This window comes from Nonomuraea sp. ATR24 (genome assembly GCF_041950485.1).
GTDB classification, from domain to species: domain Bacteria; phylum Actinomycetota; class Actinomycetes; order Streptosporangiales; family Streptosporangiaceae; genus Nonomuraea; species Nonomuraea ceibae.
Map to the genome: position 1 here is coordinate 237,625 of NZ_JBGNUU010000011.1, position 55,699 is coordinate 293,323.

Sequence of the window (55,699 nt, forward strand, 5' to 3'; positions counted from 1 at the left end):
CTTCGCCCTGCTGACGGCCGCGCTGCGGCTGCCCAGGCCGGTCTCCCGCGCGCCCATCGACTACGCCGGGGCCCTCACGCTGGCCGTGGCCGTCGTCGGGGTCGTGCTGCTGGGGCAGAGCGGCAACCCGTGGTTCCTGGCCGTGTCGGCGGCCGGGGCGGCGGCCTGGCTGGTGAGTGCGCGCCGGGCCGCCGATCCGATCCTGCCGCTGCGGCTGTTCCGGGACCGGGCGTTCGCCGTGCCGGTCGCGATCAGCCTGCTCGTCGGCTTCGCCCTGTTCGGCACGCTCACGTACCTGCCCGCCTACCTGCAGATCGCGCTGGGCACCAGCGCGACGCAGGCGGGGCTGCTGGTGACGGCGCTGATGGGCGGCGTGCTGGTCACCACCGTCGGGTCCGGCCGGCTGATCACCAGGACCGGCCGCTACAAGGGCTACCCCGTCGCCGGGACGGCGGTGGCCGCAGCCGGGCTGGCCGCGCTGCCGCTCACCGGCCACCGGGCCGCGGCGCTGGCGGGCGTGATGCTCGTCATCGGGCTCGGCGTCGGCCTGGTCATGCAGGTCATGGTCCTGGCCGCGCAGAACTCCGTGGACTACGCCGACCTCGGGACGGCCACGTCGGCGGTGACGTTCCTGCGCCAGATCGGCGCGTCGGCCGGGGTCGCGCTCGTCGGCGCGCTGATCACCGCCCAGGTGCCCGGGGCGTCCGACCCGTCGCACCTGCCCGCCGCGGCCAGGGCGGCCTTCGCCGACGCCGTCCCGCCCGTGTTCGCCGCCATGGCGCCGCTGCTCGGGCTGGCCTTCCTGCTCGCGCTGGCGCTGCCCGCGCGACCCCTACGCACCACCGCGCACGCCGAGGAGAGATCATGAGACTCGTCGCACCCCTGCGGTCCTTCGGCCGCGCCGACCTGGCGTCGGCAGGCGGCAAGGGGGCCAACCTGGGCGAGCTGACGGCGGGCGGGTTCCCCGTCCCCGACGGCTTCGTCGTCACCACCGACGCCTACGCGCTGGTCGCCTCGGGCCTGACCGCCCGGGACGACGTCGAGCGGGCCGAGGTCCCGGCCGAGCTGCGCCGGGAGATCGCGGCGGCGTACGAGGAACTGGGCGGCGGGCCGGTGGCCGTGCGGTCCAGCGCCACCGCCGAGGACCTGCCGGGCGCCGCGTTCGCCGGCCAGCAGGACACCTACCTCAACGTGGTCGGCGAGCAGGCGCTCCTCGACGCCGTACGCCGCTGCTGGGGCTCGCTGTGGACGGACCGGGCGCTCGCCTACCGCGACAGGCTCGGCATCGACCACGGCGAGGTGCGCATCGCGGTCGTCGTGCAGCGGATGGTCGAGGCGGAGGCCGCGGGCGTGATGTTCTCCGCCGACCCGGTCACCGGCGAGCGCGGCCACCTCGTGGTCGACGCGAGCGCCGGGCTGGGCGAGGCCGTCGTGTCCGGGCTCGTCACCCCCGACCACTACGTGCTCACCCCGGACGGCCGGGTGGTGGACTTCCGGCCGGGCCGCCGCGAGGTGGTCGTCCGGGGCACGGCGGGCGGCGGCGTCGTCCACGAGCGCGGCGACGGCACGCCCGGTGAGCGGCTGCCCGACGCCGCCCTGCGCGAGCTGGCCGCGCTCGGCACCCGGGTCGCCGCCCACTTCGGCCGCCCGCAGGACATGGAGTGGACCTACGCGGGCGGCCGGATCAGCCTGGTCCAGGCCCGCCCGATGACCGCGCTGCCGCCGCCGCCCGTGGGCCGGCTCAATCCGCTGCAGCGCAAGCTCCTGACGGTCCTGCTGGAGTACGTGCCCGTGCGCCCCTACCCGATCGACATGACGACCTGGGCCCCGTACGGCCCGGCCGGGCTGATGGCGCGGGTGACCGCGTACTTCGGGCTGCGCGGCGCCTTCGAGGGGTTCCTGGAGGAGCGCGACGGCGTCGTCTACCGGCTCAGGCCGCCCCGGCCGCGTCCCACCGCGCGCCTGCTCGGCACCCCGTTCCGGTTCCTGGCCAAGGCCAGGCGGTACGATCCCGCGCGCTGGACCGAGGACCCGCGCCTGCCCGCGTTCCTGCGCGCGACCCGGGAGCTGAACGAGCTCGACCTGGCCGCGCTGCCCTGGTCCGAGCTCGTCCGGGTGCCGCGCCGGGCGCTCGACGCCGTCCAGCCCATCGCCGGCGTGCGCATCGACTACCTGCCGGGGGCCGGCCGGGCGCTGGTGCGGCTGCTGCTGGCGCTCAAGCTGCGCCGCAGGGGCAGGCTGTTCGGCGACCTGATCACCGGGGCGCGCACCCGCACCTCCGACGCCAACGACGCGCTGGCCGCGCTGGCGGCGGAGGGGCCGGACGGGCCGCGGTTCGAGGAGATGTTCCGGGCGTTCCTCGCCGAGTACGGCCACCGCGAGACCGCGACCCCGCTCCTCGTCACGCCGCCGACCTGGGCCGACGCCCCGCAGACCGTGCTGGACCTGGTCAAGGTGCTGGCCGCCGGGCCGCCCGCGCCGCAGCCGCCCGGCGGCGACGCGCTCGGGCGGCTGCTGGCCTCGCTGCGGTCGCCGCGAGCGAAGGCGAAGCTGGCCCGGCTGGTGCGCGACGCCCGCGCGGGGGTCGCCTTCCGTGAGGACAGTCACTTCTACTTCACGATGCCGCTGCCGGTCCTGCGCAGGTCGCTGCTGGAGCTGGGCCGCAGGCTGTTCGAAGACCCGCAGGACGTCTTCCACCTGCGGCTGGAGGAGCTGGAGGCGATCGGCGACCCGGCCACGGCGGACCTGCGGGCGCTGCGGTCGGCGGTGACCGCCCGCGCCGCCAGGCGGGAGGAGCTGGCCGGGGTGCGGCTCATCGACCCCAGGGCGATCTACCCGGTGCGCGCGACCGGCGACGCGCTGGCCGTCGGCGCGCCCGCCGGCGCGGGCGTCGCCACCGGCCCGGTCAAGGTCATCCGCGACCCGTCGGAGTTCGGCAAGCTCGACGGCGGCGACGTGCTGGTCTGCCCCTACACGAACCCGTCGTGGACGCCGCTGTTCCAGCGGGCCGCCGCCGTCGTGGTCGACGCGGGCGGCAGCGCCTCGCACGCCGCGATCGTGGCCAGGGAGTACGGCATCCCCGCGGTCATGGGCACCGGCGACGGCACCACGGTCCTGGCCGACGGCCGTCTGGTGACGGTCGACGGCGACGCCGGGCTCGTCACGGCGGCAGCCCCCCAGGACGCCTGACAGGATGGCTCACATGGTCACCGACCACCGCAAGCTGCCCCGGCGCCGCGGCGAGGAGCTGAGCGCCGCCATCTACCGGGCGACGCTCGACGAGCTCGCCGAGTCCGGCTACGCCCGGCTGACCATGGAACGGGTCGCCGAGCGGGCCAGGGCCAGCAAGGCGTCGCTCTACCGCCGCTGGCCGACCAGGGTCGCCCTGGTCATGGAGGCCGTCTACCACTCGCTGCCCGACGCGGCCGACGTGCCCGACACCGGCAGCCTGCGCGAGGACCTGCTGGCGACGCTGCGCCGGATGGCGGCGGCGCTGTCGGGGCCGGCCGGTGAGGCCATGCGCGGGCTGCTGAGCGAGGCGCTGCGCGACGAGTCGAGCGCCGCGGCGTTCCGGGCGGCCTCGCAGGGCACCGGCCGCAAGATCCTCGCCGAGATCGTCCGGCGGGCGGCCGAGCGCGGCGAGGTCGATCCGGCCGACGTCACGCCGCGCCGCCTGGACGCCGGTCAGGCCCTGCTGCGGCACCACTTCCTCTTCCAGGGGCCGCCCATCCCCGACCAGCTCCTGATCGACATCGTGGACGAGGTCGTCGTCCCGCTGCTCACCGCAGGCCGATCGCCCCGCCCATGACCCGCATCGCGTGGTCGAAGGCCGTGTGCCGGTCCTCGATCGTGTTCGTGAACTGGCCGAACAGCTCGAAGCTGACCCATCCGTAGAGGCCCGTCCACGCCGCCAGGCAGCGGAACACCACGTCGTCGGGCACGCCCGGCATGAGCTCGCGCACCCGTTCGGCGTCCTCGCGCAGCGGCGCCGGGGGAGCGGGCGCCAGGGCGGGCGGATCGACGGCGCCAGCCGCCTGGGCCTGCGAGACGATCCGGCCGAGCACCGCCACGTCGCGCACGCGGGCGGCGACCGTGTCCTGCGGAGCCTGGTAGCCGGGCACCGGCGAGCCGTAGAGCAGCGCGTACTCGTGGGGGTGCGCCAGCGCCCAGGTGCGCACCGCGTGGCAGGCGGCCAGCCAGCGGCCCGCGTAGTCGTCGTCCGGGCAGGCGGCGTCGGCCTGCTCGACCGCCTCGCCGAGGGCGTTGTAGCCGTCGATGATCAAGGTGGTCAGCAGGTCGTCGCGGCTGGGGAAGTAGCGGTAGACGGCCGACGACACCATGCCCATCTCGCGCGCCACCGCGCGCAGCGACAACCCGCCCGCGCCCTCGGTGGCGAGCTGTCGGCGGGCGATGTCGGCGATCTCCCTGGTGAGCTCGGCTCTGACACGTTCTCTGGCAGTACGGCTCGCTGTCATGTCCGCCACGTTAGCAGAGCACCGAGAAAAAACGAGAGCACTGCTCTTGACGACTGTCGCTCTCTTGAGAGAGCATTGCTCTCGTAAGCGAACGCCAGTCACCGGAGGTAATGATGATCGCCAAGGGCGCCAACATGGTCCTGATGTTCCTGCTGGAGCTCGGCGTGATCGCCTCCGCCGGCTACTGGGGCTTCACGCTCCACGCGCACTGGGTCGTCAAGGTGGTCGCCGGGCTCGGCGCGCCGGCGCTGTTCATCACCGCCTGGGCGCTGTTCGGCGCGGGGGGCGGCGCCAACGCCACCTTCCCGCTCACCGGCGCCGGCCGGGTCGTCCTGGAGATCCTCTGGTTCGGCGGCGGCGCCCTGGCCCTGTACGCGGCGGGCCAGGCCCGCGCGGCCGCCGTCTTCGCCGCCCTCTTCGTCGTCAACGCGGTTCTCCGCATCGTCTGGAAGCAGGTCTGATCATGGGAAAGCACGTCGTGGTGGGCTCCGGCCAGGTCGGCACGCACCTGGCCGGCAAGCTCCTCGCCCAGGGACACGAGGTCACCGTGGTGACCCGCTCGGGCCGCGGCCCGGCCGGAGCCGTCAAGGTCGCGGCCGACGTCGCCGACAGCGCCCGCCTCATCGAGGCCACCCGGGGCGCGGACGTCCTCTACAACTGCGTGAACCCGCAGTATCACCGCTGGCTCACCGACTGGCCGCCGATGGCCGCCTCGTTCCTGGCCGCCGCCGAGGCGACCGGCGCCGCGTACGTCATGCTGGGCAACCTCTACCCGTACGGTCCCGTCACCGGCCCGATGACCGAGGACCTGCCGCTCGCCTCCACCAGCCCCAAGGCGCGGGTGCGGGCCACGATGTGGGCCGACGCGCTGGCCGCGCACCGGGCGGGCCGGATCCGGGCGACCGAGGTGCGCGCCTCCGACTACTTCGGCCCCGGCGCGACCGACCAGTCCTACCTGGGCGAGCGCTTCCTGCCTGCGCTGCGGGCGGGCAGGACCGTCCAGCTGGTCTTCCCGGCCGACATCCCGCACAGCTGGACGTACCTGCCCGACGTGGCCGACGCGCTGATCGTCGCGGGCGGCGACGAGCGCGCCTGGGGCCGGCCGTGGCACGTGCCGACCGCCGAGCCGCAGAGCTTCCGCCAGATCGGCCGGCGCATGGCCGCGCTGCTCGGCCTGCCCGAGCCCAGGATGACCACGCTGCCGTGGCCGCTGGTGCGCCTGACCGGGCTGTTCTCGCCCATGATCGGCGAGCTCCGGCACACCCGCTACCAGTTCACCGCCCCGTACGAGCTCGACTCCTCGGCCTTCCAGCGGACGTTCGGCGTCGCGCCCACGCCCCTGGACGAGGCGCTGAAGGCTACGCTCGAGGCGTGAAGATTGCCATGATCGGCCTGGGCGACATCGCGGCGAAGGCCTACCTCCCGGTGCTGGCCGCGCAGCCCGGCCTCGACCTCCGCCTGTGCACCCGCGACAGCGCGAAGCTGGACCGGCTCGGCGACGCCTACCGGATCGCCGACCGGTCCACCTCCGTCGACGAGGTGATCAAGGCGGGGGTCGACGCGGCGTTCGTGCACGCCGCCACCGCCGCCCACCCGGAGCTGGTCGAGCCGCTGCTCACCGCTGGGGTGCACGTCTACGTGGACAAGCCGATCGCCGACAACCTGGCCGACTGCGAGCGGCTGGCCGCGCTGGCGCGAGCCGAGGGGCGGTCGCTGATGACCGGCTTCAACCGGCGTCACGCCCCCGGCTACACGGGGCTGGCCGAGCTGCCCCGGCACCTGGTGCTGATGCAGAAGAACCGGGAGAACCACCCCGACGTCGTCCGGCGGGCGATCTTCGACGACTTCATCCACGTCGTCGACACGCTCAGGTTCCTGGCCCCCGGCCCGGTCACCGGCACCACCGCCCGCACCCGCGTGCGCGACGGCCTGCTGGAGCACGTCGTGCTGGAGCTCACCGGCGACGGCTTCACCGCCATCGGCGTGATGAACCGGGTGAGCGGCGCCGGCGAGGAGAGCTGCGAGGTCATGGGGGCGGGCGTCAAGCGCCGGGTGGACAACCTCGGCGACGTGACCGACTACGCCGGCGGCGAGATCCGCACCCGGCGACCCGACTGGGTGCCGGTCGCCCGGCAGCGCGGCATCGAGCAGGTCACGCTGGAGTTCCTGGCTGCCGTCCGCGACGGCCGCGTCCTCTCCGCCGACGACGCGCTCGTCACCCACGCCCTGTGCGAGGAGATCGTCACCGCTTCCTGAGCAGCATCGCCTCGTCGGCCTCGGCCAGCATCCGGGTGAACGACCTGTCGCCGAGCCGGGTGAGCACGGTGAACCCCTTGCGGTCGCGCAGCGGGCTGGAGGACGACACCACGCCCGCGATCGCGCCGCCGTGCAGCGCCGGGCCGCCGCTGCCGCCCGCCGCCGCGTGGCAGTTGCGCGTCACGAGCACGCCCGGCCCCCGAGCCGGACCCTCGGACGTGCCCTCCACCGCGTCGCCCAGGCAGTGGTACATCCGGGTCCCCGGATACCGCTTGCCCGCCGGATAGCCGAGCAGCTCCAGCCCCCGCAGCGAGCTGCCCCTGCTGGTCGGCAACGGGCGCAGGCCCGGCCCGGTGACCTCCTCCAGCGCCTGCTGCTCCACCGTCGCCACCCCGACGATCCCCACGTCGTACGGGAGCAGCTTGGCGGAGTAGGGCCGGTCCCGGTAGCGGGCCGGCACCCAGGTGCGCACCGCCGGCCACACGCCCAACGGCGGGCTGCCCCGGTCGTAGCCCGGCAGGAACGCGAGCTGCTTGAGCGGCCTGCCCTGGTTGTACAGGCAGTGCGCCGCCGTCAGCACCAGGCTCCGGCTCCGGCTGCCGATCACCGATCCGCCGCACATCAGGTGGGTGCCCGTGACGGGATCCCGCCCCACCAGCACCCCCGTCAGCCGCCGCGCTCCGGTGTACGGGCGCGGCACGGGGGCGAAGCCGAGACGGTCACCCCCCGGGGTGAGCACCTTGCGCACCGGGATGCTGCGCTGGGAGACGTCAGCGGCGACGGTGGGGTCGAGCAGGGCCAGAGTAAGCACCAACCTGAGCACCCACCTACTTCTAGCAGCAAACGATCAGCCCGCTGACCTGCGACATCAAGGTTTACTAAGCCATGTACTGGGCGCCCAGCGCACGCAGCCTGGCGTGCGCCGACTCGTACACCGAAGGGGTGCCGAGGTAGGCCTTGGGCAGTTTGGCGACCATCGTGTAGTTGGCGTCGCACACGTTGCCGACCGGCGCCTGCCCGGCCTGGCTGACGAGCTGGTAGGCGTCCAGCTCGTCGAGCCCGGTCAGCGACGACGTCCAGGTGACCAGGTCGTGCTGGCTGATGCGGTAGGCGTCCTCCAGCGGCCGGGCCGAACCGGTCGTCATCAGGTGCAGGTCGTCCTCCAGCCTCGGCCACGGCGTCGCCACGCCCTTGATCAGCTCGACCGCGACCACGGTGTTCATGGCCGCCTCGACGGCGGTGCCGCACACCTCGCCGTGCCCCTGGAGCCCGTGGCCGTCACCGATGGAGAACAGCCCGCCCTCCACGTTGACGCCCAGGTAGACGGTGACGCCCGCGCGCAGCTCCGGCGTGTCCATGTTGCCGCCGTGCGCGTCGGGGACGATCGTCATGCGGGACTCGTTCGCGCCGGGCGCCACGCCCACCGTGCCGTGCATCGGGTCGAGCGGCAGCTCCACCCGGAAGTCGCTGTTACGAGCCTGGTAGACGGCCACGCCCTTGGCCACGTCCAGGTCGTACCACCAGACCCGCTCCTCCAGCGGAGGCTGGAGCATGGCCGTGGTGTGGGTGCCGGTCAGCGCGCCGAAGTGCGGGAACGTGCTCGAAACGGCCCAGTCCCTGGCCGGGGTGATGGACACGAAGTGCAGCGCCAGCGTGTCGCCGGGCTCGGCCCCCTCGACGTGGAAGGGGCCGGTGACCGGGTTGAGATAGGGGAACTCGCACACCTGTGACGGCAGGTCGTCCACCGACCGGACGCGGCCGGCGAAGCAGTCCTCGGTGAACAGCTCCAGGATCGTGCCGGGCCGCACCTTCCCGACGGGGGCCCGGCCGCCGAAGGTGTAGCTGTACTCCTCGGGGGAGGGGCGGTAAGAGATGACGTTCAAGAGACCTCCGAGGGCAGGACGGGACGGCGGCCCGTCGAGTAGAGAACCAGCGCCACGATCAGCCCGATCCCGAGCCAGACGAACCCGAGCACCTGGGCGGCCACCGAGGCGTTGATGACGACCAGCACCAGCACGGCGAACCCGATCACGGGGACCAGCAGGTGCGCGGCCCAGTTGCGGCTGCGCTGCCGCACGACATAGTGCACCACGACCGCGACGTGCAGAAGCAGGAACGCCGTCATGGCGCCGAAGTTGATGAGCGAGCTGAGCAGCGAGATCGCGTCGGCGTAGAAGCTCAGCCCGACGCCCAGCACCAGCGTGATCAGCGCGACGGAGAAGGTGGCGTTGACGGGCACCTTGTGCTTGGGGTCGACGCGGGCCAGGAACGAGGGGAGCTGCCGGTCGCGGGCCATCGCGAACAGCAGCCGCGAGGTGGCCGCCTGGGCGACGAGTGAGTTGGCGAAGCCCCACGCGATCGCGGTGGCCACCGCGCACAGCACGCCGAGCCAGGCGCCGCCGGCGTACGTGGCGGTGTCGTAGAAGGCGTTGTCGACGTTGGCGCCGGGCACGAGGGCGGCGCGGTCGGGCACGAGCAGGGCCGCCACCCAGGTCTGCACCACGAACAGCACGGCCGCCAGCGCCAGCGCGGCGACCATGGAGCGGCCCAGGCGCCGGGCGTCCTCGCGGTTCTCCTCGGCGAGCGTGGAGATGCCGTCGAAGCCGAGGAACGACAGCACGGCGACCGAGGCGGCGCCGAAGACCAGCGTCCAGGAGAACGCCGAGGAGTCGAAGACCGGCGTGAGCGCCCCGGCCGTGCCCTTGCCCTGCGCCAGCGCGATGCCGCCGATCACCAGGAAGATCGCCAGGACGACGAGCTCGGCGGCCAGCATGATGCGGGTGATCCGGGCGGTCATCTGGATGCCGAGCCGGTTGATCACGGTGTTGAGCACGATGAAGACGATCAGCCAGGCCCACACCGGCACGGCGGGCACGAAGGAGTGCATCGCGGCGCCGGCGACCATGTAGAGCAGGGTCGGCACGAGCAGGTAGTCCAGCAGGATCACCCAGCCGGCCATGAACCCGACGGGGGCGGCGATGCCGCGGCCCGCGTAGGTGTAGACCGAGCCGGCCATCGGGAACGCCTTGGCCATCTGGGCGTAGGACAGCGCGGTGAACGCCATCGCAACCAGGCCGATGATGTAGGCGAGCGCGACCATGCCGCCGGACGAGGCGAAGACGGTGCCGAAGATGCCGAACGGCGCAATCGGCACCATGAAGATCAGACCGTAGATCATCAGGTCGGCGAACCCGAGGGAGCGCTGGAGCTCCTGCCGGTAGCCGAACTGTTCGATGGTGCTCATGAACGGCTCCTTCAATGTGCTGGGGGTGATGAGCACATTAGAGGGTGAAGCTTTCTATTGAAAAGGTTTCTCTAGAAAGAAATCAAGGCCGTCCGCCCTGCCCAGATGCACCTGACGGCGCACCTGCCGGTTCAGCAGCGTCAGCGGCCCCCGCGCGCTGGTGATCGTGGTGCCGTCGGCCACGGCGTCGACCTCCGGCACCGCCAGCGAACCCGCCCGGGACGCCAGCGCCGCCAGCATCGCCACCGCCTCGTAACAGCCCTGCCCGTGGGCGTTGAGCATCGGCGCCTGCGGCCCGAACCTGGCCGCGTAACGCTCGGCGAAGTCCAGGCTCGCGTCGGTGCCCAGGCCGTTGAAGTAGCCCATCGACGCGTACAGCTCGCCGGTGCCGTCACCGCCGATGCCGAGCAGCCCGTGCTCCTCCAGTGCCCCGCACAGCCGGGCCGAGCCCAGCCCGCTGGCCGCGTAGGCCCGGTTGAAGTCCACCAGGTCGCTGCCGATCAGCGTCAGCAGGATCGCGTCCGGCCGGGTGTCGGCCACCCGGTCGAGCCAGCGCGTCGCCTCCCCGTGACGGACGAACCGCTCGCCCACCACCCGCGCGCCCGCAGCCCGCAGCCGGGCCCGCGCGCTCGCGTGCACCAGCCGGGGCCACACGTAGTCGTTGCCCAGCAGGAACCAGCGCCGCGCCCCCCGCGCCCCCGCCAGCCACTCGATCCCGGGCGCGAGCTGCCTGCCGGGGGTCTCGCCCAGGAAGAAGACGCCCGGCGCGTGCCCGATCCCCTCGTACGGCGGCGCGTACACGAACGGGGCCCGGCCGCCGATCGCCCGCACCACCGCCACCCGCACGTCACTGGCGTGGGATCCGGCCACCGCCTCCACGGCGCCCGACCGGACCAGCTCGCCCACCTCGGCGGCGACCACCGGAGCGGCCCGGCCGCCGTCGACCAGCACCAGCTCGACCGGCCTGCCCAGCATCCCGCCCGCGGCGTTGACCTCGCCGGCCGCCATCAGGGCGCAGTTGATCGCGCAGGGCCCCACCAGCCCCAGCACCCCCGACACGGGCACCACGAGCGCGACACGCAACGCGCCGGAGGGGAGGAGCCGGGCCTCGAGAGGATCGACGATCGCCGCCACCCGACGAGTATCCTCCCGGAAAGCACCCGGGTGAAAGGACCTTGTTCAATGACCGCCACCGGGCTCGGGTCCTCTCTCGCGTACCTCCTCAGCAGCGCCGAGCGGAGCGTCAACCGAGGGCTGGCCGCCGCCCTCGCCGGCGAGGACGTCACCGTCGAGCAGTGGCGCATCCTGCGCGCGCTCGCCGACGGGCGCGGCCACTCGATGGGCGAGCTGGCGGCGGCCGTGCTCATGCCGCACCCGACGCTGACCAAGGCCGTCGACCGGCTGATCGAGCGGGCCCTGGTCTACCGCGGCCCCTCGGCGGGCGACCGGCGCAGAGTGGCCGTGTTCGTCGCCGGCCGGGGCGCCGACCTGCTGGCGCGGGTGGACGGGGCGGTGGCCGAGCACCACCGCCTCATCGCCGACGCCCTCGGCCACGACCGCATGGAGCGGCTGATGAGCGACCTGGAGTCGCTCGTGGCCGAGCTCGACCGCTAACGGGTCACGGGTAGAGGCCGCGCATCTGGTGCGCCTCGGCGACCCGGCCCACGCCGATGACGTGCGCCGCCTGCCGGAGCGTCAGCCCGCGCTCGGCGGCCATCGACTTGACCTCGCCGTAGGCGCTCTCCATCAGGTCCTTGAGCTTGCGGGCGACCTCGCCCTCGCTCCAGGAGAAGGCCTGCATGTTCTGCACCCACTCCAGGTAGGACACGATGACGCCGCCCGCGTTGGCCAGGATGTCCGGCACCACGACGGTGCCGTTGGCGGCCAGGATCTCGTCGGCCTCCGGCGTGGTGGGGCCGTTGGCGCCCTCCACGATCAGCCGGGCGCGCACCCGCGCCGCGTTGGCCTCGGTGATGACGCCCTCGAGCGCCGCCGGGACCAGGATGTCCACGTCGAGCTCGAACAGCTCGTCGTGGCCCAGCGCGTCGGCGTCGCGGTAGCCCAGCACCTGGCCGGTCTCGGCCACGTGCGCGCGCAGCGCGGCGACGTCGAGGCCGCCGGGCGCGTGGACGGCGCCGGTCACGTCGGAGACGGCCACGACCTTGCAGCCGGCGTCGGACAGATACTGCGCGGCGAGCGCGCCGACCTTGCCGAAGCCCTGCACGGCCACCGTCACGCCCTCGGGCGCGTGGCCCAGCGCCGACAGCGCCGCGATCTGGACGCCGCGCGAGGTCGCTCCCGCCCGGCCCAGCGAGCCGCCGAGCTGCATCGGCTTGCCGGTCACCACACCGGGCACCGCGTAGCCGGCGTTGACGCTGTAGGTGTCCATGATCCAGGCCATGGTCTGCTCGTCGGTGCCGACGTCGGGGGCCGGGATGTCCTTCTCCGGGCCGATCATCGGCAGGATCTCGTTGACGTAGCGGCGGGTCAGCCGCTCCAGCTCGCGGGTGGTCAGCGTGCCCGGATCGACGGCGACGCCGCCCTTGGCGCCTCCGTACGGGATGCCGACCAGCGCGCACTTCCACGTCATCCACATGGCCAGTGCGGTGACCTCGTGGATGTCGGTGCCCGGATGAAAGCGGATGCCGCCTTTGGCCGGGCCGCGCGAGACGTTGTGCTGCACCCGGAAGCCCTGGACGACGTCCATGCGGCCGTCCTCGCGCCGGACCGGGACCGAGACGGTCAGCGACCGGCGGGGCGTGGCGAGCATCGTACGGAGCCCGTCGTCGAGCCCGAGGTGCTCGGCCGCCTGGCCGAGCTGGTGAAGAGCGGAATCCAGGGCCTGGCGGCCAGGGGTGGTCTGTGCCGGCGTCTTTGACGGCACCATGACGCTCATGAAGAGGTCCTCCTGTTATGGACGCCCGATGTCTGGGTAAAGCGCCGTTGCCTAACCCTTTTGGGCGTACTTGTCGTGATCAGCCTAGAGGGGGTGTCTGGAGTTGCCTAGTGCTCGATATGCGACACTCTGGCAGGCTTGTGGCCCAGAGTGTGCCGAACTGTCGAACCGGGGGGTGTGATGCCCGCACTGGTGGTCGGGCCGATGTTGCGCTACGTCGATTCTGCCAGCGCCTCGATCTTCGTGGAGGCCGAAGCGCCGTGTACGGTCACCGTGGAGGCAGGCGGTCGGCCGTACAAGTCGCCCACCTTCACCGTCCACGGTCACCATTACGCGATTGTCGACATCACTGATATTTCCCAGGATGTCATCACGTATTCCGTGCGACTTGACGGTGACCAGGTGTGGCCGCCGGAAGGACGGCCGGAGAGCCGGATCCGGCGGCTGCCCGAGAGCGGGCCGCGCTCGCTGGCGTTCGGGTCGTGCCGGACGAGCGTGCCGCACGACACCGCGCACGTCCTCACCCACGGTCACGACGTGCTGCGCGCCTACGGCTGCCACCTGGCGCGGGCGGACGAGGAGGAGTGGCCCGACCTGCTCCTGCTCCTCGGCGACCAGGTCTACGCCGACAGCCCGTCGCCCGAGATGCTCGAGTTCATTCGTGCCCGCCGCGACACCGAGCCGCGCGACGAGATCGCCGACTTCGAGGAGTACGCCGAGCTCTACCGCCAGGCGTGGACCGACCCGGAGATCCGCTGGCTGCTGTCCACCGTGCCGACCGCGATGATCTTCGACGACCACGACCTGCGCGACGACTGGAACACCTCCAAGACCTGGCGCGAGGAGATGGCCGCGACGAGCTGGTGGAAGCGCCGGGTGGTGGCCGGGCTGGGGGCGTACTGGGTGTACCAGCACCTGGGCAACCTGTCGCCCGCCGAACGGGCTGCTGACCCGCTTTATCGTGATTTGTCGGGTGCTGATGGCGACGGGGCGGCCGCGCTCGACGCCTTCGCCGCCCTGGCCGACGCCGAGCCGTCCAGCAACCGGTGGAGCTACGCCCGCGACCTCGGCCCGTCCCGGCTCATCATGATCGACACCCGGTGCGCCAGGCAGCTCACGCCCGGCGACCGGCGCATGCTCGACCCGGCCGAACAGGCGTGGCTGGAGGAGCAGGTGTCCGCGCCCGCCGAGCGGCTGATCATCGGCTCGTCCATCCCGTTCCTGCTGCCCGAGGGCGTCCACGGCGTGCAGAACTGGAACGAGGCCCTGTGTGACGGCGCCTGGGGACGCACGGTCGCCCGCCTGTCGGAGCGCTTCCGTCAGGCGGTCGACCTGGAGCACTGGGCGGCGTTCCGGCGCTCGTTCGACGACCTGGCCAGGCTGTTCGCCGGGCTGGGCAAGCCGGTGCTCATCCTCTCGGGCGATGTGCACTACTCCTATGTCGCCAAGGCCCGCAAGGCGCCGGTCTACCAGGTGGTCTGCTCGCCGATCCGCAACCCGCTCAGCCGGCTGCTGCGCTGGGCCAACGTCTTCACCCAGTTCGGCATCGCCACGCTGGTCGGCGGGCTGCTGGCGCGCTCGGCCCGCATCCCGCGCCCGCCGTTCAGGTGGCGGGTGGTGGCCGGGCCGTGGTTCCAGAACGCGCTGGCCACGCTCAAGCTGCCCGAGGCCCGCGCCACCTGGCTCCAGTCGACCGGCGAGGAGGTCAAGGAACTCGGCACTGTACAATTGGAATGAAAACCATTATCGTCTCGGCGTCATGAATCAGTATGACGTCGCCGTGCCCTTCTACGACCTGTGGCACGAGGACGGCCACGTGCCCGCCGCCCGCGCCGCCCTCCCGCCCGTGCTGGCGCGGGTGCGCGGGCCCGTGCTGGAGATCGGCGCGGGCACCGGCCTGATCACCGAGGTCATCGCCGCCGCCACCGGCGGCGAGATCTTCGCCGTCGAGCCCGCCGCCGGCATGCGCGCCGTGCTCGTCTCCCGCCTCACCCAGCGGCCCGGCCTGCTGGAGCGCGTCACCGTGCTGCCGTACGGGGCCCTCGACGCGGACGTCGACGAGCCGGTCGGCGCCGTCGTCATGATCGCGGTGCTCCAGGCGTTCGACGCCGCCACGCGCCCGCGGCTCTGGGAGACGCTGGCCCGCCAGCTCCGGCCGGGCGGGCTGCTCGTGTTCGACCGCCGCGAGCCCGCGCCCGCCGTCCCCGGCGAGCCGGAGCTCCTGGGCTCCTACCGCGTCGGCAGGCACCGCTACGAGGTGCACGGCCACCTCCTGGCCGCCGAGGGCGAGCTGACCCGCTGGCGCTTCCGCTACGTGGTCACCCAGCGCGGCGTCGTCATCGGCGAGGACGAGGTCATCAGCGAGAGCCACCGCCCCACCCGCGCCCGCCTCGACGCCGAGCTCACCGCCGCCGGGTTCACCCGCGCCGACGCCCCCGGCGGCCTGGACGTCTGGCGGTTCGCGAAATAGTCGGTGTTTCGCGAAATAGTCGGAACCGTGGTCCCCCGTGCGGCCAAGAACCAGATGACCGCATGAGAGAGGACCGACGACGTGGTGGGTGTGCAGGAAGTGTCAGAGGCGCTGGACGACTCCGCGCTGATCGGGCGTTCACGCGACGACCCGGAAAGCTTCGCGGCTCTGTTCGACCGGCACGCCGACGAGATCCACCGCTACGCGGCCCGGCGCCTCGGCCCCGAACTGGCCGAGGACGTCACCGGCGAGGTGTTCCTGGTGGCCTTCCGCCGCCGGGCCCGCTACGACCCGGCCTGGCCCGACGCCAGGCCCTGGCTGTACGGGATCGCCACCCGGGTCGTCGCCCAGCACCGCAGGGCCGAACGGCGGCGCAACCACGCCCTGGCCAAGGTGAGCCCGGAACGGCCGGGCACCTTCGACGAGCGCAGCGCCGACCGCGTCACCGCCGAGCAGCTCCAGCCCCGGCTCGCCAAGGCGCTGACCGCGCTCAGCGCCGCCGAGCGCGACCTGCTGCTGCTCGTCGCCTGGGCCGACCTCACCTACGAGGAGGCGGCCCTCGCCCTCGGCGTCCCCGTCGGCACCGTGCGGTCCAGGCTGCACAGGCTCCGCGCCAAGGTGCGCAGGGCACTCGGCGGCAACGATCCCTTCGCAGCAGAGGAGCCCCGGCATGGATGAGGAGTTCAAGGAGTTCGCGGACGGCCGCCCGGCGGTGCCGCCCTACCCGCCCGAGGCCCGTTTCCGGGCCCGCGAGGCGCTGATGCGCGAGGCGCGCCGGGGGAGGGGGCTGCGGCTGCCCAGGTTCGGCTGGCAGGCCGTGGCCGCCTTCGGGGTGACGGTCACCCTGGTCGGGGGCGTCGCCGTGGCCCTGTCCGGGCAGAACGGGCAGTCGCCGGTCGCCGGCAGCTCCGTCACGCGGGCCGCCGCGCAGTTCTTCCCCGAGCTGCGGCCCCGGCCCGGCCAGTTCATCCTGATCGAGTCCGACACCATGTACGCCTCGTTCCAGGCCGGGGAGGACGGCGAGGAGAGCCGCCACCTCTACCGGACGCACCGGAAGATCTACCGGTCGGTGGACGGGAGCGCGGACGGGCTGCTGTACATCGAGGGACGGCCGCCCGAGCCGTGGCCCGGCCGGGAGCTGCCCGCCGTGGCCCACGACTGGAAGGGCTCCGGCTGGAACCGGCTCGCGTCCTGCCCCGGCCGGATGGGGGACCAGCGTGACGACTACGCCTACCTGAGCGGGCTCGACGCGGCCGCCCTGCGCGCACTGATCCGCCGCGACGCGCCGCCCGGCAAGGCCGACGCCGCCCAGCAGGCGTTCGACGCGGCGGCCGAGCTCGTCCGCGAGAGCTACCTGCCCAGGGCGCAGCGCGAGGCGCTGTTCCAGGAGATCAAGGCGATCCCCGGCGTGACGGAGGCCGACGGGGTGGCCGACTCCGCCGGGCGACGCGGTGTGGCCCTCGGGCTGCCCGCCTCGGACGGGACCCTGCGGCAGCTCATCTTCGACCGCGGCACGTACAGCCTCCTCGGCGAGCGTGCCACGGTCGTGGACGCCCGCGCGGCGGAAGCGCCCGAGGGCAGCCTGCTCGCGCACACCGCCCAGCTCAACGTCACCGTCGTCGACCGGCTGCCCGAGGTGGACTCCCCGGACGGGGACGACAGCTGCGAGGGCCCCGCCGAATCCGCGTCCCCGGCCCCGACGGAGGACGTCCCGGCGGAGGACGTCCCGACGGAGACCGCCGCCCCGGCGGAGGACGCGCCGACGGAGGACGTCCCGACGGAGACCGCCGCCCCGGCGGAGGACTTCCCGGCGGCCGAGCCGACCCCCATCCCGTCGGAGTCCCGCCCGGAGGTCCCGGCGGAGGACTTCCCCGTGGACGAGTCGGCGTCCCCCACCCCGGCCGGCCCCATGCCCACCCCTACCGGCTGACCCCCACGACCCTCCTGGGGAGAGCCGCCTCGCCCCCGTCACGGCCCGTCTCCTTGGGAGAGGGCCGTAACGGTGGATGGCGCATTCACGGGCGGAGGGCCCCTCACCTCCGCTGGTGGGAAGGCGAGTGGGTCAGCGGAAGGAGGCGAGGGCGTCGGCGAGGAGGTCGACGGCCCGGTGGAGGTCCTCCTCGGAGATGACGATCGGCGGCGCGAGCCGGATGGTGGACCCGTGCGTGTCCTTGGCCAGCACGCCCCGCTCCAGCAGGGCCTTGGACACCTCGCGCCCGGTGGCCAGGGACGGGTCGACGTCGACGCCGGCCCAGAGGCCGCGCCCGCGTACGGTCACGACGCCGTCGCCGACGAGCTCGCGCAGCCGGGCGTGCATGATGTCGCCCAGCCGGGCGGCCCGCTCCTGGAACTCGCCGGTGTTGAGCAGGTCGATGACGGCGTTGCCGACGGCGCAGGCGAGCGGGTTGCCGCCGAAGGTGGACCCGTGCTGCCCCGGCTTGATGACGCCGAGCACGTCCTCGTTCGCGGCGATGGCCGAGACGGGGACGACGCCGCCGCCGAGCGCCTTGCCCAGGACGTAGATGTCGGGCACGACGCCTTCGTGGTCGCAGGCGAAGGTCTTGCCGGTGCGCCCGAGCCCGGACTGGATCTCGTCGGCGATCATCAGCACGTTGTTCTCGGTGCAGATCTCGCGCACCTGGGCCAGGTAGCCGTCCGGCGGGACGAGCACCCCGGCCTCGCCCTGGATGGGCTCGACGAGCACGGCGACGGTGTTGGGCCCGATGGCGGACCTGATCGCCTCGGCGGAGCCGTACTTCACCACGGTGAACCCGGGCGTGTAGGGACCGAAGTCGCCGCGCGCGTCGGGGTCGGTGGAGAAGCTGACGATCGTGGTGGTGCGGCCGTGGAAGTTGTCCTCCATCACGATGATGTCGGCCTGCTCGGGCTCGACGCCCTTGACCTGGTAGCCCCACTTGCGGGCGACCTTGATGGCGGTCTCGACGGCTTCGGCGCCGGTGTTCATCGGCAGGATCATGTCCTTGCCGGTGAGGTCGCCCAGCCCGGCGCAGAACCGGGCGAACTGGTCGTGGTAGAAGGCTCGGCTGGTCAGCGTCAGGTTCTTGAGCTGCTCCTGGGCCGCCTCGATGATCTTCTCGTTGCCGTGGCCGAAGTTGAGCGAGGAGTAGCCGGACAGGAAGTCCAGGTACCGCCTGCCTTCGACGTCGGTCACCCATGCCCCGTGCGCCTCGTGGATCACCACGGGCAGCGGGTGATAGTTGTGCGCGCTCCGGCGCTCACTGGCCTCGATGAGGTCCGCGCTGCTGGTCATTCAGTTCTCCCCCCTGATTTCCAGTGTGCAGCACTTGGGGCCGCCACCGGCTTTGCGCAGCTCCGACAGGTCGACCGGGATCACCTCGTAGCCGCGCCGCTTCAGCTCCAGCTGGAGGTCTCCGGCCTCGGCGTTGATGACGACGTTGGTGCCGTCGCTGACCGCGTTGAGGCCGAGGACCTCGGCGTCGGCGGCGGAGGCGAGCACCGCGTCCGGGAACATCCGGCGCAGCACCTGGCGGCTGCCTTCGGAGAAGGCGCCCGGGTAGTAGGCGACGTTGCGCCCGTCGAGCGGGAACAGCGCGGTGTCGAGGTGGTAGAAGCGCGGGTCGACCAGCCGCAGCGTCACCACGGGCCGGCCGAGGAACTCCTGGGCCTCCTGGTGGGCCGCCGGGTCGGTGCGGAAGCCCGTACCGGCCAGGATGACCTCGTCCAGCGTGAGGAAGTCGCCCTCGCCCTCGTTGACCTGCGTGGGCTCCAGCACGGGGTAGCCGCGCTCGGCGAACCAGCGCAGGTAGGCGGGACCCTCGGGGCCGCGCTCGGGGAAGGCGAAGCGCGCCCCGTAGACCCGGCCGCCGGCGACGAGCGCCCCGTTGGCGGCGAAGACCATGTCGGGCAGCCCCTCGATCGGGTCGATGAGGCTGACCTGGTGCCCGAGGCTCTCGTACACCGCTTTGAGGCCTTCCCACTGCCGGATCGCGATGTCGCGGTCGGCGCCCGCCTCGGGGTTCATCCACGGGTTGATCGCGTAGGCGACCGTGAAGTGCTCCGGGCGGCACATGAGGAAGTGTTTGGGCATGCAGGGCTCCGTGTGTTCATGCTGGAATACGCCCTCACCTGGGAGGACGGAGCCACAGCCTAAGAATCGGGAGGCCTGTGGGGAAAGAGGGCGACATTGCGCGTGGGCGGTGTTCTGTTGCGTCTTGTGCCAGGTGAGCGGTGATTCGTTGCGCTGTCACGGCATGGCGGTTCCGGGAGGGCTGTCGACGAGCCTGGAGAGCACGATGGCGCTCTTGGTCCGCACCACGAACGCCTGCGCGGCGATGCGCTCGATCACCCGCTCGACGTGCCTGACGTCGGTCGCCCGGATGTGCAGCAGCGCGTCGGCCTCGCCGGTGATCGTGGCCGCGCCGACCACCTCAGGGAACCGGGAGACGGCCAGCGCGATGTCGGACGGCTTCGTCTTGCCCTGGCAGAACAGCTCCACGTACGCCTCGGTCGTCCAGCCGAGCGCCTGCGGCGCCACCCGGGCGCTGAAACCGGTGATCGCGCCGCTCTCGCGCAGCCGGTCCACCCGCCGTTTGACGGCCGGCGCGCTCAGGCCCACCTGCTGGCCGATCTCGGCGTAGGTCTGGCGGGCGTCGTCCACGAGCGCCGCGATGATGTCACGATCCAGCCGATCCAGTTCCACGCGCTCTGTATATCGCCTGGCCGTGTGGCGCGCGACGATCACCTCCCGGCAGACTGGGCGCCTCTAACACGCTGGAAGGTCACCGGTCATGAGCAGCACGCGCTTTCCCGAGGGTTTCGTCTGGGGTGTCTCCACGTCCGCCTACCAGATCGAGGGCGCCAACGCCGTCGACGGGCGCGGCCCTTCGATCTGGGACTCCTTCTCCGACTCGCGGGACGCCTGCGACCACTATCACCGCTATCCCGAGGACGTGCGGCTGATGAAGGAGCTGGGGCTGGGCGCCTACCGCTTCTCGGTGAGCTGGCCCCGGGTGATGCCCGAGGGGGCGGGCCGGGTGAACGCCGCCGGGCTGGGCTTCTACGACAGGCTGGTGGACGAGCTGCTGGCGGCCGGGATCACCCCGTACGTGACGCTCTACCACTGGGACCTGCCCCAGGCGCTGGAGGACCGGGGCGGCTGGCCGGAGCGCGACACGGCGCTGCGCTTCGCCGACTACGCGCGGGTGGTGCACGAGCGGCTGGGCGACCGGGTCGGCACCTGGTTCACGCTGAACGAGCCGTGGGTGGCGGCGTTCCTCGGCTACGGCGCGGGCATCCACGCGCCCGGCAGGAGGTCGGCCGCCGACGCCTTCAGGGCCGCCCACCACCTGCTGCTCGGCCACGGGCTGGCGGCGGACGCGCTGCGCTCGGCGGGCGCCCGGGAGATCGGCGCGGTGCTCAACTTCGGGCCGGTGATGACCCCCGGCCAGGTGATCGGCTCGGCCCGGGAGCTGAGCGAGGAGGACGCCGCCGCGGTCGCCAGGATCGACGAGCTCATGCACGGGCAGTTCCTGGAGCCGCTGACGCGCGGCCGCTACCCGGACCGGGTGGTGGAGCTCGCCGGGACGGACCACGTGCGTGACGGCGACCTGGAGCTCATCTCCGGCCCGCTCGACCTGCTCGGCGTCAACTACTACGCGCCGACCGTCGTGCAGGCCCAGCCCAGCGAGCCCGCCGACCCCGCCTACCCGGGCAGCGACGGCATCCTGTTCTGCACCGTGCCCACCGCCGTGACCGCGATGGGCTGGCCCATCGTGCCCGGCGCGCTCACGCTGCTGCTCGACCGGCTGACCCGCGAGCACCCGGGCCTGGAGCTGATGATCACCGAGAACGGGGCCGACTTCGCCGACACCGTCACCGGCGACGGCATCCGCGACATGGACCGCATCCACTTCATCGAGGAGCACCTGCGCGCCCTGCGCACCTCCGTCGAGCGCGGCGCCCGGGTGCGCGGCTACCTCGTCTGGTCGCTGCTCGACAACCACGAGTGGGCCGACGGCTACCAGCGGAAGTTCGGGCTCGTGCACGTCGACTTCGCCACCCAGAAGCGGCGGATGAAGGACAGCGCGCTGTGGTACCGCGACGTGGTGCGCCGCAACGGCCTCGGCGGCGACCGGCCGCGCCGCCCCACGCTGGAGACCGTCGCCGCCCGCGCCGGCGTCTCCCGGGCGACGGTCTCGCGCGTCGTCAACGGCGAGGCGTCGGTCAGCCCGGAGGTCCGCGCCGGCGTGCTGCGCGCCGTCCGCGAGCTCGGCTACGTGCCCAACGCCGCCGCCCGCAGCCTCGTCACGCGCCGCACCGACGCGATCGCGCTGGTCCTGGCCGTGCCCCGGCAGGGCGGCGACGCCCTCACCGCCGCCGTCGTCCAGTACGTCACCAGCGTCCTCGAAGGCGCGGGAAAGCAGGTCACGCTCATGCTCGCCGACACCGCCGAGAGTCACCGGCGCATCCTGGAGCGGGTGGAGACCGGGCTGCTCGACGGCGTGGTGCTGCTGCCGCCCGACGGCCCCGACCCGCTGGCCGAGCGGCTGGCCCGCACCGGCACGCCCGTCGTGCTGCTCGGCAAGCCCGCCGTCGCCTCGCTCGTCCCGTACGTGGACGTGGACAACGCGGGTGGCGCCGCGGCGGCCACCGAGCACCTGCTGCGCCAGGGCCGCCGCCGCATCGGCGTCATCTGCGGCCCCACCGACCTGGTGGCCGTCCAGGACCGCCTGACCGGCCACCGCGAGGCCCTGGAACGCGCCGGGCTGCGCCCGCACCTCGCGCTCGCCGGTCACACCCGCGAGTCGGGCGCCGAGGCGCTCACCCGGCTGCTCGCCGAGGACGACCGCCTCGACGCCGTCTTCGCGACCGGTGACCAGCTCGCGATCGGCGCGCTGCGCGCCGCCGCCGAGGCCGGCCGCCGGGTGCCCGCCGACCTGGCGGTCGTCGGCTTCGACGACATCGACGCCGCCTCCGCCACCACCCCGCCCCTCAGCACCGTACGGACTCCCGTGACGGACCAGGCGATGGCCCTGGCCCGGCTGCTGCTGTCACGGCTGGAGGGCAGGCACGCCGGCTCGGTGGCGCTCCCGGCCCGCCTGGTGGTGCGCGGCTCCAGCGCCTGACCGGCCGGGCCGCCCCGATGGGGGAGGCCCGGGGGCGGTCAGCTGGTGGAGAAGGTGAACCAGTTGACGTTGACGAAGTCGGCCGGCTGGCCGCTGGCGAACGTCAGGTAGACGGTGTGGGTGCCGGTGACGGGTGAGATGTTGGCCGGGACCGTGCGCCAGCTCTGCCAGCCGCCGGTGTTGCCGATCGCGAAGTCGCCGATCGGCGGGGCCGTCGGGCTGCCGAGCCGCACCTGGACCAGGCCGCTCACGCCGGCCCCGGCCCCGGACGCGACGCGCGCCTTGAACTGGCGGGCCGCCGTGGCGCCGAAGTTCACCCCGTCGAAGCGGAGCCAGTCGCCGTTGGCGATGGCGCCCACGTTCTGGCCGCCGCCCGCGTCGGTGGTGGCCTCGACCATCGTCCCGGACTGCGCCTGGTAGCGCTCGGCCTGGATGGTGGAGCGGGCGTCGACGCCGCCGGGCGAGGTCGGGGTGATCGTCGGCGACGGCTCGGTGGTGCCGCCGCTCTGCCACACCGCCACGTAGTCGACGACCATCGGCCGTCCCGGCACGGTGGCCGCGGTCGGCGTGCCGAACCCGGCCACGCCGTTGGGGAAGCCGCCGCCCATCGCCACGTTGAGCAGCAGGAAGTAGCCGGCGTGCCCGGTCATGTTGTTCCACGTGGTGGCGTCGAACTGGGACTGGCTCACGCTGTGGAACTGCTGGCCGTCCACGTACCAGCGGAGCTGGTTGGGGGTGACGCTGCGGTCCCACTCGAAGCGGTAGGTGTGGAAGGCCGACTGGCACGACGAGCCGGGGCAGACGCGGCTGGCGCCGAGGCCGTTGTTCTCGTTGCACGGCCCGCCGGGGCTGACGCCGCAGTGGAGCACGGCCCACACGGAGTTGACGCCGTTGACGTTCTCCATGATGTCGAACTCGCCGATGCCGGGCCAGTTCCAGTAGTTGCCCCGGTAGGGGGAGCCGAGCGCCCAGAAAGCCGGCCAGTAGCCGAGGGCGGCGTCGCCGGTGACGTTCGGCATCTGGATGCGGCCCTCGATGCGCAGGACGCGCCCGGCGGCGGGCTTGAAGTCGGCCTTCCTGGTCTCGATGCGGGCCGACGTCCACTCGCCGGAGGAGCTGCGCAGCGGGGTGATGCGCAGGTTGCCGGAGCCGTCGAGGGCCAGGTTGGAGGGGCTGGAGGTGTAGTTCTGGATCTCGCCGGTGCCCCAGTTGGCGGGGCCGCCGGGGTAGGCGTGGCCGGTGTCGATCTGCCAGTTGGCGGAGGAGGGCGGGGAGCCGGAGGGGCCGTTGAAGTCGTCGGACCAGACCAGCGACCAGCCGGACGGGGTGGGCGGCACGGCGGCGGAGGCGCTCACCGCCACGTGCACGAGCAGGCCGCTGACCAGCGTCAGCGCCGCGGCCACGGCCGCGAGCCGGCGGCGGCCGGCGGATCGGAGGGTACGTAACGTCATTCGCTGCTCCCGGGGGGTGCGGAGGCAAACCGGAGAGAGCGCTCTCTCGATTAGCTGAACACACCCGTTGACCCGCTGTCAACAGTCCGTCCGGGCCTCGGATCGCCGGGACCGTTCCGATGGGAGAGCGCTCTCAGTCGCGGGCGCCCGGACATGCCGAAGGGCCGGTCGCGACGGCGACCGGCCCTTCGTGCGCGAGCGTGCGGCTCAGCCCTTCTCGGCCTCGCCCGTGGCCTGCTCCATGGCCTCCTCGGGAGAGGCCTCCAGGTCCTGCTCCGCCTCGGCGCCGGCCTGGGCGGACGCCTTGTCCAGGCGCACCCAGCTCGTCACGCTCTCCACGGCGAACAGCACGAACAGGTAGGCGGTCAGCACCGCCAGCACCGGCGTCAGCCAGCCGAAGGCGGCGCCCACGCCGATGATGAGCAGCCGCAGCTCCCAGCCGAGCCCGGCGTGGAACACCCAGGCGGGCGGCCAGATCGACTGCCGGGTCCGGTAGACGGTGTCATAGGTGTGGTAGCCGACCACGTACACGAGCACGAACAGCAGCCACTTCGGCGCGTCGGCAGTCAGCCCGACGACGATCAGCGTGAGGAACTCGGCGCCGCGCAGCAGCGGCGGCGTCAGCCAGTCGAAGCGGCCCAGGTGGTGGCGCGGCGCGGTCGGCAGCACCAGCAGCACCATGATCAGCGGCGGGACCAGCAGCATCGGCCCCGGCTCCAGCAGCCCGCCGGCGGTGACGGCGATGACGGCCAGCAGGGCGGCGAGCGTGGCGGGGACCGGCGGCAGACCCTTGCCGAGCTTGCCCGCGAGCGCGTGGACGAGCGGCCCGTCGTCACGGTAGGCGAGCAGCCGGGCGGTCTGGACGCGGCGGCGTTCCTCGTCCGGGTCGGGTGCGGGGGTGGCGGCGGCCTGCGGGTGGGTGATCATGCGAGCGACCTCATGAGGCGTCCGGTCAGGGTGTAGGCGGCGGCGACGGTGCCCCAGATCACCAGCGTGAGGAAGGTAATGCGGGCGTCGAAGAGGGCGGCGGTGATCGCGATGGCCGCGAACCGCTCGCCGATGGGGAACACGATCATCTTACGGGCCCAGTGGACGGCGCGGTACTTGCCGGCCTTGGTCCACATCTTGAGCAGCCCGCGGATGCCCTGGCTGCGCTCGACCTTGCGGCGCTCCAGCGCCTGGCGCAGGGCCCGGTCGTCGGGCGCGTCGAGCGGCAGCGTCGGGAGCTGCGCGGGCGCCTTGGCGCGCCGGTTGGCGATGCCGAAGGAGAAGTCGAGCAGGTGGCGCACGGACTGCAGGCCGATCGCCGCCAGCGCGAAGATCCAGATCGTGTCGTCGCCGTGACCAGCCACGACCCAGCCGATCGCCAGGCCGGCGAAGACCACGTACTCCTTGAACCGGTCGAACGTGGCGTCGAGCCACGCACCGAGCACGCCGAACTTGCGGGCGTAGCGGGCGACCTGGCCGTCGACGCAGTCGAAGACGAACGCGAAGTAGATCAGGATGCCGCCCGCGACCATGCCGACCCGGTCGCCGGTGGCGAAGCAGGCGGCGGCGGCCACGCCGAGCGCGATGGAGATGAGCGTGACCTGGTTGGGCGTCAGCCCGCGCCGGGCCGCCCAGCGGGCGATGAAGCGGGAGTAGGTGGAGACGAAGTAGGTGGTGAAGAAGCCGTCGGCGCCCTTGACGGCGTTGTCGAGCCTGGCCCGGTCCTCGTCCATGCCGATGATCTCGGAGCCGGCCTCGTTGGCCTCCTCCTGGGTGGTGACGCGGCGGTAGAACAGGTCGCGGCGGCCGCGGATGCCGACCGAGACGCCGTTGCGCACCAGGCCGAACGCGATGATCTGCACCAGGTCGTCGTCGGGGCCGAAGGCGTCGGCCATGTCGGCGAGCTGACGGCAGGTCTCGGCGAGCACCGGCGCGTTGCGCGCGCTGATGTGGACCGGGCCGAGCAGCACGGCGTTGGGCCGGGTCACCTTGTGGGTGGCGGTGCCGATCGACACCACCCGCGACTTGCCGATGCGGGAGCGAACCGGGAGCCCTTCGACCCGGTTCATGCCGATCTCTGGCTCTGCCTCCTCGATCGGAACGGCCTCGGCCGTCTCCTCCTGTCCCGCGCCGGGGTCCTCGTCGGAGTCCTCCCCGGCCGCCGGGCGCGGCTCCTTGGCGACGAGCACCAGCGCGCCGCGCTTGGACTTGGTGATCTGGTAGATCAGCTCGTCGTGGACGACCGAGTTTTCCGGGATGATGAACAGGCTTTCCGTCGCCGACTCGGCGACCTCGGCCAGTGCGCGCAGGGCGGCGGCCACGTCGCCTGACGCGATCGTGGCGGGCCGCGGGTCCATGGTGCGAAGCTGGCTGTGCAGCCGCTCGGAGACGGTGGGATTGCCGGGTAGCGCGGCGAGCCTCAGGCCGGTCGGAGCGGTGTCGGGGCCGGGCGAAGAGCCCAGCAGGACCACGCGGGTCATGACTCCCTTTCGAGGCGGTTTCGGGGGGTTGAACATCGGGCAATGCGGGACAGGCGTCAAAGTGTAGTAAGGGTTCCTGAGCAACGCGTCACCGCCGCACGGCCGGAGCACGAAGTGCCGACGCTTTCCCGGCCATAAGATGAGCGAGTGAGTCTCTACCGTGACGAGGGCGTGGTCCTGCGCACGCAAAAGCTCGGCGAAGCCGATCGCATCGTCACAATCCTGGCCAAGCGCACCGGCAAGATCCGGGCCGTGGCCAAGGGGGTGCGCCGCACCACCTCGCGCTTCGGCGCAAGGCTCGAGCCGTTCACCCACGTCGATCTGCAACTCCACACCGGACGCACCCTCGACGTGGTCACCCAGGCCGAGACCATCAGACCTTACGGCGAGACACTGGCGGCCGACTACCCCCGCTACACCGCCGGCACCGCGATGCTGGAGACCGCCGACCGGCTCACCCACGGCGAGAAGGAGCCGGCGCTGCGCCAGTTCCTGCTGCTGGTGGGCGGGCTGCGCACGCTGGCCGACGGCGACCACGAGGCCAGGCTGGTGCTCGACGCCTACTTCCTGCGCTCGCTGGCCGTCGCCGGCTACGCGCCCGCGCTGGAGGCGTGCGCCAAGTGCCGGGCCCCGGCCGTCAGGGCGTTCGCCATCGTGGCGGGCGGCGTGGTGTGCGGGGCGTGCCGCCCGGCCGGCTCGGCCGTGCCCGCCGGGGAGACGATCGGGCTCATGACGGCGCTGCTGCGGGGCGACTGGGTCTCCGCCGACGCCTCAGAGCCGCGCCACCGCACCGAGTGCAGCGGCCTGGTGGCGGCCTACCTGCAATGGCACCTGGAGCACGGCATCCGCTCGCTGCGCCACGTAGAAAGGGAACCCGCGTGAATCCCCGCCCGCCGTCGCCGCACCCGTCCGGTGCGACGCCGCCGCCGATCCCGCGCGACCTGGTGCCCCGGCACGTCGCCATCGTCATGGACGGCAACGGCCGCTGGGCCAAGGCCCGCGGCCTGCCGCGCACCGAGGGGCACAAGGCGGGGGAGGCGTCCCTGTTCGACGTCATCGAGGGCGCCCTGGAGCTCGGCGTGCCCTACCTGAGCGCGTACGCCTTCTCCACGGAGAACTGGAAGCGCTCGCCCGACGAGGTGCGCTTCCTCATGGGCTTCAACCGCGACGTGATCCGGCGCCGCCGCGACGAGCTCAACGCGATGGGCGTGCGGGTGCGCTGGGCGGGCCGGCCGGGCCGGCTGTGGAAGAGCGTGATCTCCGAGCTGCAGACCGCCGAGGCGATGACCGAGCACAACCGGGCGCTGACGTTGCAGTTCTGCGTCAACTACGGCGGCCAGGCCGAGATCGTCGAGGCGGCGGTCAAGCTGGCCGAGGACATCGCCGCCGGCCGCGTCAGGGCGTCGAAGGTCAACGAGAAGGTCTTCGCCCGCTACCTCGACGAGCCGGAGATCCCGCCGGTCGACCTGTTCGTCCGCTCGTCGGGGGAGCAGCGCTTCTCCAACTTCCTCCTGTGGCAGTCGGCCTACGCCGAGATGGTGTTCCTGGACCGGCTCTGGCCCGACTTCGACCGGCGCGACCTGTGGGAGGCGTGCGAGATCTACGCCAAGCGCGACCGCCGCTACGGCGGGGCGGTGCCCAACCAGGTCTGAGCGCGCCCTGACGTGGGCAACGTCAGGACATGTGGCGACTGATCTGGAACTCTGCCCTGGTCATCGCGCTCTACTACCTCGTCCCGCTGGAGGCCGGCGGGCCCCTGTGGCTGAGGTGGGCTCGCGCGGCGGTGTTCGCGGCCGGGGTGGCGCTGGTCGTGGTGGGCGTCGCCCGCGCGGCCAGGCGGCAGGCGACGGCCGAGCCCGGCTCCCTGCCCGCGACCGGCCTGGCGGTGGCGACCGTGGCGGGCGTCGCCCTGTTCGCGCTGGCCGACTACGGGGTGGCCGTCTGGGGCGAGAACGAGTTCGCCGGGCTGCGCACGCGCACCGACGCCCTCTACTTCGCCGTCTCGACGCTGGCCACGGTCGGCTTCGGCGACGTGCACGCGCAGGGGCAGGTGGCCAGGGCGCTGGTGCTGGCGCAGATGGTGTTCAACCTGGTCGTCCTCGCCACGGCCGCGACCCTGCTGACCCGCCGCCTGCGCGAGCGCCGCCACCTGTGACGCCCCTCCCAGGAGGGTGACGTCCCTCCCAAGAGGATGGCGCCTCTCTCAGGAGGGTGACGGCGGCAGCGCGGCCAGGCGGCGGGTGGCCTCGGCGAGGTCGGCCGGGCCCGGGGCGGCGGCGAAGGAGAGCCGCAGGAAGGGGCCCGAGGGCTCGGCGGGGAAGTAGCGGGCGCCCGCGTCCACCGCGACGCCGTGGGCGCGGGCGGCGTCGGCCAGCGTGGTGTCCTGGACGCCGTCCGGCAGGCGTACCCACAGGTGCAGGCCGCCGGTCGGGTGCCGGGTGAGCGTCCAGTGCGGGAGGTCGCGGGCGAGACAGGCGGCGAGCAGCGCGCAGCGCTCGCGCAGGGCGGCCGAGAGCGTCCGCAGGTGCCGCTCCCAAGCCGGGGTGCTGAGAAGCTCGACGGCGGCCTCCTGGAGCGGCCGGGCGGTGAAGAAGTCGTCGACGAAGCGCATCCCCCACAGCCGCCGCATCACCGGGCCGCGCGCGATCACCGCGCCGATGCGCAGGCTGGGGGAGGCGGGCTTGGTCAGCGAGGTGAGGTGGATGACGGTGCCGTCGCGGTCGCCGGAGACCAGTGGGGGCGGCAGCGGGCCGCCGTGGCCGAGATGGCGGGCGAAGTCGTCCTCGACGAGGAACGCGCCCGCCGCCTTGGCCACCTCCACCACCTGATCGCGCCTGCCGGGGGCCAGGACCGTGCCGGTCGGGTTGTGGAAGGTGGGCTGGCAGTAGAGCAGCCGCGCGCCGGTCATGGCGAAGGCGTCGGCGAGCAGGTCGGGGCGGATGCCGTCGGCGTCCGTCGGCACCGGCAGCGGGCGCAGCCCGGCGGCGCGGGCGGCGGCCAGCGCGCCCGGGTAGGTGGGCGACTCCATGAGGACCGGGCCGCCGGGGGCGACGATGGCCCTGAACAGCATCGACAGCGCGCCCTGCCCGCCGCCGGTGACGAGCACGTCGTCGGCGGTCACCGAGCCGCCCGCCTGGCGGGCGAACAGCGCGCGCAGCGGCGCGAGCCCGGCCGTCGGGGCGCGGCGCCAGGCGCCGGGACGGCGGGCGGCGCGGGCGAGCGCGGCGGCCAGCGCCCGCGTGGGCTGCAGCGACTCGTGCGGGTAGCCGCCCGACAGGGCGACGGCGCCGTCCGGCAGCGGGACCGGCGGCTCGGCGGAGGCGTCGCGCCCGGCGAGCGCCACCGACTGCCAGGAGGTGTCGGCCCCGCCGCCCTGGTCCGCGGGGCGGGCGGCCACGAACGTGCCACTGCCCGGCCGGGTCACCACCGCGCCCTCGGCGGCGAGCCGGGCGATCGCGCGGGACACGGTGGCCGGGCCGACGTGGTGGCGGACGGTCAGCTCGCGGCTGCTGGGCAGGCGGTCACCGGGGGCGAGCCCGGCGATCAGCTTCCGGAGAGCTGCCACCATCTCAGAAGTGCTACTCTCGGACATGAGAGGACATGGTAACGCTTCTGAGTTGAGCCCGGAAACGCTTCTGGCCCTGCGGGCCGACACGCCGGGCTGCGAGCAGGTCGTCCACTTCAACAACGCGGGCTGCGGGCTGCTGGCCACGCCGGTGCTGGACGCCATGCTCGACCACCTCCGCCTGGAGGCGGCCATCGGCGGCTACGAGGCGTCGGCCGCCCGCGCCGAGCAGGTGCGCGGCTTCTACACCGAGATCGCCGCGCTGATCAACGCCGGCCCCGGCAACATCGCCTTCGCCACCAGCGCCACCCACGCCTACGCCACCGCGCTGTCGGCGATCCCCTTCGAACCCGGCGACGTCATCCTGACCACCCGCAACGACTTCATCTCCAACCAGATCGCCTTCCTGTCGCTGCGCAAGCGGCACGGCGTCCGCGTCGTGCACGCCCCCGACACGCCCGAGGGCGGCGTGGACGTGCCCGCGATGGCCGCCCTCATGCGCGAGCACCGCCCCCGGCTCGTCAGCGCCACCCACATTCCCACCAACTCCGGCCTCGTCCAGCCGGTCGCCGAGATCGGCGCGCACTGCCGCGAACTGGACCTGCTCTACCTGGTCGACGCCTGCCAGTCGGTCGGCCAGCACCCCGTGGACGTGGCGGAGATCGGCTGCGACCTGCTCACCGCCACCTGCCGCAAGTTCCTGCGCGGCCCGCGCGGCTCCGGCTTCCTGTACGTGTCCGACCGCGTGCTGCGCGCCGGCTACGAGCCGCTGTTCATCGACATGTACGGGGCCCGCTGGGTCGCTCCCGACCGCTACGAGCCGGTGGAGAGCGCGGCCAGGTTCGAGGACTGGGAGTTCCCGTACGCCACGGTCCTCGGCTCGGCGGCGGCCGTCGCGTACGCCCGCCGGGTCGGCATGGACGCCATCGCCCGCCGCACCCCGGCCCTGGCGGCGCTGCTGCGCGAGGGCCTGGCCGCCATCCCCGGCGTACGCGTCCTGGACCGGGGCCCGGCGCTGGGGGCGCTGGTCACGTTCGCGATCGAGGGATGGCAGGCGCGGCCGTTCAAGGCGGCGCTGGACGCGCGCGGCGTCAACTCGGCGCTCAGCTTCCGCGAGCTGGCCCGGTACGACTTCGGCGACAAGGGCGTGGAGTGGGCCCTGCGCCTGTCGCCGCACTACTACAACACCGAGGACGAGGTCGGCCACGTAACGGAGGCCGTGGCCGGCCTCGTCCGCCCCTGACGGGAGCCGTACGGGCGTCCGTCCCAGCGCGGCCGGAAACCCGGTTGCGGTCCCGGGCGCGGGCACGGAACGCTAATCCGCGTGGAGATGCACGCAGGTCAGCTGACAGTCACGCCCGAGACGGTCCGCGCGCTCGTGGCCGAACAGTTCCCGCAGTGGCGGGACCTGCCGGTCACGGGCGTCGCCGCCCACGGCACGGTCAACGCCATCTTCCGCATCGGCGACGGGCTGGCCGCCCGCTTCCCCCTGGAGCCCCGCGACGTCGACTCGACGCGGGCCTGGCTCCAGAAGGAGGCGCGGGCGGCGGGCGAGCTGGCCGGGCGTACGCGGTTCCGCACCCCCGAGCCGGTCGCGCTCGGCGAGCCCGGGGCGGGCTACCCGCTCCCGTGGTCGGTGCAGACGTGGCTGCCCGGCGTCGTGGCCACGGACGCGGACCCGGGCGAATCGGTCGCCTTCGCCCACGACCTGGCGGCCCTCGTTCGCGACCTGCGCGCCCTCGACACCCGTGGCCGCACTTTCAGCGGCTCCGGCCGGGGCGGCGACCTGAAGGACCACGACGCGTGGATGGAGACCTGCTTCACCCACAGCGAACACCTCCTCGACGTCCCCCGGCTGCGCCGCCTCTGGGCCGAGCTGCGGATCCTGCCCCGCGAGGGCGCCGACGTGATGAACCACTGCGACCTGATCCCCGGCAACGTGCTCGTGTCCGGCGGCCGGCTCGTCGGCATCCTCGACGTCGGCGGCTTCGCCCCGGCCGACCCGGCGCTGGACCTGGTGAGCGCCTGGCACCTGCTGGAGGCCGGGCCGCGCCAGGCGCTCCGCGACGACCTCGGCTGCACCGACCTCGAATGGGAACGCGGCAAGGCGTGGGCCTTCCAGCAGGCGATGGGCCTGGTCTGGTACTACGTCGACAGCAACCCGCCGATGAGCGGCCTCGGCGCCCGCACCCTCCAGCGCATCCTGGCGGCCTCCTAGCGGCCGTGCCCGGCTCCCCGCGCCGGTTGCCTCCCTGGGGCGGCGCGCTGGGGGAGGACGGCAGGCCCGACAGGGGGTCAGCCTCGGCGGCGGGCTCGGTAGGCGGCGACGTGCATCCGGTTCCCGCAGGTGCGGCTGTCGCAGTAGACGCGCGACCGGTTGCGCGACTCGTCGACGAAGACGTGCTCGCAGTCGGGCGCGGAGCAGGTGCGCAGCCGTTCCCATTCGCCCTCGACGAGCAGGTGGGCGAGGGCGACGCCGCAGTCGGCGGCCAGGTGCTCGGCGAGGGTGGCGTCGGGCGCGAAGTAGTGGACGTGCAGCGGGTGCCCGTCGTGCTCGGTGAGCCGTGGGGTGATGCGGGTCTCGGACAGCAGCGAGTTGAGGGTGCGCACGGCGGTGGGCTGGTCGGGGGCGACGAAGACGCGGTGGAACGCCTCCCGTACGATGCGTACCTGTCCGAGGTCGCGCGGGGTGAGGGTGCTGATGCCGCTCACCTGGCGCGAGTCGACGAAGGATTGCAGCTCGGCCAGGGTCGCCAGACCGTCGTCCCCTCCTGTGGAGGGCGAGGTGTTGATCAGCTCGACGACGGTGGCCAGCGCATGCACCATGTCATGGCCAAACGGCATATTGACTCCTGTCCGGGCCGGTTCTAGCGTGGTCGCAGCGTATCTCTCCCACGGGGGGTCGGGGGTTTCGGTGAGTGCACATCGTCGTTTCGTGCTGATCGCGATCGCCGGAGCACTGATCATCTCGACCTCCGCCCCGCTCGTCCGGCTGTCGGGCGTCTCGCCCGCGACCTCGGCGCTGTTCCGGTGCGCGTACGCGGTGCCGCCCATGCTGGTGCTGGCCTGGCTGGAGCGGCGCAGGCTAGGGCCGCTGACCGGCAAGCCGCTCTACCTGGCGTGGGTGGCGGGGCTCATGTTCGCGTTCGACCTGCTGTTCTGGCATCACACGATCGACTACGTGGGCGCGGGGCTGGCGACCGTGCTGGGCAACCTTCAGGTGTTCATCGTGGCGTTCGCCGCGTGGGCGCTGTTCCGGGAGCGGCCGTCGACGCCGCTGATGATCGCCACGCCGGTGGTGTTCGGCGGCGTGGTGCTGATCTCGGGGGTGTTCGACAGCGGGGCGTACGGCGCCGACCCGGCGCTCGGGGTGGTGACCGGCGTGGCCACGTCGATCGCGTACGCGGCGTTCCTGCTGCTGATGAAGGCCGGTTCGGGCCGCGCGGCCGGGCCGCTGGCGCACGCGACCGTGGTGGCGACGGTGGCGATCGCGGCGCTGAGCCCGCTGTTCGGCGGGGCGAGCTTCGTGCCGGAGTGGCCGGCGCACGGCTGGCTGCTGCTGCTCGCGCTGGGGCCGCAGGTGCTCGGCTGGTCGCTGATCACCTATTCGCTGCCCCGGCAGCCGGCCGTGCTGACCGCGCTGCTCCTGCTGGTGCAGCCGGTGACGACGGTGGCGCTGTCAGCGGTCGCGCTCGGCGAGCGGCCGTCGCCGCTCCAGCTCGCCGGCTGCGCGGTGGTGGTGCTGGGCGTCCTGTACGGGTCGCGGCGGGGTCAGGCCGGGCGCGGCGTGCGCGAGCAGGACGAGCAGGTGCCGAACACCTCGACCGTGTGAGTGATCTCGGTGAACCCGTGCTCGGTGCCGACGGTCTCGGCCCAGCGTTCGACGGCGGGCCCGGCCACCTCCACGGTCCGGCCGCAGCGGCGGCAGACCAGGTGGTGGTGGTGCTCGCCGGTCTCGCACGCCCGGTAGACCGACTCGCCGTCGTCGGTGCGCAGCACGTCGACGTGGCCGCCGTCGGCCAGCGCCTGGAGGGCGCGGTAGACGGTGGTCAGGCCGATCTTGGCGCCGTGCTGGCGCATCTCGGCGTAGACGTCCTGCGCGCTGCGGAAGCCCTCGCTCTGGCGGAGGGTGTCGTGCACGGCGTCGCGTCTCGTGGTCATACGACCTCCTCGGCACGCGTGCTTGGCTCGGTCACTGTCGACTCCTGGGATCGGCCTCGGCGTACGAATTTACCCACACCCAGGGCCAGGACGAAGCCGGCCAGGGCAAGAAGCACGATCGAGGCCCCGGGCGGCACCCGGGTGGAGGCGGTGGAGGCGAGCAGCCCGCCCACGGCGGCGATGACGCCGAACAGCATGGCGAGCAGCATCGTGGTGCGGAAGCCGCGGGTGAGCTGCTGGCTGGTGGCCACCGGGATGACCATGAGCGCGCTGACGAGCAGCAGGCCGACCACGCGCATGGCGATGACGACGGTGAGCGCGGCGGTGACGGCGATGAGCAGGCTGAGGAAGCGCACCGGCAGGCCGCTGGCACGGGCCATCTCCTCGTCCTGGCAGAGCACGAACAGCTCCCTGCCGAAGATCGCGACGACGGCGAGGACGGCGACGGCCAGCGCGCCGATGATCCAGATGTCCTGCTCGGTGACGCTGGCGATGGCGCCGAACAGGTAGGAGTTGAGCTTGGAGTTGCTGCCGCCGGGCGCGATGCCCATGAGCAGCACGCCGCCCGCGATGCCACCGTAGAACATCAGGGCCAGGGCCACGTCGCCGCTGGTGCGCCCGCGCGCCCTGACCAGCTCGATGGCGACGGCGCCGGCCACCGCGACGAGGACGGCGGTGAGCACCGGCGCGGTGCCGGTCAGGAACCCGAGCGCGACGCCGGTCAGCGCCACGTGCCCGATGCCGTCGCCGAGCAGCGCGAGCCTGCGCTGCACGATGAACGTGCCCACGGCGGGCGCGCAGAGGCCGACCAGCAGCGCCGCGAGCAGCGCGAGCTGGAAGAACTGCCTGTCGAGCAACTCGATCATGCTTCTCCCTGCCAGCCCCGCAGCGGCCCCGCCGTGGCTTCGGCGGCGTGCGGGTGGACGTGCTCGTGTCCCGGCCTGGCGCAGTCGCCTTCGGGCCGGGGCGGCGGGCCGTCGTGCGCGACGAGGCCTTCGCGCACGACGACGCCGCGGGTGATGAGCGGCTCCAGCGGGCCGAGCTCGTGCGCGACGAGCACGATGGTCTTGCCGCCTGCCACCAGCCTGGCCAGCGTGTCGGCCAGGAGCTGCTGGGTGGCGGCGTCGACGCCCGCGGTGGGCTCGTCCATCACGTACGTGTCGGGCTCGCCGGCCAGGGCGCGGGCGATGAGCACACGCTGCTGCTGCCCGCCGGAGAGCGCCTGGACCGGGTCGTGCGCCCGGTCGGACAGGCGGACGGCCTCCAGGGCGCTCGCCACGGCCGCCCGGTCGGCGGCGCTGGTGCGGCGCAGCCTGCTCTGCCGGGCGATGCGGCCCGAGGTGACGACCTCGCCGACGGTCGCGGGCACGCCGCCGCCGACGGAGAGCCGCTGCGGCACGTAGCCGATGCGCCACCAGTCGCGGAACCTGGCGGGCGGCGTGCCGTACATCAGGGTCTGTCCGCCGGACAGCGGCGTGAGGCCGAGCAGCGCGCGGACCAGGGTGGACTTGCCTGAGCCGTTGGCGCCCATGACGGCGACGACCTCGCCGGGGCTGACGGTGAGGTCGATGCCGCGCAGGATGGGCCGCCGGTCGAGCGTCACCCGCCCGTCGCGCATCTCGAAGGCGGTCTCGGTCAAGGTGTGCATCCCAACGCCGACTGCAGGGTCTTGAGGTTGCCCCGCATGGCCGACAGGTAGTCGCCCGAGGGCTTGCTCTCCAGCGGGTCGAGCACGGCCGTCTTCGCGCCCACCTCGGCGGCGAGCACCTCGGCGACCTTGGGGCTGACCAGGGCCTCGGTGAAGATGGTCGTCACCTTCTCCGCCTTGGCGAGCTTGGCCACCTCGTCGATGCGGGCGGGCGAGGGCTCGGTCTCGGGGTCGAGGGTGATGCCGACCTGCTTGAGCTTATACCGGTCGGCCAGGTAGCCGAACGCCTCGTGTGCGGTCACCATGGTGCGCGTCGCGCAGGTGGTCAGGCCGGTGGCGAGCTCCTTGTCGAGCGCGGTGAGCGAGGCGGCGGCGGTGGCGGCGCGGTCCTTGAAGCCCTGCGCGTGGGCCGGGTCGGCGGCGGCCAGGCGCTCGCCGAGCTTGCCGGCGACGGTGGCCAGGCGGGACGGGTCGAGCCACAGGTGCGGGTCGTAGGCGACCCCGTGGTCGTGGCCCTCCTCGGCGTGAGTCTCCTCGGCATGGCCTTCTTCGGCGTGACTCTCCTCGCCGTGGCCCTCCTCCCCGGCGTGGCCCTCCTCGGCGTGCCCGCCGGCCGGGAGCGTGGCCACGGCGGTGGCGGCGTCGAAGGAGCGCTCGGGGTCGACCGCGTCGTCCACGGCGGGCTGGACGCCCTTGATGTAGACGGTGAGCGTGGCGTCCTCGAGCTGGGCCATCTGCTGGGCGCCGAGCTCCAGGTCGTGCGGCTCGACGCCGGGCGCGGTCAGGACGGCCACCTGGGCGTCGGGGCCCGCGATCTGCTCGCTGAGCCACTGCAACGGATAGAACGCGGCGAGGACCTGGGGCTTGCCGTCGGCGGCCTCAGGTGTCGCGCCGGATCCGGCTCCGCAGGCGGTGGTCGTGAGCAGCGTGGCGCCCGCGAGGAGCCCGGCGGCTCGCAGGCGGGAATGTCCTGACATCATGTGAGTCAGTATGCTGCAAAATGAAAATGGTTGTCAAAGTCGACCTTGGTAGGGATGCCGAACGGCGTGCTGGGGGCCAGGCGGCGCCGGACGGCATCCCCTCATCACCCCGGTGTTCGCGCGCCGGCAGAGCCGTTGCCGGCGCCCGGGGTGATGTCCAGCCGCCGCTCGCCCGCGTAGACGTTCATCGAGTCCCCGCGCAGAAACCCGATCAGCGTCAGCCCCTCCTCCTCGGCCAGCTCGGCCGCGAGCGAGGAGGGCGCGGACACCGCGGCGAGCACCGGGATGCCCCCCATGACCGCCTTCTGCACCAGCTCGAAGGAGGCCCGGCCGGAGACCATGAGCACGGTCGAGCGCAGCGGCAGCAGGCCCTGCCGCAGCGCCCAGCCGAGCAGCTTGTCCACGGCGTTGTGCCGCCCCACGTCCTCGCGCACGCACAAGGCCTCGCCCGCGGCCGTGAACAGGCCGGCCGCGTGCAGCCCGCCCGTCCGGTCGAAGACCCGCTGGGCCTCGCGCAGCCGGCCGGGCAGGGCCGCCACCGTCGCCTGGCCGAGCTCGACGGGGTCGTCGTGCGCGGACCAGCGGGCGACCGTGCGCACCGCCTCCAGCGACGCCTTGCCGCAGACGCCGCAGGAGGAGGTCGTGTAGAAGTTGCGCGGCGCGGGCGCCTCGACGCCCGGCGCGAGCCGCACGTCCAGGACGTTGTACGTGTTCCGCCCGTCGGCCAGGGCCCCCGCGCAGTAGCGGATGGTCGCGATGTCGCCGGCCGAGGCGACCGCGCCCTCGCTGACCAGGAACCCGGCGGCCAGGTCGAAGTCGTCGCCCGGCGTCCGCATGGTGACGGTCAGCGGCGTGCCGTCGAGGCGGATCTCCAGCGGCTCCTCGGCGGCCAGCGAGTCGACCCTGCGCGTCGGGGCGGAGTCCCTGATGCGCAGGATGCGGCGCTTGACGGCGACCCTAGACATACCCGTACCCGAAGCGGCCCTTGACGCAGAGGTTGCCCTTGGTGACGGGGTTGTCGTGCGGCGAGCTGACCTTCACGATCTTGTTGTCCTGTACGTGCAGCGTCAGGTTGCAGCCGACGCCGCAGTAGCTGCAGATCGTCGTGGTCTGCGTCTGCCGCGACTCGTCCCAGGTCCCGGCGGCGCGCATGTCGAACTCCGACTTGAACGACAGCGCCCCGGTCGGGCACACCTCGACGCAGTTGCCGCAGTAAACACAGGCCGAGTCGGTGAGCGGGGCGTCGAACTCGGTGGAGATGTGCGAGTCGAAGCCGCGGCCGGCCACGGCGATGGCGAAGGAGTTCTGCCACTGGTCGCCGCAGGCGTCGACGCACTTGTAGCACATGATGCACTTGCTGTAGTCGCGCACGTAGAGGTCGTTGTCGACCTTGGCGGGCTGCTCGACCGTGGCCGCGTCGTCGCCGAACCTGCCGGGCTCGGCGCCGTACTCCTCGATCCAGCCGGCCGCCCGCGGGGTGGTCGACAGGTCCACCGACGAGCCGAGCAGCTCCAGCACCACCTTGCGGCTGTGGCGGGCGCGCTCGGTGTCGGTGCCGACGGTCATGCCGGCCTCGATTTTCCTGGAGCAGGCCGGGGCCAGGGTGCGCGACCCCTCGACCTCGACGACGCACACCCGGCAGGCGTTCTTGGGGGTGAGCGTGTCGCCGTAGCAGAGCGTCGGGACGTCCTTGCCCGCCGCCTGGCAGGCGTCCAGGATCGTCGAACCCTCGGGCACCCGGACGGTCTCGCCGTCGATCTGCACGTCGACGAGCCGCCGGGGCGGCTGGAGCGGGATCACTTGTATACCCCCAAGCGGTCGATGGCCGATTCCACCGCGTTCCATGCGGTCTGTCCGAGGCCGCAGATCGAGGCGTCCCGCATGGTCCGCCCGACCTCGCGCAGCAGGAGCAGGTCGCTCTCGTCCACGCGCTCCGACAGCCGGTGCAGGGCCTCCTCCTGCCGTACGGTGCCCACGCGGCAGGGCACGCACTGGCCGCACGACTCGTCCCTGAAGAACTCGGCGATGCGCAGCAGGATGTGCTTGAGATCGACGGTGTCGTCCAGCACGAGGACGACGCCGGAGCCGAGCGTGGCGCCCGCCGCCCGGGTGCCCTCGAACGTGAGCGGCACGTCCAGGTCCGTCACGAACGCCCCGGCCGCGCCGCCGAGCAGCACCGCCTTGAGCGTCCCGGCGGGCCTGGCCAGGTCGAGCAGCTCGCGCAGCGTCGCGCCGAACGGCAGCTCGTAGATGCCGGGCCGGTCCACGCTGCCCGACACGCAGAACAGCTTGGTGCCGGTCGAGCCCTCGGTGCCGACCGCCGCGTACGCCTGGGCGCCGTGCTCCAGGATCGGCAGCACGTTGACCAGCGTCTCCACGTTGTTGACCACGGTCGGCTTGCCGAACAGGCCCTTCTCCACCGGGAACGGCGGCTTGCTGCGCGGCTCGCCGCGGAAGCCCTCGATCGAGTTGAAGATCGCGGTCTCCTCACCGCAGATGTACGCGCCCGCGCCCCGGCGCAGCTCGATGTCGAAGGAGAAGCCCTGGCCCAGGATGTCCGCGCCGAGCAGGCCGCGCGAGCGCGCCGTGGCCATCGCGTGCTCCAGCCGCCGCACCGCCCGCGGGTACTCGCCCCGGATGTAGAGGTAGCCCTTGGCGCAGCCGGTGGCGTAGGCGGCGATCGTCATGGCCTCGACGAGCGCGTACGGGTCGCCCTCCATGATCACGCGGTCCTTGAAGGTGCCCGGCTCGCTCTCGTCGGCGTTGCACACCAGGTAGTGCGGGTGGTCCGGCTGGCGGGCGGTGGCGTCCCACTTCCGGCCCGTCGGGAAGGCCGCGCCACCCCTGCCGACCAGGCCGGACTCCAGCACCTCCCGGATCACGCCCGCCGGGCCGAGCTGGAAGGCCCGCCGCAGCGCCGCGTAGCCCCCGGTGGCCCGGTAGGCGTCCAGGCTGGCCGGGTCGACCACGCCGATCCGTTTCAGCAGCACCAGGCCGTCGCGCCCGGCCTGGGGCACGGCCGCCTCGGCGGGCGGCTCCCAGCCGGCCGGCCCGTGGCCGTTGGAGCCGTGCGGCACGGTGACCTCGTCCCCCTGGACCGGCCCGTACACCTGGGTGGACGGGGTCTCGCCGGCCTCGATCGCCAGGGCGGCCGGGGCGCGCTCGCACAGGCCCAGGCACGGGCTGGGCTGCCAGGAGGAGCCCGCCGGGCCGAGCCGCGCCTCGACGCGCTTGCGCACGTCCTCGGCGCCGCGCGCCTGGCAGGCCAGGTCGGTGCAGACGTGCAGCACCCGCGCCGGACGCGGCTTCAGCGACAGCAGCGAGTAGAACGACGCCACCCCGTACGCCTCGGCGGGCGGGACGGTGAGGCGGCGGCAGATGTAGTCCAGCGCGCCCTCGCTGATCCACCCGACCCGGTCGTTGACCGCGTGCAGGGCGGGCAGCAGCAGGTCGCGGGCCGGTTCGGGGCGAGCCGCGTAACGCAGCTCCGCCTCCGTCCTGGCGCCGCCCTCCCAGCCGGTGGCCGGCGGGCCGAGCAGCGCGTCGACGGCGGCGCGCTCCTCGGCGGACGGCTGCGCGTCACGGAACCTCAGATCCATCTGTTCACCCGGCCTTGACGAGCTTCTCGACGCGTACGGCTGCCGCCTTGAACTCGGCCGTGCCCGCGATGGGGCAGGTGGCCTCGATGGTCAGGGCGTTGGTGTCCACCTCGTCCGGGAAGTGGAACGTCATGAACACCAGCCCGGGCCGCAGGCCGGGGTCGATGAACACCGGCGCGACCACCGAGCCGCGCCGCGAGCTGATCCGCACCTCTTCACCGGCGACCAGCTCCAGCCGCTCGGCGTCCTCCGGCGACATCTCGACCGTCTCGCCCCGCCGCAGCGGCGAGGCGAACCCCGACGACTGCACGCCGGTGTTGTACGAGTCCAGCCGCCGCCCGGTCGTCAGCCGGAGCGGGTACTCCTCGTCCAGCAGGTCGACCGGCGGCGAGTGGCGCAGCACCGCGAACGGCGCGGGCGTGCCCCGCTTGACCGGGTCGCTCTCCCACAGCCGCCCGTGCAGGTAGGGCGGCTCGATGGCGTCCTCCGACGGGCACGGCCACTGGATGCCGTGCAGCTCCTCCAGCCGCCGGTAGGTCATGCCGCTGTGGTCGGGGGACAGGGCGCGCAGCTCGTTCCAGACCTCCTCGGCGCCGTCGTAGTGCCAGTCGTGGCCCAGGCGGCGGGCCAGCTCGCACATGATCCAGATGTCGTCGCGCGCCTCGCCCGGCGGGTCGAGGGCCTTGCGCACCCGCTGCACCCGCCGCTCGCTGTTGGTGAACGTGCCGTCGGCCTCGCACCACGCGGCGCTGGCGGGCAGCACCACGTCGGCCATCTGGGCGGTCTTGGTGAGGAAGATGTCCTGCACGACGAGGTGGTCGAGCATGGACAGGCGCTTGATGCAGGCCAGCGAGTCGGCCTCGGACTGCACCGGGTTCTCCCCGATGAGGTAGCAGGTGGTGACCTCGCCCTCGGCCATCGCCTCCAGCATCTGGGTCAGGTTGTGGCCGTAGCGCGGCTGGATGCCGACGCCCCAGGCCGTCTCGAACTTCCGCCTGATCGCCGGGTCGAGGAGGTCCTGGAAGCCGGGCAGCCGGTTGGGGATGGCGCCCATGTCGCCGCCGCCCTGCACGTTGTTCTGGCCGCGCAGCGGCGACAGGCCCGAGCCGTAGCGGCCGACGTGGCCGGTCAGCAGGGAGAGGTTGATCAGCGCCCGGACGTTGTCGGTGGCGTTGTGGTGCTCGGTGATGCCGAGGGTCCAGCACAGCTGGGCGCGGTCGGCGCGGGCGTAGGCGTGCGCCAGCTCGCGGATGGCGTGCGCGGGCACGCCGGTGACCTGCTCGGCGGCGCTGAGCGTCCACGGCTCGACGCACGCGCGGAACTCCTCGTAGCCGGTCGTGGCGCGGTCGATGAACTCCTGGTTCTGCAGCCCGGCGTGGATGATCTCGCGGGCGATGGCGTGGGCGAGCGGGATGTCGGTGCCCACGTTCAGCCCCAGCCACAGGTCGGCCCACTGGGCGGTGCCGGTGCGGCGCGGGTCCACGGCGAACATCCGGGCCCCGTTGTGGATGCCTTTCAGCACGTGCTGGAAGAAGATCGGGTGGGCGTTCCGCGCCGCGGAGCCCCACATCACGATCACGTCGGTGTCCTCGACCTCCTGGTAGGAGGAGGTGCCGCCACCGCTGCCGAACACGGCCGAGAGCCCCGCCACGCTGGGCGCGTGGCAGGTGCGGTTGCAGGAGTCCACGTTGTTGGTGCCGATCACCACGCGGGTGAACTTCTGCCCGACGTAGTTCATCTCGTTGGTGGAACGGGCGCACGACAGCATGGCGAAACTGTCGGGGCCGTGTTTGTCGACGTTGCGCCGGAACCCCTCGGCGGCGCGGGTCAGCGCCTCTTCCCAGGTGGCCTCGCGCAGCACGCCGTCCTCGCGCACCAGTGGACGGGTCAGGCGGTCATAGCTCATGATCCCTCCATTCTGTATACAATCTACGGTATGCCTCGCTAGACCGCTCGGACAAGGTTCTCCGCCAGGAGGTCGCTCACCGCGTGGATCGCGCGCAGCGTCGGCACCTGCGCGCCGGTCAGGTCGGCCAGCTCGACCACCGCCGCGAGCAGCACGTCCAGCTCCAGCGGCTTGCCCTTCTCCAGGTCCTGGAGCGTGGACGTCTTGTGCTCGCCCGCCTTCTCGGCCCCGCGCAGCCTGCGCTCGATGGAGATCCCGGGATCGCAGCCGACGTTGGCCGCCACCTCCACGGTCTCGCGCATCATGGCCCGCACCAGCTCCCTGGTGCCGTCGTGGCGGCAGATCCCGGCCATGGTCGCCCGGGCCAGCGCGCTGATCGGGTTGAAGGCGATGTTGCCCATCAGCTTGATCCACACGTCGCGCCGCAGGTCCCGCTCGACCGGGCACTTGAGCCCGCCGGCCACCGCCGCGTCGCTGAACGCGGCGCACCGGCGCGTCAGCGTGCCGTCGGGCTCGCCGATGGAGAACCGGGTGCCCTCCAGGTGCCGGATGACGCCCGGCTCCTCGATCTCGGTCGCGGCGTAGACGACGCAGCCGATGGCCCGTTCCAGGGGCAGCGCCGCGCTGACCGCCCCTCCCGGGTCGACGCTCTGGATGCGGTAGCCCTCGTACGGGCCCTTGAGCCCGTGGAAGTACCACCAGGGGATGCCGTTCTGCGCGGCGATGATGCTCGTGGCCTCGTGCAGCAGTGGCTTGATCATGGGGCCCGCGGCGGCGTAGCTGTTCGCCTTGAGGCCCAGGAAGACGTGGTCCACCGGGCCGACCTGGTGGGGGTCGTCGGTGGCGTGGGGACGGGCGACGAAGTCGCCCCTCGGGCTGAGCACCCGCACACCGGATCTGCGTATGGCGTCCAGGTGCTCACCTCTGGCGATGAGGTGCACCTCGACTCCCGCCCTGTGAAGGGCGGCGCCCACGTACGCGCCGATGGCGCCGGCGCCAAGAACAGCGACCTTCATGCTGCGCTCCGTTCTCGCGTCGGATCGTATGTCCGGCCCCCCGGCCCACCGCGGGCCGGTGGATGCGACCCGCAGTGCATTCGGTATACAGTATGGAAAATTTGGGGTCAAGGGAGCCGCTTCATGACCGTTCTCCGTGACGAACCCGTGCTGGAGGCCCTGTCCTGGGCCGCCGCCAGAGACCTGGCCGCCGGATGCGCCCGTCCGCTCGATCCCGTCCCGGTGCCGCTCGCCGACGCCGTCGGCCGCCGCCTCGCCGATCCGCTGCGGGCCCTGGTGCCCGTCCCCGGCGTGGACGTGGCCGCCATGGACGGCTACGCGGTCTGCGGGCCGCCGCCCTGGCGCGTCGTGGCCCACGTCCTCGCGGGCGGCGCGCCGTACGCCGGGGTGCTGTCGCCGGGGGAGGCGGTCGAGATCGCCACCGGCGCCCCGGTCCCGGCCGGCACGTCGGCGGTCCTGCCGTACGAGCAGTCCGTCCGCCCCTCGGGCGGGGCGCGCGGATCGGGAGGCGCGCTGTGGGTCGGCGGCGACGCCGAGGACGGCCGCCACGTGCGTCGGCGCGGCGAGGACGTCGCCGAGGGCGCCGTCGTGCTGGGGGCCGGCGCGCTGGTGAGCCCCGTGGTGCTCGGGCTCGCCGCGGCGCTCGGCCATGACACGCTCCGGGTCCGCCCCAGGCCCCGGGTGCGGGTCCTGGTGACCGGTGACGAGGTCGTCGGCCACGGTCTGCCTGCTCCGGGCCGGGTCCGCGACGCCATCGGCCCCTTCCTGCCGGGCCTGGTGGCGTGGGCGGGCGGCCGGCTCACGGAGAGCGTCCGCCTCCCCGACGGCCCCGGCCCGCTGCGCGACGCCCTGGCCCCCGCCGTCCCCGCCGAGGTCGTGGTCGGGTGCGGGGCGTCCTCGAAGGGGCCCGCCGACCACCTGCGCGGGGTGCTCGCCGACCTCGGCGCGGAGGTGCTGGTGGACGGGGTCGCGGTACGCCCCGGCCACCCGCAGTTGCTGGCGCGGACGCCGCACGGGATGTGGGTCGTCGGCCTGCCGGGGAACCCGTTCGCGGCGCTGGCGGCGGCGGTGACGCTGCTGGCGCCGATGCTGCGCGCGATGTCCGGCCTGGAGGAGCGTACGGAGGTGAGCGCGCTGGCGGGGACGGTGCGGACGCATCCGAGGGACACGCGGCTGGTGCCGGTGCGCCGGTCGGGCCGCGGGGCGGTGCCGGTCGGGCACGACCGGCCGGGATCTCTGTGGGGCGCGGCGATGGCGGATGCCCTGGCCGTGGTGCCCGCGGGGTGGTCCGGGGAGCCGGTCGAGCTGATCGAGTTGCCCGAGGGGGGCTAGACAGGCCGGTGACGGCAGGGTAACCATTGCGTTCATACGGTATGCAGTATGCGGGAGACAGTCGCTGGGAAAGGGACGCATCGATGTCGGAAACGATCTCTGGCGGTCATCTGGTGGCCAAGGCGCTCAAGGCCGAGGGCGTGGACGTGATCTACACGCTCTGCGGCGGGCACATCATCGACATCTACGACGGCTGCGTCGATGAGGGCATCGAGGTCATCGACGTGCGCCACGAGCAGGTGGCCGCGCACGCGGCCGACGGCTACGCGCGCATCACCGGCAAGCCCGGCTGCGCGGTGGTCACCGCCGGCCCCGGCACGACGGACGCGGTCACCGGCGTGGCCAACGCGTTCCGCGCCGAGAGCCCGATGTTGCTGATCGGCGGGCAGGGGGCGCTGAGCCAGCACAAGATGGGCTCGCTGCAGGACCTCCCGCACGTCGACATGATGACGCCGATCACCAAGTTCGCCGCGACGGTGCCGAGCACGGAACGGGTGGCCGACATCGTGTCGATGGCCTTCCGCGAGTGCTACCACGGCGCGCCGGGCCCGTCGTTCCTGGAGATCCCGCGCGACGTGCTGGACGCGAAGGTGCCGCTGGAGAAGGCGCGCATCCCGAAGAACTACCGGGCCTCCACCCGCCAGGCCGGCGACCCGGAGGCCGTCGAGAAGCTGGCCGACCTGCTGGCCCACGCGGACAAGCCGTGCATCCTGCTCGGCAGCCAGGTATGGACCTGCCGGGCCACGGACGCGGCGATCGACTTCGTCCGCCAGCTCAACGTGCCCGCCTACATGAACGGCTCGGCCCGGGGCACGCTGCCGCCCGGCGACCCGCACCACTTCCAGCTCAGCCGCCGCTACGCCTTCACCGAGGCCGACCTGATCATCATCGTCGGGACGCCGTTCGACTTCCGGATGGGCTACGGCAAGCGGCTGTCGCCGACGGCGACGGTGGTGCAGATCGACCTCGACTACCGCACCGTCGGCAAGAACCGGGACATCGACCTGGGCATCGTCGGCGACGCCGGGCTCATCCTGGCCGCCACGGCGCAGGCGGCCAGCGGCCGGGTCTCCGACTCGGCGGCCAGGCGCAAGGAATGGATCGAGGAGCTGCGCGCGGTCGAGGCCGCGGCCTACGACAAGCGGCTGCCGCGCCAGCTCTCCGCCGCCCAGCCGATCGACCCGTACCGGCTGGTCCACGAGATCAACGAGTTCCTCACCGAGGACACCATCTACATCGGCGACGGCGGCGACATCGTCACCTTCTCCGGCCAGGTCGTCCAGCCCAAGTCGCCCGGCCACTGGATGGACCCGGGCCCGCTCGGCACGCTGGGCGTCGGCATGGCGTTCGCGATGGCCGCCAAGCAGGCCAGGCGCGACAAGGAGGTGCTGTGCCTGTTCGGCGACGGCGCCTTCAGCCTCACCGGCTGGGACTTCGAGACGATGGTCCGCTTCGACCTGCCGTTCATCGGCGTCATCGGCAACAACTCCTCGATGAACCAGATCCGCTACGGCCAGGCCGCCAAGTACGGCGAGGACCGCGCCCGCGTCGGCAACACGCTGGGCGACATCCGCTACGGCGAGTTCGCCGAGCTGCTCGGCGGCTACGGCGAGGAGGTCCGCGACCCGGCCGAGATCCGCCCCGCGCTGGAGCGGGCCCGCGAGTCGGGCAAGCCGTCGCTGATCAACGTCTGGGTCGATCCCGACGTGTACGCGCCCGGCACCATGAACCAGACCATGTACAAGTAGGGCAGGTCCCGACATGAAGGCACTCGAAGGTGTCCGCGTCCTCGACATGACCCACGTCCAGTCCGGCCCGTCCGCCACCCAGTTGCTCGCCTGGCTGGGGGCCGACGTGGTCAAGCTGGAGTCGCCGGCCGGCGACATCACCCGGCAGCAGCTCCGCGACCTGCCGGACGTCGACAGCCTCTACTTCACGATGCTCAACTGCAACAAGCGCAGCATCACGCTCAACATGAAGAGCGAGCGCGGCAAGGAGCTGTTCACCGAGCTGGTGAAGGGCGCCGACGTGCTGGTGGAGAACTTCGGCCCCGGCGCGGTCGACCGCATGGGCTTCACCTGGGACCGGCTCCAGGAGCTCAACCCGCGCCTCGTCTACGCCTCGATCAAGGGCTTCGGCGCCGGCCGCTACGCCAAGTTCAAGGCGTACGAGGTGATCGCCCAGGCGATGGGCGGCTCGATGTCGACGACCGGCTTCGAGGAGGGCCCGCCGCTGGCCACGGGCGCGCAGATCGGCGACTCGGGCACCGGCATCCACGCGGTGGCCGGCATCCTGGCGGCCCTCTACCAGCGCGAGCGCACCGGGCGCGGCCAGCGGGTGCAGGTCGCCATGCAGCACGCGGTGCTCAACCTGTGCCGGGTCAAGCTGCGCGACCAGCAGCGGCTGGCGCACGGCCCGCTGCGCGAGTACCCGAACAGGACGTTCGGCGACGAGGTGCCGCGCTCCGGCAACGCCAGCGGCGGCGGCCAGCCCGGCTGGGCGGTGCGCTGCGCGCCGGGCGGCCCGAACGACTACATCTACGTGATCGTGCAGCCGGTCGGCTGGAAGCCGCTGTCGGCCATCATCGGCCGCCCCGAGCTGGCCGACGACCCCGAGTGGGCGACGCCGGAGGCGCGGCTGCCGAGGCTGGACAAGATGTTCCAGCTCATCGAGGAGTGGACGATCCGGCACGACAAGTGGTCGGTGCTGGACCGGCTGAACGCCGAGAACATCCCGTGCGGCCCGATCCTGTCGACCAGGGAGCTGGTGGAGGACGAGAGCCTGCGCGAGGAGGGCATCGTCGTCGCGGTCGACCATCCCGAACGCGGCGAGTTCGTGACCGTCGGCAGCCCGCTTCAGCTGTCGGACTCGCCGGTCGACGTCAGGACGCCGCCGCTGCTGGGCGAGCACAACCAGGAGATCTACGGCCCCCTCGGCGTGAGCCCCGAGGAGCTGGCCGAGCTGAAGACGAACGGAGTCATCTAGTGAGTGCAGTCAGGGACATCCTGGACAAGGCGCTCGCCGAAGGCCGCACGGCCCTGACCGCCCCGGAGGGGCGCGGGATCTGCGAGGCGTACGGCATCGCCACCCCGGGCGAAGGGCTGGCCACCTCGGCGGCCGAGGCCGTGTCGATCGCGGAGGACATCGGCCTCCCGGTCGTGCTGAAGATCGTCTCGCCGGACATCCTGCACAAGACCGACGCGGGCGGCGTGCTGGTCGGCCTCAGGACCGCCGAGGAGGTACGCGACGGCTTCGAGACCGTCATGGCCAACGCCCTGGCCCACAACCCGGGCGCCCGCGTCGACGGCGTCCAGGTGCAGCAGCTCGTCGGCGGCGGTCACGAGGTCATCGTCGGCGCGGTCACCGACCCGACGTTCGGCAAGGTGATCGCGTTCGGGCTGGGAGGTGTCCTGGTTGAGGTGCTCAAGGATGTTACTTTCAGGCTTGCCCCGGTTTCGGCGGAAGAAGCCCTGGGGATGCTCGACGACATCAAAGCGGCGGACGTGCTGAAAGGTGCCCGTGGTGCCGAGCCCGCGAACCGGGAGGCCCTGGCGGCACTGATCGAACGCGTCGGCAGGCTGGTGAGCGACTTCCCCGAGATCACCGAGATCGACCTCAACCCCGTCTTCGCCGACGCCCGCGGCGCCGTGGCCGCCGACGTGCGCATCCTCATCGGCGAGGCCCCCGCCGAGGTCAGCCGGCTGCCCCGCGAGCGCATCCTGGAGCAGATGACGCGGATCTTCAAACCGCGCTCCGTCGCCGTCATCGGCGCCTCCGCCGAGACCGGCAAGATCGGCAACTCCGTCATGCGCAACCTCATCAACGGCGGCTACCGGGGCCAGATCTTCCCGATCAACCCCAAGGCCGACGACATCATGGGGCTGCCCGCGTACAAGAGCATCTCCGACGTGCCCCACGACGTGGACGTGGCCGTGTTCGCCATTCCCGCCAAGTTCGTGCCCGCCGCGCTGGAGGAGGCCGGGCGCAAGGGCGTCGGCGGCGCCATCATGATCCCGTCGGGGTTCGCCGAGACGGGCAACGTCGAGGGCCAGCGCGAGATCGTCGAGATCGCCCGCAGGCACGGCGTGCGCATGCTCGGCCCCAACATCTACGGCTACTACTACACGCCCGAGAACCTCTGCGCGACCTTCTGCACCCCCTACGACGTGCGCGGCGGCGTCGCCCTCACCTCGCAGAGCGGCGGCATCGGCATGGCCATCCTCGGCTTCAGCCGCACCACCAAGATGGGCGTGTCGGCGATCGTCGGCGTCGGCAACAAGGCCGACGTGGACGAGGACGACCTGCTCACCTTCTTCGAGCAGGACGACAACACCCGCGCCGTCGCCATGCACCTGGAGGACCTCAAGGACGGGCGCGGCTTCGTCGAGGCCGCCCGCCGCGTCGTCAAGGAGAAGCCCGTCATCGTCCTCAAGGCCGGCCGCACCGCGATGGGCGCCCGCGCCGCCGGCTCCCACACCGGCGCGCTCGCCGGCGACGACAAGGTCTACGACGACATCCTGCGGCAGGCCGGCGTCGTGCGCGCCCCCGGGCTCAACGACATGCTCGAGTACGCCAGATCGCTGCCGATCATGCCGACGCCCCGGGGCGAGAACGTCGTCATCATCACCGGGGCGGGCGGCTCCGGCGTGCTGCTGTCGGACGCCTGCGTCGACGCGGGCCTGACGCTCATGGACATCCCGCCCGACCTGGACGAGGCCTTCCGCGCCTACATCCCCCCGTTCGGCGCGGCGGGCAACCCCATCGACATCACCGGCGGCGAGCCGCCCTCGACCTACGAGAACACGGTCCGCCTCGGCCTCGCCGACGACCGGATCCACGCGCTGGTCCTGGGCTACTGGCACACGATCGTCACGCCGCCGATGGTCTTCGCCGAACTCGTCGCCCGCGTGGTCGCCGAGGAGCGCGCGAAGGGCAACGTCAAGCCGGTCGTCGCGTCACTGGCCGGGGACACCGAGGTCGAGGAGGCCAGCGAGTACCTGTTCGAGCACGGAGTGGTCGCGTACCCGTACACGACCGAGAAGCCCGTGGCGGTGCTCGGCGCGAAGTACCGCTGGGCCAGGGCAGCCGGACTGCTGGGCTAAGAGCCGAGCCGCAGCAGAGCCAGGCGAGGGGGCGCATTCGGGGCAGCGCAGGAGAACCAACAAATCCCCCCAGGAGGTCCGTAGGTGGACACATCAAAACCCCCGGCGACGTCTGCGCCGCCGGTCGAGGACGAACGAGTATGGAAAGCGGGCCGGCTGGAGCCGATGCCCATCAGGAAACTCCCCGACGCGCCTCCCTCGGTGCACATCCTCGGGCCCACCGTCTTCCTCGTGGCCCTCGGCGTGGGGATGGGCGAGTCGTACATGTGGCCCCGGCTCGTGCTGCTGTTCGGGCCGGAGATCAGGTGGCTGTTCCTGATCGGCGTGACCCTCCAGGCCGTGGTCATGCTGGAGATGGCCCGCTACGCGATGGCGACGGGGGAGAGCATCTTCTCCGGCGCCGCCCGCGTCTTCAAGCCGCTCATGTGGTTCTTCTTCATCGTCGCCATGGCCGTCTACATCTGGCCGGGGCACCTGTCCGCCGGGGCGGCGGCGCTGGAACAGATCTCCGGCATCCCCTGGATGGTCACCGCCGTCGCCGGGCTCATCCTGGTCGGGGTGATCTTCAGCTTCGCCAAGGTCATCTACAACCTGCTGGAGAACGTGCTGTCGCTGCTCATCGGCGCGCTCGTGATCGGCACCGCGGTGGTCGCCGCGATGGTCGGCTCCTGGAACGACGTCGTCACCACGATCACCGGCATGTTCGCCTTCGGCTACCTGCCGGCCGAGGCCATGACGGCCGCCTGGTTCCCCGTCATCGTCGGCGCCTGCGCCTTCGCCGGGCCGTCCGGCATGCAGCAGATGTGGTACACGCTGCACCTGCGGGCCTCCGGCGCCGGCATGGGCGCGCACATCCCCAAGGTCCACGGGCTGCGGCACGCCGGCGAGGAAGAGGCCATGCCCTCGCGCGGCTTCATGTTCGACACCGAGGACCCGGCCGAGATGGCCAAGTGGAAGGGCTGGCGCCGCTGGGTGACCTTCGACGCCTTACTGCTCTTCTGGGGCATCACCATGCTCGTCACGGTCTCCTTCACGGTGATCGCCCAGGCGGCCGTCCGGCAGAACCCCGGCGTCCGCGACGTCATCCAGAACGAGGAGCGGGAGGTCGCGCTCACCGCGATGGCCGACGCCGTCTCCTCGGCGGGCAGCTCCGTGCTCGGCGTGATCTTCCTCGGGTTCATCGCGCTGATCGGCCTCAACGCCACCCTCGGGCTGTTCGACTCCTTCTCCCGCGGCCAGGCCGACATGACCTACAACTTCGTGAAGGGCGCGAAGAAGCTGCGCATGTCACACCTGTACGCGGGCTTCCTCTGGGGTGTGATCATCTTCGGCATCCTGATCCTGCTGTTCGGCCCCGCTGACGGACCGGCCGGGATCCTGGACACGCTGGCGTTCCTGTCGACGTTCGCGATGGGCGCCTACTGCGTGACGCTGCTGCTGGTCAACAACCGCATGCTGCCCAAGCCGATCAGGCCGAGGTGGTGGTCGAACGTGATCATCGGGTGTGGCGCGGTCTTCTACCTCGGCATGCTGTTCTACAGCCTGTTCGCCTTCGGCGTGGTCGTGGGCTGATGATCGATCGGCACAGCCTCGAACTCGCCCTGCCAGGGGCGTCGATCGGAGCCGTCGCCGGCGCCATGGCCGGTGGGCTGACCCTGTTCGCCGGGGTCCCCACCGGCCTGGCCGCCCTGTCGGCCCTCATGCTCGCGCTGCCCCTCGGCCTCTTCGGCGGCCTGTACGGGGTCCTGCTCGGCCGGGGCGTCTTCCGGCCCGGCACCTTCGGACCGTGCGGGCTGTACTGGATGGCGGCCTTCCCGCTGTCCAGGCTCGTCCAGGAGAGCGTCGCCGGGACCGGTGGTCTGGCCGGCGGGGCCGGAGGCTTCCTGCTCTACCAGGCGATGGTCTCGCTCGGCTTCGCCATCGGCTTCGTCTGGATCCACGAGCGGCTCATGCCGCACTGGCTCCTCCGCGTCGCCCCCGCCAACCCGCAGGCCGAAGCGCTGCTCGGCCTCTACGTCCATCACGCCGAGGCGCTGCGCGCGCGGAAGGGAGCCCGCCGATGAACCTGCCCACCTGGGTGTGGCTCGCCACGATAGGCGGCTTCGCCCTCGTCCTGGCGCTGGACTTCTACCTCGTCGCACGCAACCCGCGCGAACCCACCTTCAAGGAGTGCGTGGGCTGGGTGTCGTTCTACGTCGGCCTGGCCGTCCTGTTCGGGATCGGGCTGCTGGTCGTGTCGGGCCCCGGCCACGGCGGCGAGTTCTTCGCCGGCTGGATCACCGAGTACTCGCTCAGCGTCGACAACCTGTTCGTCTTCCTGCTGATCATGAGCCGCTTCCAGGTGCCCCGCCAGTATCGCCAGAAGGTGCTGCTCATCGGCATCGTGCTGGCCCTGCTCATGCGGGGCGCCTTCATCGCCGCCGGCGCCGAGGCGGTGTCGAGGTTCGACTGGCTCTTCTACGTCTTCGGCGCCTTCCTCGTCTACACCGCGTGGAAGCTCGTCGGGCACGAGGAGGACGAGGCCGAGTTCTCCGAGAACCTCGCCCTGCGCACGGTCCGCAGGGTGCTGCCCACCACCGACACCTACCACGGCGCCCGCCTCACCGTGCACCTGGGCCGCAGGATGGTGACGCCGATGCTGATCGTCATGGTCGCCATCGGCACCACCGACCTGCTGTTCGCGCTCGACTCGATCCCGGCCATCTTCGGGCTCACCAAGGAGCCGTATCTCGTCTTCACCGCCAACGCCTTCGCCCTCATGGGGCTGCGGCAGCTGTTCTTCCTCATCGGCGGCCTGCTCGACCGGCTCGTCTACCTGAGCAAGGGCCTGTCGGTGGTGCTCGCCTTCATCGGCGTCAAGCTCATCCTGGAGGCGCTGCACCACGACGGCGTGTCGTGGGCTCCGGAGATCCCGATCCTGGTGTCGCTCGGGGTCATCCTCGGCACCCTGGCGGTCACCACGGTGCTGAGCCTGGTCAAGTCGTCGCGCGACGCCCGGAAGGAGGTCGCCGAACCGGTGGAGCGCTGACCACGCCGCGCGCCGGGGGCGTCCGTCCCCCGGTGTGCGGCTCAGCTCTTGGGGCTCTTGCGCACGTCGTGCTCCGCGGCCCACTCCCGCAGGTGCAGCTCCGCGTCGTCGGCGGAGTAGTGCTTCCTGAGCGCCGCGCTCAGCCCGATGCCCAGGGCCCGGCCGTCGGCGGCCTGACCCAGGGGATCACCAAGGAGGAAGCGGACAAGCGTCTTCTTCATCGTTCGAACACCTCCCAGTTTCTGCTCCATGTGCTGCCCGGGACGGCCCCGGGCAAGCGGAATCCGCCGCCCGGACCGTCTCCGGGCGGAAAGGCGGGGTGCCGGCCGCGGCGGCTAGTTCGTCGCCGGGGTCGTGCGAGGGCGGCGGCGGCGCACCGGCTTGGGCGCGGGCTCCACCGGCTCGTTCTCGCGCTGCTCCATGTACGAGGCGCGGGTGTGACCGGTGTGCTCCCGCATGATCGACGCGGCCCGGTCGGCGTCACCGGCCTCGATCGCGTCGATCAGCGACCGGTGCTCCTCCCACGAGGCCATGCCCCGCTGGCGGGCCACCGGCGTGTGATACCACCGCACCCGCCGGGCCACCTGGCTGGCCAGCTCCTCCAGCACCTTGTTGCCCGACAGCGCCGTCACCAGCGCGTGCAGCTCCGAGTTGGTGGCGACGGCGCCGTCGACGTCGTCGGAACGCACGGCGGCCATGCCGCGCTCGCACAGCGCACGCAGCCGCCGCACCCCCTCCTCGCCGGCGTGCTGCGCCGCGAGCCGCGCCGACTCCGTCTCCAGCAGCGCGCGCACCGCCAGGAGCTGGTCGGCCTCCTCCACCGTCGGCACGTGCACGAACGCGCCCTGCCCCGGGTGCAGGTCGACCCAGCCCTCGCCGCTGAGCTGCTGCAGCGCCTCGCGCACCGGCTGCCGCGACACCCCGAGCAGGGCGGCCAGCTCGCTCTCGACCAGGTGCTGGCCGGGCTTGAGCTGGCCGGAGACGATGAGCTCCTGAATGGCCTCGATCACGCTCTCCCTGAGCGTGGCAGGGCGGGGAATCTTGGTGGCCGCCGCCTGACCGGCCTGATCCGACAGCAACATGACGACTCCAGAGACTGCGCAACAAAATGGTTTTGGTCGACTGCCTACAGCATACTGCGCAGGATGCACGGCCCGCCGTGAGTCTCATCACAGAGAGCTACATCACAGCGTTTCACACAGCGTTTCGCCCCGCATTCACAGCGGGATGGTCGCGGGGAGCCCCGGCGTGCGCAACCTGAGCGTGGCCAGCGCCGGGAGGGCGGCGAGGGCGGCGGCGGCCAGCAGGGCCGGGCCCGGCGCGGTCAGAGCCCCCAGCGCGAGGCAGGCGGCCAGGATGCCCGCCACGGCCTTGGCGCTGTAGACGACGGCCTGGATCTCGCCGACCTTCTCGACGCCGAAGAACTCCCGTACGAGGCTCCCCACCAGCGGATAGAACGCGCCGCCGCCCAGCCCGGCGGTGATCGCGCCGAGCCACAGCAGCGGGCCGCCCGCCGGTGCCACAGCCGCTGCGGGGCCGGGCGCGGGGGTGTGGAGGGCGGCCAGGAGGAGGAGCTGGCCCGCGGCCAGGATCGCGAGCACGGCGGCGAGGACGCGCCGGCGGCCCAGGGCCTCCGAGGCGCGCATCGCGGCCGCCCGGCCCGCGCCGTTCAGCGCCACCAGCACGGCCAGCGCGCCCCAGGAGCCGGTGGCGGCGACCACGATCACGTCGAGGACGGACACCGCGCCCGCGCAGGCGAGGATGGCGGCCAGCGCGGGGAGCGCCCGGGTGCGCAGGGCCTGGGCCAGGCCGAACTGGCGGACCGCGCCGGGCGTGCGGCGCAGGATGGCCGCGTCCAGGGCGTGCGCACGGGGGTCGACGGCCGCGGGCCACCAGTGGCGCGGCGGCAGCCGCAGGCGCCGGGCCGCGACGCCGATGGCCACGGCCGCCGCGAGCGCCGCCGCCCCGAAGGCCCACGGGGTCGTCGCCGGGGCGATCCCGGCCCACACCAGCAGCGGGACCGTCCCGTACCCGAACGCCCCCGTCACCAGGCTCACCCGGGAGGCGGCCCGGTCGGGGTACCAGGCCGAGACCACCTCGCTGCACACGCCGTAGACGGCCCCCGCCCCGAGCCCCCCGAGCACCGCGTACCCGAGCAACGCCACCGCCGGCCCCGCACCCCCCGCGGCGGTAGTGGGGGCGGGGAAGGTCAGGGCGAGGGTGAGGAGGCCGGTGGCGGTCAGCGCGGCGCCCGCGGCGAGCGCGGTGCGGACCGGGAGTCGGCCGCGGCGGACGAGGTGGAGGGCGGGGAGCGCCCCGGCGGCCTGGAAGACGAGACAGGCGGCCAGGAGCAGCAGCCCGGCGCCGTCCCGGGCGAGCAGCGCGGCGAAGCCGTACTGCAGCGGGCTGATGGCGGCCATGGCCACGAGGGCGAGCCGGAACATGCGGGTGCGGTCGGCGGGGACCGGTCCGACGAGGTAGGAGCGCCCGCGCCAGTCCCGGACAACTTCTGCATTCTCCATACCGTATGGAATATCCAGTAACCGGCCCTCTGTCGAGACCTAGACGGCGGATATTCCATACGGTATACCGTCTACAAAGGAGGCTCGAATGGACCTGTACGAGTACCAGGCGAAGGAGCTCTTCGGGCGCCACGGGATCCCGGTCCCGCCGGGCAGGGTCGCGGAAACGCCTGGGCAGGCCCGCGCGATCGCGGCAGAGCTGGGCGCCCCCGTCGTGGTCAAGGCCCAGGTGAAGACCGGTGGCAGGGGCAAGGCGGGCGGCATCAGGGCGGCGGCGGGCCCGGCCGCGGCCGAGGAGGAGGCGGCCCGCGTCCTCGGCATGGACATCAAGGGACATATCGCGAAACGGGTGCTGGTCGAGGCCGCGACCGTGCCCTTCGAGGAGTACTACGCGGCCTTCCTGGTCGACCGGGCCGAGGGCGGCTTCCTGGCCATGGTGTCCGCCCAGGGCGGCATGGAGATCGAGGAGCTGGC

Annotated in this window: 52 protein-coding genes (2 of these 52 running past the window's edge); 26 read left to right on the forward strand and 26 right to left on the reverse strand. The window is 72.7% G+C overall.

All coding sequences use genetic code 11. The annotated features are described in order from the left end of the window. The 3 genes in view from ACBI99_RS26370 to ACBI99_RS26380 are tightly spaced (at most 13 nt apart) and all read left to right on the forward strand, a layout consistent with a single transcriptional unit that may run on beyond the window. A protein-coding gene (locus ACBI99_RS26370; protein ID WP_375073737.1) for an MFS transporter crosses the window boundary here: on the forward strand, positions 1–868 show its 3' portion. Its footprint begins 506 nt before the window's first position; the window shows 868 of its 1,374 coding nt (coding positions 507–1,374); its start codon lies off the left edge, out of view; its stop codon occupies positions 866–868. Beyond that, positions 865–3,189 (forward strand): PEP/pyruvate-binding domain-containing protein, encoded by a 2,325-nt coding sequence (locus ACBI99_RS26375; RefSeq protein WP_375073738.1) that lies wholly within the window; start codon positions 865–867, stop codon positions 3,187–3,189. Before ACBI99_RS26370 ends, ACBI99_RS26375 begins: the two co-directional genes overlap by 4 nt. 13 nt (positions 3,190–3,202) lie before the next feature. Next, positions 3,203–3,808, forward strand: coding sequence for a TetR/AcrR family transcriptional regulator (locus ACBI99_RS26380; RefSeq protein WP_308125857.1), 606 nt, complete (start codon positions 3,203–3,205; stop codon positions 3,806–3,808). Here the strand turns inward: ACBI99_RS26380 and ACBI99_RS26385 are convergent. Beyond that, positions 3,780–4,475, reverse strand: coding sequence for a TetR/AcrR family transcriptional regulator (locus tag ACBI99_RS26385; protein WP_219507547.1), 696 nt, complete (start codon positions 4,473–4,475; stop codon positions 3,780–3,782). The genes ACBI99_RS26380 and ACBI99_RS26385 overlap by 29 nt on opposite strands. A 110-nt stretch (positions 4,476–4,585) precedes the next feature. Here ACBI99_RS26385 and ACBI99_RS26390 point away from each other — a divergent pair, with 110 nt between their 5' ends. Genes ACBI99_RS26390 through ACBI99_RS26400 form a run of 3 tightly spaced genes read left to right on the forward strand, consistent with a single transcriptional unit; the run spans position 4,586 to position 6,731 of the window. Continuing rightward, on the forward strand, positions 4,586–4,936 hold the full coding sequence (locus tag ACBI99_RS26390; RefSeq protein ID WP_219507548.1) for a YrdB family protein: 351 nt from the start codon (positions 4,586–4,588) through the stop codon (positions 4,934–4,936). Positions 4,937–4,938: 2 nt separating this feature from the next. Continuing rightward, the gene (locus ACBI99_RS26395; protein ID WP_219507549.1) at positions 4,939–5,850 is read left to right on the forward strand and encodes an NAD-dependent epimerase/dehydratase family protein; all 912 of its coding nucleotides are present in this window, start codon (positions 4,939–4,941) and stop codon (positions 5,848–5,850) included. Beyond that, complete coding sequence (locus ACBI99_RS26400; RefSeq protein ID WP_375073739.1) at positions 5,847–6,731, forward strand: Gfo/Idh/MocA family protein; 885 nt, start codon at positions 5,847–5,849, stop codon at positions 6,729–6,731. Before ACBI99_RS26395 ends, ACBI99_RS26400 begins: the two co-directional genes overlap by 4 nt. On the opposite strand, the gene ACBI99_RS26405 is transcribed toward ACBI99_RS26400, so the two are convergent. From ACBI99_RS26405 to ACBI99_RS26420, 4 genes are read right to left on the reverse strand one after another with little or no spacing between them, the layout of a single operon-like run. After that, positions 6,718–7,554, reverse strand: coding sequence for a trypsin-like serine peptidase (locus ACBI99_RS26405; RefSeq protein ID WP_375073740.1), 837 nt, complete (start codon positions 7,552–7,554; stop codon positions 6,718–6,720). The two genes, ACBI99_RS26400 and ACBI99_RS26405, sit on opposite strands and share 14 nt — an antisense overlap. Before the next feature lie 55 nt (positions 7,555–7,609). Further along, on the reverse strand, positions 7,610–8,614 hold the full coding sequence (locus tag ACBI99_RS26410) for an acetamidase/formamidase family protein (protein ID WP_219507554.1): 1,005 nt from the start codon (positions 8,612–8,614) through the stop codon (positions 7,610–7,612). Next, entirely contained in the window at positions 8,611–9,975 is a 1,365-nt protein-coding gene (locus ACBI99_RS26415; RefSeq protein WP_219507556.1) for an APC family permease, read from the reverse strand. Before ACBI99_RS26415 ends, ACBI99_RS26410 begins: the two co-directional genes overlap by 4 nt. A 54-nt stretch (positions 9,976–10,029) precedes the next feature. Further along, entirely contained in the window at positions 10,030–11,109 is a 1,080-nt protein-coding gene (locus tag ACBI99_RS26420; RefSeq protein ID WP_219507557.1) for a substrate-binding domain-containing protein, read from the reverse strand. Between the two features lie 48 nt (positions 11,110–11,157). Here ACBI99_RS26420 and ACBI99_RS26425 point away from each other — a divergent pair, with 48 nt between their 5' ends. Next, positions 11,158–11,589, forward strand: a complete 432-nt coding sequence (locus ACBI99_RS26425; protein ID WP_357585111.1) for a MarR family transcriptional regulator — start codon at positions 11,158–11,160, stop codon at positions 11,587–11,589. Positions 11,590–11,593: 4 nt separating this feature from the next. Here ACBI99_RS26425 and ACBI99_RS26430 read toward each other — a convergent pair whose 3' ends face one another. After that, positions 11,594–12,871 (reverse strand): Glu/Leu/Phe/Val dehydrogenase, encoded by a 1,278-nt coding sequence (locus ACBI99_RS26430; protein WP_357585109.1) that lies wholly within the window; start codon positions 12,869–12,871, stop codon positions 11,594–11,596. A gap of 180 nt (positions 12,872–13,051) precedes the next feature. Between ACBI99_RS26430 and ACBI99_RS26435 the strand changes: the two genes are divergently transcribed. The 4 genes from ACBI99_RS26435 (at position 13,052) to ACBI99_RS26450 (ending at position 17,271) form a co-directional block, all read left to right on the forward strand. Continuing rightward, positions 13,052–14,608: an alkaline phosphatase D family protein gene (locus tag ACBI99_RS26435; RefSeq protein ID WP_219507562.1), complete on the forward strand. Its 1,557-nt coding sequence runs from the start codon at positions 13,052–13,054 to the stop codon at positions 14,606–14,608. Positions 14,609–14,630: 22 nt separating this feature from the next. Beyond that, positions 14,631–15,341, forward strand: a complete 711-nt coding sequence (locus tag ACBI99_RS26440; RefSeq protein WP_375073741.1) for an SAM-dependent methyltransferase — start codon at positions 14,631–14,633, stop codon at positions 15,339–15,341. A 90-nt stretch (positions 15,342–15,431) separates the two neighbouring features. Further along, on the forward strand, positions 15,432–16,019 hold the full coding sequence (locus ACBI99_RS26445) for an RNA polymerase sigma factor (protein ID WP_219507565.1): 588 nt from the start codon (positions 15,432–15,434) through the stop codon (positions 16,017–16,019). Next, positions 16,012–17,271, forward strand: a complete 1,260-nt coding sequence (locus ACBI99_RS26450) for a CU044_5270 family protein (protein ID WP_375073742.1) — start codon at positions 16,012–16,014, stop codon at positions 17,269–17,271. Before ACBI99_RS26445 ends, ACBI99_RS26450 begins: the two co-directional genes overlap by 8 nt. Positions 17,272–17,403: 132 nt before the next feature. Here ACBI99_RS26450 and rocD read toward each other — a convergent pair whose 3' ends face one another. The 3 genes from rocD to ACBI99_RS26465 all read right to left on the reverse strand — a co-directional run bounded on the left by rocD (position 17,404) and on the right by ACBI99_RS26465 (position 20,022). Further along, a complete protein-coding gene (gene rocD / locus ACBI99_RS26455; RefSeq protein ID WP_357585103.1) occupies positions 17,404–18,612 on the reverse strand; it encodes an ornithine--oxo-acid transaminase in 1,209 nt (402 codons plus the stop codon). Then, positions 18,613–19,410 (reverse strand): dimethylargininase, encoded by a 798-nt coding sequence (ddaH, locus tag ACBI99_RS26460; RefSeq protein ID WP_219507571.1) that lies wholly within the window; start codon positions 19,408–19,410, stop codon positions 18,613–18,615. A gap of 156 nt (positions 19,411–19,566) precedes the next feature. Further along, positions 19,567–20,022, reverse strand: a complete 456-nt coding sequence (locus tag ACBI99_RS26465) for an Lrp/AsnC family transcriptional regulator (RefSeq protein WP_219507572.1) — start codon at positions 20,020–20,022, stop codon at positions 19,567–19,569. 88 nt (positions 20,023–20,110) lie between these two features. Here ACBI99_RS26465 and ACBI99_RS26470 point away from each other — a divergent pair, with 88 nt between their 5' ends. After that, the gene (locus tag ACBI99_RS26470; RefSeq protein WP_375073743.1) at positions 20,111–22,447 is read left to right on the forward strand and encodes a GH1 family beta-glucosidase; all 2,337 of its coding nucleotides are present in this window, start codon (positions 20,111–20,113) and stop codon (positions 22,445–22,447) included. 38 nt (positions 22,448–22,485) lie between these two features. On the opposite strand, the gene ACBI99_RS26475 is transcribed toward ACBI99_RS26470, so the two are convergent. The 3 genes from ACBI99_RS26475 to ACBI99_RS26485 form a co-directional block, all read right to left on the reverse strand. Beyond that, positions 22,486–23,898: a glycoside hydrolase family 16 protein gene (locus ACBI99_RS26475; protein ID WP_219507576.1), complete on the reverse strand. Its 1,413-nt coding sequence runs from the start codon at positions 23,896–23,898 to the stop codon at positions 22,486–22,488. 207 nt (positions 23,899–24,105) lie between these two features. Then, the gene (locus ACBI99_RS26480; RefSeq protein WP_219507578.1) at positions 24,106–24,825 is read right to left on the reverse strand and encodes a DUF5941 domain-containing protein; all 720 of its coding nucleotides are present in this window, start codon (positions 24,823–24,825) and stop codon (positions 24,106–24,108) included. Continuing rightward, positions 24,822–26,366 carry a CDP-alcohol phosphatidyltransferase family protein gene (locus ACBI99_RS26485; RefSeq protein WP_219507579.1) on the reverse strand — a complete coding sequence of 515 codons (1,545 nt, stop codon included), beginning with the start codon at positions 26,364–26,366 and terminating at the stop codon, positions 24,822–24,824. The genes ACBI99_RS26480 and ACBI99_RS26485 overlap by 4 nt, the downstream gene beginning before the upstream one ends. A 147-nt stretch (positions 26,367–26,513) precedes the next feature. Here ACBI99_RS26485 and recO point away from each other — a divergent pair, with 147 nt between their 5' ends. The 3 genes from recO to ACBI99_RS26500 are packed head-to-tail and all read left to right on the forward strand — an operon-like array spanning position 26,514 to position 28,521. Next, positions 26,514–27,248: a DNA repair protein RecO gene (gene recO, locus ACBI99_RS26490; protein WP_219507581.1), complete on the forward strand. Its 735-nt coding sequence runs from the start codon at positions 26,514–26,516 to the stop codon at positions 27,246–27,248. Beyond that, the gene (locus tag ACBI99_RS26495; protein ID WP_219507583.1) at positions 27,245–28,018 is read left to right on the forward strand and encodes an isoprenyl transferase; all 774 of its coding nucleotides are present in this window, start codon (positions 27,245–27,247) and stop codon (positions 28,016–28,018) included. The genes recO and ACBI99_RS26495 overlap by 4 nt, the downstream gene beginning before the upstream one ends. Positions 28,019–28,047: 29 nt before the next feature. Beyond that, a complete protein-coding gene (locus tag ACBI99_RS26500; protein ID WP_219507584.1) occupies positions 28,048–28,521 on the forward strand; it encodes a potassium channel family protein in 474 nt (157 codons plus the stop codon). Positions 28,522–28,569: 48 nt separating this feature from the next. Here the strand turns inward: ACBI99_RS26500 and ACBI99_RS26505 are convergent, their stop codons facing one another. Then, the gene (locus ACBI99_RS26505; RefSeq protein WP_375073744.1) at positions 28,570–29,934 is read right to left on the reverse strand and encodes a PLP-dependent aminotransferase family protein; all 1,365 of its coding nucleotides are present in this window, start codon (positions 29,932–29,934) and stop codon (positions 28,570–28,572) included. Between the two features lie 49 nt (positions 29,935–29,983). On the opposite strand from ACBI99_RS26505, the gene ACBI99_RS26510 reads away from it, so the two are divergent. Next, the gene (locus ACBI99_RS26510; protein ID WP_375073745.1) at positions 29,984–31,174 is read left to right on the forward strand and encodes an aminotransferase class V-fold PLP-dependent enzyme; all 1,191 of its coding nucleotides are present in this window, start codon (positions 29,984–29,986) and stop codon (positions 31,172–31,174) included. 87 nt (positions 31,175–31,261) lie between these two features. Beyond that, positions 31,262–32,149, forward strand: a complete 888-nt coding sequence (locus ACBI99_RS26515; RefSeq protein ID WP_375073761.1) for an aminoglycoside phosphotransferase family protein — start codon at positions 31,262–31,264, stop codon at positions 32,147–32,149. Between the two features lie 77 nt (positions 32,150–32,226). Here the strand turns inward: ACBI99_RS26515 and ACBI99_RS26520 are convergent, their stop codons facing one another. Further along, entirely contained in the window at positions 32,227–32,775 is a 549-nt protein-coding gene (locus ACBI99_RS26520; protein ID WP_219509500.1) for a CGNR zinc finger domain-containing protein, read from the reverse strand. Positions 32,776–32,866: 91 nt separating this feature from the next. Between ACBI99_RS26520 and ACBI99_RS26525 the strand changes: the two genes are divergently transcribed. Further along, entirely contained in the window at positions 32,867–33,763 is an 897-nt protein-coding gene (locus ACBI99_RS26525) for a DMT family transporter (protein ID WP_308125968.1), read from the forward strand. On the opposite strand, the gene ACBI99_RS26530 is transcribed toward ACBI99_RS26525, so the two are convergent. The 9 genes from ACBI99_RS26530 to ACBI99_RS26570 form a co-directional block, all read right to left on the reverse strand. After that, positions 33,703–34,092, reverse strand: a complete 390-nt coding sequence (locus ACBI99_RS26530; RefSeq protein WP_219509502.1) for a Fur family transcriptional regulator — start codon at positions 34,090–34,092, stop codon at positions 33,703–33,705. The two genes, ACBI99_RS26525 and ACBI99_RS26530, sit on opposite strands and share 61 nt — an antisense overlap. Further along, complete coding sequence (locus ACBI99_RS26535) at positions 34,089–34,958, reverse strand: metal ABC transporter permease (protein ID WP_219509503.1); 870 nt, start codon at positions 34,956–34,958, stop codon at positions 34,089–34,091. The genes ACBI99_RS26530 and ACBI99_RS26535 overlap by 4 nt, the downstream gene beginning before the upstream one ends. After that, on the reverse strand, positions 34,955–35,740 hold the full coding sequence (locus tag ACBI99_RS26540) for a metal ABC transporter ATP-binding protein (RefSeq protein WP_219509504.1): 786 nt from the start codon (positions 35,738–35,740) through the stop codon (positions 34,955–34,957). Before ACBI99_RS26540 ends, ACBI99_RS26535 begins: the two co-directional genes overlap by 4 nt. After that, a complete protein-coding gene (locus tag ACBI99_RS26545; RefSeq protein WP_219509505.1) occupies positions 35,728–36,720 on the reverse strand; it encodes a metal ABC transporter substrate-binding protein in 993 nt (330 codons plus the stop codon). The genes ACBI99_RS26540 and ACBI99_RS26545 overlap by 13 nt, the downstream gene beginning before the upstream one ends. Before the next feature lie 104 nt (positions 36,721–36,824). Further along, positions 36,825–37,685, reverse strand: coding sequence for a formate dehydrogenase accessory sulfurtransferase FdhD (gene fdhD, locus ACBI99_RS26550; protein WP_375073746.1), 861 nt, complete (start codon positions 37,683–37,685; stop codon positions 36,825–36,827). Beyond that, a complete protein-coding gene (locus ACBI99_RS26555; protein ID WP_375073762.1) occupies positions 37,678–38,517 on the reverse strand; it encodes a 2Fe-2S iron-sulfur cluster-binding protein in 840 nt (279 codons plus the stop codon). The genes fdhD and ACBI99_RS26555 overlap by 8 nt, the downstream gene beginning before the upstream one ends. After that, positions 38,517–40,319 carry an NAD(P)H-dependent oxidoreductase subunit E gene (locus ACBI99_RS26560; RefSeq protein ID WP_375073747.1) on the reverse strand — a complete coding sequence of 601 codons (1,803 nt, stop codon included), beginning with the start codon at positions 40,317–40,319 and terminating at the stop codon, positions 38,517–38,519. The genes ACBI99_RS26555 and ACBI99_RS26560 overlap by 1 nt, the downstream gene beginning before the upstream one ends. Positions 40,320–40,323: 4 nt before the next feature. Beyond that, positions 40,324–42,225 carry a molybdopterin-dependent oxidoreductase gene (locus tag ACBI99_RS26565; RefSeq protein ID WP_364175116.1) on the reverse strand — a complete coding sequence of 634 codons (1,902 nt, stop codon included), beginning with the start codon at positions 42,223–42,225 and terminating at the stop codon, positions 40,324–40,326. A 38-nt stretch (positions 42,226–42,263) separates the two neighbouring features. Then, on the reverse strand, positions 42,264–43,241 hold the full coding sequence (locus tag ACBI99_RS26570; RefSeq protein WP_219509510.1) for a 2-dehydropantoate 2-reductase: 978 nt from the start codon (positions 43,239–43,241) through the stop codon (positions 42,264–42,266). 123 nt (positions 43,242–43,364) lie between these two features. On the opposite strand from ACBI99_RS26570, the gene ACBI99_RS26575 reads away from it, so the two are divergent. From ACBI99_RS26575 to ACBI99_RS26605, 7 genes are all read left to right on the forward strand, one after another. After that, a complete protein-coding gene (locus tag ACBI99_RS26575) occupies positions 43,365–44,573 on the forward strand; it encodes a molybdopterin molybdotransferase MoeA (RefSeq protein ID WP_375073748.1) in 1,209 nt (402 codons plus the stop codon). An 83-nt stretch (positions 44,574–44,656) separates the two neighbouring features. Next, positions 44,657–46,321, forward strand: a complete 1,665-nt coding sequence (locus ACBI99_RS26580) for a thiamine pyrophosphate-binding protein (protein ID WP_219509512.1) — start codon at positions 44,657–44,659, stop codon at positions 46,319–46,321. A 13-nt stretch (positions 46,322–46,334) separates the two neighbouring features. Next, complete coding sequence (gene frc, locus ACBI99_RS26585) at positions 46,335–47,558, forward strand: formyl-CoA transferase (RefSeq protein WP_375073749.1); 1,224 nt, start codon at positions 46,335–46,337, stop codon at positions 47,556–47,558. Then, entirely contained in the window at positions 47,558–49,675 is a 2,118-nt protein-coding gene (locus ACBI99_RS26590; protein ID WP_219509514.1) for an acetate--CoA ligase family protein, read from the forward strand. The genes frc and ACBI99_RS26590 overlap by 1 nt, the downstream gene beginning before the upstream one ends. Positions 49,676–49,840: 165 nt before the next feature. Beyond that, positions 49,841–51,247, forward strand: coding sequence for an Nramp family divalent metal transporter (locus tag ACBI99_RS26595; protein WP_246645942.1), 1,407 nt, complete (start codon positions 49,841–49,843; stop codon positions 51,245–51,247). Further along, complete coding sequence (locus ACBI99_RS26600; protein ID WP_219509516.1) at positions 51,247–51,738, forward strand: hypothetical protein; 492 nt, start codon at positions 51,247–51,249, stop codon at positions 51,736–51,738. Before ACBI99_RS26595 ends, ACBI99_RS26600 begins: the two co-directional genes overlap by 1 nt. After that, positions 51,735–52,703 (forward strand): TerC family protein, encoded by a 969-nt coding sequence (locus ACBI99_RS26605; RefSeq protein ID WP_219509517.1) that lies wholly within the window; start codon positions 51,735–51,737, stop codon positions 52,701–52,703. Before ACBI99_RS26600 ends, ACBI99_RS26605 begins: the two co-directional genes overlap by 4 nt. Positions 52,704–52,744: 41 nt before the next feature. Here ACBI99_RS26605 and ACBI99_RS26610 read toward each other — a convergent pair whose 3' ends face one another. The 3 genes from ACBI99_RS26610 to ACBI99_RS26620 form a co-directional block, all read right to left on the reverse strand. Further along, on the reverse strand, positions 52,745–52,924 hold the full coding sequence (locus ACBI99_RS26610; RefSeq protein WP_219509518.1) for a hypothetical protein: 180 nt from the start codon (positions 52,922–52,924) through the stop codon (positions 52,745–52,747). A gap of 114 nt (positions 52,925–53,038) precedes the next feature. Next, entirely contained in the window at positions 53,039–53,785 is a 747-nt protein-coding gene (locus ACBI99_RS26615) for a GntR family transcriptional regulator (protein WP_219509519.1), read from the reverse strand. 135 nt (positions 53,786–53,920) lie between these two features. Continuing rightward, positions 53,921–55,225, reverse strand: a complete 1,305-nt coding sequence (locus ACBI99_RS26620) for an MFS transporter (RefSeq protein ID WP_375073750.1) — start codon at positions 55,223–55,225, stop codon at positions 53,921–53,923. 88 nt (positions 55,226–55,313) lie between these two features. Here ACBI99_RS26620 and sucC point away from each other — a divergent pair, with 88 nt between their 5' ends. Continuing rightward, a protein-coding gene (sucC, locus tag ACBI99_RS26625; RefSeq protein ID WP_219509521.1) for an ADP-forming succinate--CoA ligase subunit beta crosses the window boundary here: on the forward strand, positions 55,314–55,699 show its beginning. The gene runs 745 nt beyond the window's last position; 386 of the gene's 1,131 nt are visible here — the first part of the coding sequence; it begins with the start codon at positions 55,314–55,316; its stop codon lies beyond the right edge, outside the window.

What these genes read in the sequence shown, in the direction of transcription:
- ACBI99_RS26515 (WP_375073761.1), top strand. Translation starts at nt 31,262, where the DNA reads ATGCACGCAGGTCAGCTGACAGTCACGCCCGAGACGGTCCGCGCGCTC.
- ACBI99_RS26500 (WP_219507584.1), top strand. Translation starts at nt 28,048, where the DNA reads ATGTGGCGACTGATCTGGAACTCTGCCCTGGTCATCGCGCTCTACTAC.
- ACBI99_RS26395 (WP_219507549.1), top strand. Translation starts at nt 4,939, where the DNA reads ATGGGAAAGCACGTCGTGGTGGGCTCCGGCCAGGTCGGCACGCACCTG.
- ACBI99_RS26440 (WP_375073741.1), top strand. Translation starts at nt 14,631, where the DNA reads ATGAATCAGTATGACGTCGCCGTGCCCTTCTACGACCTGTGGCACGAG.
- ACBI99_RS26580 (WP_219509512.1), top strand. Translation starts at nt 44,657, where the DNA reads ATGTCGGAAACGATCTCTGGCGGTCATCTGGTGGCCAAGGCGCTCAAG.
- ACBI99_RS26485 (WP_219507579.1), bottom strand. Translation starts at nt 26,366, where the DNA reads ATGACCCGCGTGGTCCTGCTGGGCTCTTCGCCCGGCCCCGACACCGCT.
- ACBI99_RS26505 (WP_375073744.1), bottom strand. Translation starts at nt 29,934, where the DNA reads ATGGTGGCAGCTCTCCGGAAGCTGATCGCCGGGCTCGCCCCCGGTGAC.
- ACBI99_RS26520 (WP_219509500.1), bottom strand. Translation starts at nt 32,775, where the DNA reads ATGCCGTTTGGCCATGACATGGTGCATGCGCTGGCCACCGTCGTCGAG.
- ACBI99_RS26535 (WP_219509503.1), bottom strand. Translation starts at nt 34,958, where the DNA reads ATGATCGAGTTGCTCGACAGGCAGTTCTTCCAGCTCGCGCTGCTCGCG.
- ACBI99_RS26570 (WP_219509510.1), bottom strand. Translation starts at nt 43,241, where the DNA reads ATGAAGGTCGCTGTTCTTGGCGCCGGCGCCATCGGCGCGTACGTGGGC.
- ACBI99_RS26375 (WP_375073738.1), top strand. Translation starts at nt 865, where the DNA reads ATGAGACTCGTCGCACCCCTGCGGTCCTTCGGCCGCGCCGACCTGGCG.
- ACBI99_RS26565 (WP_364175116.1), bottom strand. Translation starts at nt 42,225, where the DNA reads ATGAGCTATGACCGCCTGACCCGTCCACTGGTGCGCGAGGACGGCGTG.
- ACBI99_RS26530 (WP_219509502.1), bottom strand. Translation starts at nt 34,092, where the DNA reads ATGACCACGAGACGCGACGCCGTGCACGACACCCTCCGCCAGAGCGAG.
- ACBI99_RS26450 (WP_375073742.1), top strand. Translation starts at nt 16,012, where the DNA reads ATGGATGAGGAGTTCAAGGAGTTCGCGGACGGCCGCCCGGCGGTGCCG.
- ACBI99_RS26385 (WP_219507547.1), bottom strand. Translation starts at nt 4,475, where the DNA reads ATGACAGCGAGCCGTACTGCCAGAGAACGTGTCAGAGCCGAGCTCACC.
- ACBI99_RS26595 (WP_246645942.1), top strand. Translation starts at nt 49,841, where the DNA reads ATGCCCATCAGGAAACTCCCCGACGCGCCTCCCTCGGTGCACATCCTC.
- ACBI99_RS26615 (WP_219509519.1), bottom strand. Translation starts at nt 53,785, where the DNA reads ATGTTGCTGTCGGATCAGGCCGGTCAGGCGGCGGCCACCAAGATTCCC.
- ACBI99_RS26415 (WP_219507556.1), bottom strand. Translation starts at nt 9,975, where the DNA reads ATGAGCACCATCGAACAGTTCGGCTACCGGCAGGAGCTCCAGCGCTCC.
- ACBI99_RS26620 (WP_375073750.1), bottom strand. Translation starts at nt 55,225, where the DNA reads ATGGAGAATGCAGAAGTTGTCCGGGACTGGCGCGGGCGCTCCTACCTC.
- ACBI99_RS26390 (WP_219507548.1), top strand. Translation starts at nt 4,586, where the DNA reads ATGATGATCGCCAAGGGCGCCAACATGGTCCTGATGTTCCTGCTGGAG.
- frc (WP_375073749.1), top strand. Translation starts at nt 46,335, where the DNA reads ATGAAGGCACTCGAAGGTGTCCGCGTCCTCGACATGACCCACGTCCAG.
- ACBI99_RS26610 (WP_219509518.1), bottom strand. Translation starts at nt 52,924, where the DNA reads ATGAAGAAGACGCTTGTCCGCTTCCTCCTTGGTGATCCCCTGGGTCAG.
- ACBI99_RS26600 (WP_219509516.1), top strand. Translation starts at nt 51,247, where the DNA reads ATGATCGATCGGCACAGCCTCGAACTCGCCCTGCCAGGGGCGTCGATC.
- ACBI99_RS26380 (WP_308125857.1), top strand. Translation starts at nt 3,203, where the DNA reads ATGGTCACCGACCACCGCAAGCTGCCCCGGCGCCGCGGCGAGGAGCTG.
- ACBI99_RS26470 (WP_375073743.1), top strand. Translation starts at nt 20,111, where the DNA reads ATGAGCAGCACGCGCTTTCCCGAGGGTTTCGTCTGGGGTGTCTCCACG.
- ACBI99_RS26435 (WP_219507562.1), top strand. Translation starts at nt 13,052, where the DNA reads ATGCCCGCACTGGTGGTCGGGCCGATGTTGCGCTACGTCGATTCTGCC.
- ACBI99_RS26540 (WP_219509504.1), bottom strand. Translation starts at nt 35,740, where the DNA reads ATGCACACCTTGACCGAGACCGCCTTCGAGATGCGCGACGGGCGGGTG.
- fdhD (WP_375073746.1), bottom strand. Translation starts at nt 37,685, where the DNA reads ATGTCTAGGGTCGCCGTCAAGCGCCGCATCCTGCGCATCAGGGACTCC.
- ACBI99_RS26545 (WP_219509505.1), bottom strand. Translation starts at nt 36,720, where the DNA reads ATGATGTCAGGACATTCCCGCCTGCGAGCCGCCGGGCTCCTCGCGGGC.
- ACBI99_RS26425 (WP_357585111.1), top strand. Translation starts at nt 11,158, where the DNA reads ATGACCGCCACCGGGCTCGGGTCCTCTCTCGCGTACCTCCTCAGCAGC.
- ACBI99_RS26560 (WP_375073747.1), bottom strand. Translation starts at nt 40,319, where the DNA reads ATGGATCTGAGGTTCCGTGACGCGCAGCCGTCCGCCGAGGAGCGCGCC.
- ACBI99_RS26575 (WP_375073748.1), top strand. Translation starts at nt 43,365, where the DNA reads ATGACCGTTCTCCGTGACGAACCCGTGCTGGAGGCCCTGTCCTGGGCC.
- ACBI99_RS26480 (WP_219507578.1), bottom strand. Translation starts at nt 24,825, where the DNA reads ATGATCACCCACCCGCAGGCCGCCGCCACCCCCGCACCCGACCCGGAC.
- ACBI99_RS26605 (WP_219509517.1), top strand. Translation starts at nt 51,735, where the DNA reads ATGAACCTGCCCACCTGGGTGTGGCTCGCCACGATAGGCGGCTTCGCC.
- ACBI99_RS26475 (WP_219507576.1), bottom strand. Translation starts at nt 23,898, where the DNA reads ATGACGTTACGTACCCTCCGATCCGCCGGCCGCCGCCGGCTCGCGGCC.
- rocD (WP_357585103.1), bottom strand. Translation starts at nt 18,612, where the DNA reads ATGACCAGCAGCGCGGACCTCATCGAGGCCAGTGAGCGCCGGAGCGCG.
- ddaH (WP_219507571.1), bottom strand. Translation starts at nt 19,410, where the DNA reads ATGCCCAAACACTTCCTCATGTGCCGCCCGGAGCACTTCACGGTCGCC.
- ACBI99_RS26430 (WP_357585109.1), bottom strand. Translation starts at nt 12,871, where the DNA reads ATGAGCGTCATGGTGCCGTCAAAGACGCCGGCACAGACCACCCCTGGC.